This window comes from Vibrio sp. 397, from assembly GCF_033339395.1.
GTDB lineage: Bacteria > Pseudomonadota > Gammaproteobacteria > Enterobacterales > Vibrionaceae > Vibrio > Vibrio alginolyticus.
Map to the genome: position 1 here is coordinate 1 of NZ_JAWOUN010000023.1, position 51,668 is coordinate 51,668.

Below are 51,668 nucleotides of genomic sequence, written 5' to 3' on the forward strand. Positions count from 1 at the left end.
TTTGAATTGACTGTGCTGAATCCGAAGATTCAATGGTCACTTCGTTTCATTGAAACCTAATTTGATACCGAGGTATCTAATTGGATTATCATCAACGAGTGCCCACACAGATTGATAGGTCTATATTGTTAAAGAGCAATTCTTCTTTGTGATTGACATCACTTCGGAAGAGGCGGCCATTCTAGCGAGATAATTTATTGTGTCAAACACTTTCTTCAAATTATTTCGTTTTTCTTTTCAGCCTTATCAACTTCGCTTAACCCCTTGTGAGGCCTTGCCCTGTCGACGAGGAGGCATTATAGAGATCGCGCTCACATTGGCAAGTGTTATTTTTCAAAAATTGCAAAAATAATGGTTAAACGATGAGTTTTCGATCAAACCTTTATTTATTCAACTTTACCCCAAACTCTCACACAACTTATCCACAGAATTGTTCTTTGAGACGTGTTTTTCAAGTACCATAAATAAAGAAAGCTGCTTTATTGCAGCTATCTTTATTAAACTTAACCTAAACTCTATTTAAAGAGCATTATGGCTATATGCCAGACCCATCTTGTTCAGAGCCATCATCTTCGTGTAGGCCACATTCTCGCTTTAAGCCAAAGAATCGAGTTTCTTCCTCTGACATTCCCGGCTCCCATTTACGAGTAGTATGTGTATCACCAACTGAAAGGTAACCTTCATCCCACAATGGGTGGTATTTAAGGCCGTGTTGTTCTAAGTAGTAATGAACGTCTTTATTAGTCCAATCAATTACTGGTAGAAATTTAAACACACCGTTCTGAATTGATAGAATCGGTAAACCTGCACGAGATTTACTTTGCTCTCGACGCAGTCCAGAGAACCACGTTCCAACATTAAGCTCTTTTAACGCTCGACGCATCGGCTCAACTTTATTGAGCTTGTTGTATTTTTCAATTCCCTCTACGCCCTGTTCCCATAATTTTCCATATCGAGCTTCTTGCCAATTCGCACTTTCTTTGGCTCGATAAACTTTTAAATTTAGGTTGAGAGCATCTGTCAGCTCATCGATAAATCGGTACGTCTCAGCAAACAGGTAACCAGTATCGGTTAGAATGACGGGGATGTCCGTTTTGGCGCGAGTAACTAAATGAAGCATAACCGCGGCTTGAATACCAAAACTAGAAGAAACCGCGAACTCGCCTTCTAGATTATCTAAAGCCCACGCTACTCTCTCTTGTGCTGAAAGCTTTTCGAGCTCGACATTAATTTGAGCAAGACGGAGGATTTGCTCCGTCTTTGTTAATGTCAGTAACTCTGTGAGCTCCAGCTTGGATGCTACAGAATCAAGCATGAAAGTCCCTCTTTGATACGAGCACTTCTTGGATAATGCCAGCACGAATAGTGAAATCGCCAAAGGCTTCGCCTTCTTCACGCTCTTTCGACCATCGAGCCACCAGCAGATCAATCTCTTCTAAGATTTGCTTATCCGTGATGTTCTCTTTATACATTTTTGGTACTCGAGTACCGGCACGGTTACCACCTAGGTGCAAGTTGTAACGACCCGGCGCTTTGCCAACTAGACCAATTTCAGCCAACATTGCGCGACCACAACCATTTGGACACCCAGTTACACGCAAAATGATGTTGTCATTTTCTGGTAGGTTGTGCTTCTCCAGAATCCCCTCCACATCAGTAACAAACTGAGGAAGGAAACGTTCAGCTTCTGCCATCGCTAGCGGACAAGTCGGAAAAGCAACACAAGCCATTGAGTTCTTACGCTGTTCACTAACGCCGTCATCCATTAAGCCATGTTCACGAGCGATCTTTTCAATCTTCGCTTTTTCGTTTTTAGGTACACCCGCAACAATTAGGTTTTGGTTTGCTGTCATGCGGAAATCGCCTTTGTGGATTTTGGCAATTTCAGCAACACCCGTCTTAAGTGGTTTGCCTGGAAAGTCTAATAAGCGACCGTTTTCGATGAAAAGCGCTAAATGATATTTACCATCAATTCCTTCTACCCAGCCAATACGGTCACCACGTTCTGTGAATTCATATGGACGGCTTTGCTCAAACTTAACACCAGCACGTTTCTCGACTTCCGCTTTAAAGACATCGCTACCTACACGATCCAATGTGTATTTGGTTTTTGCGTTCTTACGGTTTGAACGGTTACCCCAGTCGCGCTGAGTTGTTACTACAGCTGCGGCAACATCAAGTGTCTTGTCCAGCGGAATAAAGCCAAAGTCGTCAGCGCGGCGCGGATAAGTTGATGTATCGCCATGCGTCATCGCTAAGCCGCCGCCGACCAGGACGTTAAAGCCTACCAGCTTACCGTTATCTGCAATCGCTACGAAGTTGAGATCGTTAGCGTGTACATCTACGTCATTTTGCGGTGGGATAACCACTGTGGTTTTAAACTTACGTGGTAAGTAGTTCTTGCCTAGAATCGGTTCGTCTTCTTCCGTGCTTTCTACTTTTTCACCGTCTAGCCAAATCTCTGCATAAGCGCGTGTTTTCGGAAGCAGGTGTTCACTGATTCTCTTCGCCCATTCGTAAGCTTCTTGGTGTAACTCTGACTCCACTGGATTAGTGGTACACAACACGTTACGGTTTACATCACCCGCGGTTGCAATCGAATCAATGCCAATACTGTTGAGCGTTTGATGCATCAACTTAATATTCGGTTTTAATACCCCATGAAACTGGAACGTTTGGCGAGTCGTCAGACGAATACTTCCATATAAAGAGTGCTCCGTTGCGAACTTGTCGATCGCTAACCATTGCGTTGGCGTGATGATGCCTCCAGGCATACGAGCACGAAGCATCACATTATGTAATGGTTCCAGTTTTTGCTTTGTGCGTTCATTACGGATATCACGATCGTCTTGTTGATACATACCGTGGAAACGAATTAACTGGAAGTTGTCGGCAGTAAAGCCACCTGTAATACGGTCCTGTAAATCTTGCTCAATAGTGCCACGTAATAAGTTGCTTTCTCGCTTCAGGCGCTCGTTATCAGATAGCGGCCCTAACTCTTCACCTAATACAACCTGCTTATTATTGTCCGTAGAAAAAGTCATTAGTACACATCCCTCTGATAACGTTTCGCTTTACGCAGATCATTAATAAATTGTTCTGCATCGTCACGCGGCATCTTGCCTTCTTGTTCAGCAACGATAACCAATGCGTCGTGCACATCTTTTGCCATACGCGTTGCATCACCGCAGACATAGATATAAGCGCCTTCTTGGATCCACTGCCACACTTGAGTTGCGTTTTCTAAGATGCGATGTTGTACGTAAACCTTTTCTACTTGGTCACGACTAAAGGCAACATCCAATCGGCTTAGTACTCCTGACTTGAGATACTTTTGCCATTCCACTTGGTACAAGAAGTCTTGAGTGAACGTGCGATCACCAAAGAACAACCAGTTTTTGCCTTCAGCATCGCGGTTTTCACGTTCCTGAATAAAGCTACGGAATGGTGCGATCCCTGTGCCAGGACCAACCATGATAATTGGAGTGCTATCATCTTCCGGCAGTTTGAAGTTGTTGTTATGCTCAACAAATACTTTAACTTCATCCCCCTCTTCGAGACGCTGTGCTAAGAAACTAGACGCACCACCATATCGTTTTTCGTCGTTTTGTTCGTACTCAACCAAAGCAACCGTTAGGTGTACTTCTTCATCGACCTCTTCTTGGCTTGATGCAATAGAGTAAAGGCGTGGAGTCAGACGACGAAGCAAACCAATCAATTCATCTGCGGTTAACTTGGTTTTCTTTTCTGCCAGTACATCAACGATTTGAGTATTTGCAGAGTACTCGCGAAGCTTATCTTTATCTTCAACTAACTTTTGTAGCTTCTTGCTACCGGATAACTCGGCAAACTTTGTGATGAGCTGTGGGTTAGATGTTGTGATTTCATATTTACTCACAAGAGCACTGTGGATTGACAAGCTTTCACCATCAACGTCAACAGTCTCAACCCCAGACAAACCGACCTTACCAAGAATGGCATTTGCAAGTTCCGAGCTATTTTCAAACCACACACCTAGTGCATCACCAGGCTGATACGTTAAGCCCGAGCCTTCTAAGTCGATTTCTATATGACGAACGTCTTTTCCAGAGTCACGGCCCGTGATTTTTTGACTGGTCAGTAACGTCGCAGTGTACGGATTTTGTTTATTGTAAGGAGAGTGCGCAGTCGCAGCTTGACCCACAGGAAGTTGAACCACATCCGCTTCAGAGCCAGAAGACAGTGTATCTTTTACCTTGTCTAACGCATTCTTACGCCATTCAGTTGCAGGAGCCTCATAATCCACATCGCAATCAAGACGCTCGATAAATGGAGTCGCGCCTAGCTTTGATAGGTAAGTGTCGAAGTCTTTACCGGTCTGACAGAAGAACTCGTAGCTAGAATCTCCCAATGCAATAACACCATATTGCAGGTTTGGCAGCTTAGGAGCCTTCTTCGATTGCAAAAACTCATGTAGCTCAATGGCATTGTCTGGCGCTTCGCCTTCGCCGTTAGTCGATGCCACAATAATGACATGCGTTTCTTTGGCTAAGTTTTTACCTTTGTAATCGCTTGCATCAAAAAGTTCGACTGCAATTCCTTCTGCTTTTGCTTCCTGTTCCAGAGCTTCAGCAACACCTTTAGCATTGCCCGTTTGGGAAGCAAAAATAATACTCAACTTACCTGCTGGCTTCGCTGATACGGCTGCCGTTGCTTGTGCAATTGGCGTTACCGCTGTGTTTGGTTGATTTTGAGCTAATCCCCAAAAATAGCCACTGACCCAAGCAAGTTGCTGTGAAGACAACTCAGAGACAGTTTGTTGGAGTGAGCTAATTTGTTGGTCATTCAGAGGGCTTGCGATTGGAGGATTTCCTCCTTGCCCATTATTATCTTCAGACACATTCTTGTGAGAATACTCATTCTTTTGAAAAGACATTATCACGACATCCCTATTCATTGCGTGACGATAGAGTACCCACTCTCCTTAATAACAAGAAAGAATAGAAGTGAATGTTTTATAACTTTTTGGAAGTAAGAACGGCTTACTTTTTGCTCATCGATCTTCAATGCGGACTTGTTGAAAGCCTACTGCCATTGCCGATTTTGACGCAGTATCCAAATCTTCATAAAGACATTCTTCGCCGTGACTGTCCGTTAGAAAAACAAAACCACCGCGCGCATGTCTGAACTCTACAACCCAACCACCCTCTTGGATTGCAGGCTCAATAATCGCTTCGATAAGCTGATTTTCACGGAATAGATGTCTTAGTTCATTTATTGTCATCGCTATCCCTGCTTTAACTTTCACATTGCTCCTAGGTAAGCATGGTCTAAGTCAGCCAAATAGGGAGAAATTTCGATTAGATATAATGAAGTGATATAAAAAAACGCCGCTTATAAAGCGACGTTTTAAGTAAATCGAATATCTAACATGGCTGAATTTAGAACGCGTATTCCGCACTCACAAAGAAGCCGTTAGCAAAAATAAACTCTTTCCCTAGATCCGACATGAATTTATCGGACTCTAAATCAATCACACGGTAACCTCCACGAAAAGCCAGTCGAGCTTTTTCGAGCGGTACATTGTATTGAACACCTGCCATGAAATCGGTGCTTTTGATACCTTTGTTGTCACCAAAGTTTATCTCACCAATCACATCAAAGTTTGTATCCGGAACTTGAATTTCTGCGTAACCATACCAAGCCCAAATCAGCTCATCAAATTCTTCTACACGCCTGCTTGAGCCAGCATCAATGTATTTAGTGTCACTTAAATTACTGAACGTGAGACCCGCATCAAAGTGCAATAAATCATGCTCTAGAACGTGGTAATACAAGGTTAAATCGAGCTTATCGAACCCCATGTAATCCGCATCAACACTTGAGTAACGAAGGCGCGCATTAGGGACGTATTTAACATCATGTTCAATCGCCGCGTAAAAAGTGCCTGCGGTACTGCTATCTCGTCTCACTTCATTAACTTTAGTGTCGGCAGCCCATACCTCTGCGCCGACTTTTGTCGATACAGAGTACTCTGCAAAAACAGGAAAAGATACTGCCAACGATAATGCCGTTAAAGCGATGTTCGCTTTATTTGTCATGTAGTATTTACTCCGAGATAGCTGATATTCACGTAGAGGACGTGGGAGGAAATATACCATATTCTCACGCCTCTCCATCAACTAAATGATGTTACTCATTATTTATAGCGGGGCTGAGCGACGTAATTCTTGAAGAACCAAATACCCAATGCAATCACGATTAACCATGGTAATAGTTTGAGTACCGCTCCAACCATTCCCAGTAAAAACATCACAACTAACGCAATACCAGTTGCTGCGAATACGGTCATCATTGTGATACCCGTAACCAACAAGGTCGCCGCAAAGACTAAAATAAAGATTAGCTCCAACATAATCACTTCTCCATTTGTTTTCAATAAACAGAGCAGTTTCCATACCAACTTATAGAGAAGAATTTAAGATTATGATTTTTAATAAAAAAACAAAACCAGAGGCATTTCTGCACTCTGGCTTTATCATTCTTTAGTTGGTAATTTTAGCCATTCACTGGCGAATTTTACACATTCAATTCTTTTGGAATCTTAGCTAGCGCGTCTTGCAATACTTCTAGACCAGAACCTGGTTTGTGCGCATTTTCACTGATATGACGACGCCATTGACGAGCACCGGGCATGCTTTGGAACAAACCTAACATGTGACGGGTAATGTGACCAAGGTACGCACCTTTCGCTAATTGCGCTTCAATGTATGGGTACATCTCTTCAACAATTTCGCTGCGTTTCTTCACTGGAGCGTTAGAGCCAAACAACTCTTGGTCTACCGATGCCAGTAGATATGGGCTTTGGTATGCTTCACGACCAATCATCACACCGTCAAGATGCTGAAGATGTGCTTTTGCTTCTTCTAATGACTTCACGCCACCGTTAATCGCAATCGTTAGGTGTGAGAAGTCTTGCTTCAATTGGTAAGCGCGTGGGTAATCCAATGGTGGGATCTCACGGTTTTCTTTTGGGCTTAAACCACTTAACCAAGCTTTACGAGCATGGATAGTGAACTGCTCACAGCCACCCTTTTCTGAAACAATAGAAACGAAATCCGTTAAGAACTCGTAAGAATCTTGATCATCAATACCAATGCGAGTCTTGACTGTTACAGGGATATCGACCACGTCTTTCATTGCTGCGACACAATCCGCAACTAACTGCGGTTCAGCCATTAGGCAAGCACCAAATCGACCGTTTTGTACGCGGTCAGATGGACATCCCACATTTAGGTTAATCTCATCGTAGCCACGCTCTTGCGCTAGCTTGGCACACGTAGCCAAATCTGCTGGGTTTGAACCACCAAGTTGAAGGGCTAACGGATGCTCTTCTTCGTTATAAGCCAGGAAATCTCCTTTTCCATGAATGATCGCACCTGTCGTCACCATTTCAGTGTACAGCAGGGTTTCTTTGGTCATTAAGCGATGGAAGTAGCGACAATGACGATCAGTCCAATCTAACATTGGTGCTACGGAGAGCCTGCAAGAATGAGTCATGATATAAACACCCGTTTTTATGTTGCCAAGGTCGAGCGCAGCAGTACGCTCAAAAAATAAGTCGGGTATTGTATACCCAAGCACCTCTGGGTGCTAGTTTCAGCGAGAATGATTTGGTTGGCTGACTAGCCAAGTGCTTAGGAATACGCAGAAGTAATACGAATCTGTCATTCGTTGATTCATTCTGTGATGATTATTCCGCCTTCACACCACCACCGACTTGCTTTAATTCATGATTTTCGTTCTGATAGTGGGTAAAATGAAGCATTTCTAAACGAACTTCGTATAGAAATGATTTATCATAGAGCACGTCCGATAGTTATGGTGAAAGGTTTGAACCCAACAATCATTGAACAAATTGAAAGTATCTGCGCAGAGCGTGGAGTACGACTGACTCCGCAACGCCGACGCGTATTTGAACTCATTTGTTCTAATCGCCGCGCCTCAAGTGCGTATGAGCTATTGGAGCAACTAAAAGAGAGTGAGCCTCAGGCTAAGCCGCCCACTGTTTATCGAGCATTAGATTTTCTCCTAGAGCAAGGCTTCATCCACCGAGTGGAATCGACAAATAGCTTTATTACTTGTTGTTCTTTCAATACTCAGCAGCACTTTTTCCAATTACTAATTTGCGATAAATGTGGTGATGTCGTTGAACTCGAAGATGAGACGCTGATATCCTTGTTAGCCGAAAACGCCGAGAAGCATGGATTCAAACTGACCAACCAAGTTATTGAAACTCATGGTGAATGCCAGGCCTGTTCCTCCGAGACGAAAGAAAAAGTATAGAAGAACGTTATGCGCGCTGAATTTGTAAACCCGTTTTTAGCTTCTTTAATGAACGTGCTAAAAACTATGGCTTCTCTTGAGCTGAAGCCACAAAAACCGCGAATCAAAAAAGATGAGATCGCACGAGGTGACGTTTCTGGTCTGATTGGTATGGTAGGCCCACAAACTCGTGGTTCAATGTCGATCACCTTTGATGAAGCACTCGCCCTAGAAATCATGCAGAACATGCTTGGTGAACGTCCAAATGGGCTCAATGAAGAAGTGACCGATATGGTGGGTGAGATCACCAACATGGTTACTGGTGGTGCGAAACGCATTCTGGCGGAAAGTGGTTTTGACTTTGATATGGCAACACCGGTTGTGGTTTCGGGCCGAGGTCATACGATTCGCCACAAGTGTGAAGGCTCAATTATTATCATGCCTTTCTCTTCCCAATGGGGAAATGCCTTTATCGAAATTTGCTTCGAATAAAAGAGAAAAAATAGGTTGGCACTGGCCAACCTATTTTGTTTTTGCCTCAGGCAATAAAAAGGTCAGCATGTGCTGACCTTTTCTTTATCTATTCAAACATTAAGCTTTGAACGCTTTAAATGCGTTGATTAGACCGTTTGTTGAGCTGTCATGCGAGCTGATTTGAGACTCGTCTGCAAGCTCAGGTAGGATTTGGTTAGCCAGTTGTTTACCTAGCTCCACGCCCCACTGGTCAAAGCTGAAGATATTCCAGATAACACCTTGTACGAAAATTTTGTGTTCGTACATTGCGATCAAGTTACCTAGCGTACGAGGCGTGATTTGCTTCACTAGAATAGAGTTTGTTGGACGGTTACCTTCAAACACTTTGAATGGCGCAATCGCTGCCACTTCTTCAGCATTCTTACCTACTTTCACCAACTCTTCTTTCACGGTTTCTTCATTTTTACCAAACGCTAGAGCTTCAGTTTGCGCGAAGAAGTTAGACATCAGTTTTTGGTGATGATCGCTAGCTGGGTTGTGGCTAATTGCAGGTGCAATGAAGTCACATGGGATAAGCTTAGTACCTTGGTGAATTAGCTGGTAGAACGCGTGCTGACCGTTGGTACCTGGTTCACCCCAAATGATTGGGCCAGTTTGGTAAGTTACAGCATTGCCGTCACGGTCAACGTATTTACCGTTTGATTCCATGTTACCTTGCTGGAAGTACGCCGCGAAACGGTGCATGTACTGATCGTAAGGCAGAATAGCTTCTGATTCCGCACCGTGGAAGTTGTTGTACCAAATACCGATAAGCGCAAGGATCACAGGGATGTTGCTTTCTAGATCTGTTGATACAAAGTGCTTGTCCATCTCGTGAGCGCCATCAAGCAGCTCAACGAAGTTGTCGAAACCTACTGCTAGTGCAATTGATAGACCGATCGCAGACCATAGTGAGTAACGGCCACCAACCCAGTCCCAGAATTCAAACATGTTCGCTGTATCGATACCAAATTCAGACACGGCTGTCGCGTTTGTTGAAAGCGCAGCAAAGTGCTTAGCCACATGAGCCTGATCACCCGCCGATTCTAGGAACCAATCACGAGCAGTGTGCGCGTTAGTCATGGTTTCTTGTGTTGTAAACGTCTTAGACGCGATCAAGAATAACGTCGTTTCTGGGTTAACTTTCTTCAACGTTTCAACGATGTGTGTACCATCAACGTTAGATACGAAGTGAAGGTTTAGATGATTTTTGTATGGCGCTAGAGCTTCCGTCACCATGTAAGGGCCAAGGTCAGAACCGCCGATACCGATGTTCACAATATCGGTAATTGCTTTGCCTGTGTAACCTTTCCATTCACCGCCGATAACGCGCTCAGTGAATGATTTCATTTTTTCTAGAACCGCGTTCACTGCTGGCATTACGTCTTCGCCATCTACCATAACTGGAGTATTAGCGCGGTTACGTAGTGCAGTGTGAAGAACAGCGCGACCTTCTGTTTGGTTGATCGCTTCACCACTGAACATCGCTTCAATTGCAGATTTCAGCTCGGTCTCTTTCGCAAGAGCAAACAGGTGCTTCAGAGTTTCCTCATTAATGAGGTTCTTTGAGTAATCGACTAGGATGTCTGAGCCGAAACGTGCAGAGTATTTGTCGAAACGCGCTGCGTCTTGAGCAAACAGCTCTTTAAGATCCATATCTTGTGCAGATTCGAAATGCGCCGTTAGCGCTTTCCAAGCTTGTGTTTGCGTTGGATTGATATTTTTCAACATGGTCTTTATCCCGATGTTACAGTAGGTTCCATTCCTTACAGTCTAGCGAAAACTGTGGAATCCCCGATTTAGCAAATAGAATATAAATTAGATGTTTGGGCAAATTGCCACAAAACAAGTCTTTGTAATTTTTTTTCAGGCGCCAATTATGACCGAGAGCTTTTACACTCACATTGAGTTAGGTCACGTTCCCTGCCCTGAAATTGAACATTCATTTACGATGACAAGAATCATATCATTTACTAATGACAGGCTCTAATTGGAATAGGATAGACGCCAATTTATAAATTTCCAAAGGAACACGTATGTGGGCACAAAAAACACTGCAATTAAAAGCGAGAAGCCGCGGTTTTCACCTGATAACTGATGAAATTGAACAACAATTACCACAAATAAACGAACTTTCAGTAGGTTTATTACACTTATTTATTCAGCACACCTCCGCCAGTTTGACCTTAAATGAGAATGCTGATCCAACCGTGCGTATGGACATGGAAGCGCACTTCAATAAGTTTGTGCCAGAGCGTGCTCCTTATTATCAGCACACCTATGAAGGTGACGACGACATGCCGGCACATATTAAAGCATCACTGCTTGGCAGTAGTGTGACGGTACCAATCCAAAATGGTCGATTAGCTTTAGGAACATGGCAAGGTATTTACTTGGGTGAGCATCGAGACTTTGGTGGCGGCCGCCGCGTTATTGCTACGATTAACGGTGAGTAGATAAAACAAAGGCTAACCTTGGGTTAGCCTTTCGTTGTTTATTTGGAGTATTCCATCTCGACGCGAGGCGTTAGCTTAGTCACGAGTTCATACGCAATCGTACCAATGTGACCCGCTACTTCTTCTACTGGGAGCTCTTTCCCCCAAAGAATCGCTTCGTCGCTGACTTTATCCGTTGCGTCTGGTCCCAAATCGACCGTCAGCATATCCATGGAAACTCGACCTGCAATAGGTACTTTACGGCCATTAACCCACACCGGCGTACCGTTTGGAGCACTTCTTGGGTAACCGTCGCCATACCCTACAGCAATGACACCAACTTTTGTATCTCGCTCACTGGTCCAAATACCACCGTAGCCAACACTTTCACCTTTCTTCACTTCACGTACCGCAATAAGGTGGGATTTAAGTGTCATGACAGGCTGATACCCAAGATCTTGCGCCGTTTTGTCATCGAATGGCGACACACCATACATGATAATACCCGGACGAACCCAATCTAAATGGCTTTGAGGCCATGCCAATAACCCCGCAGATGCCGCCAGTGAACGTTCCCCTTGGCAACCAGAAGTCAACGATTTAAACAGCTCAATCTGTTGTGGGGTAATATCGCTATCCAGCTCATCTGCACAGCCAAAGTGGCTCATGTAACGCAACGGTTTCGCTACATTTGGACACTCCTTCAGCCGCGTTACAAACTCGTCATATTGTTCAGGACGAACCCCAAGGCGGTGCATGCCACTGTCAATCTTCAGCCACACGACAACCGGAGTTTCAAGGTCTGCTTGCTCCAAGGCGATAAGCTGCTCTTCACAGTGCACCACAGTTTGGATGTTGTTCGTCACAAGAACAGGTAAGTCACCAGGAGAGTAAAAACCTTCTAGCAATAGAATCGGCTTTACTACTCCACAAGCGCGCAGTTGCAATGCTTCTTCAATACGAGCCACACCAAACGCATCCGCATGGTTAGCATGTTTTGCGACATGACGTAATCCGTGACCATAACCATTGGCCTTGACGACAGCCATCACTTTACTTTGTGGCGCTTGAGCTTTTACGCGCTGTAAGTTGTGCTGCAACGCAGACAAATCAATGCACGCCTTGGCCGCTTTCATATAGCTCATGGGATTACTCATCATCAATATCGAATGCAGGACCCGCGTAGTTGTCGAAACGCGAATGTTGACCTTGGAAAGTGAGGCGAACAGAGCCGATAGGACCATTACGCTGTTTACCAATAATGATTTCGGCCGTACCTTTGTACGGACTATCTGGGTGATAAACCTCATCACGGTAGATGAACATGATCAAGTCGGCATCCTGCTCGATGGAACCGGATTCACGCAAGTCCGAGTTTACTGGTCGTTTATCCGCACGTTGCTCTAGGGAACGGTTTAGCTGCGACAGTGCCACAACAGGCACATTTAGCTCTTTTGCCAGCGCCTTAAGAGAGCGAGAGATCTCAGCAATCTCAAGAGTACGGTTATCGGTTAACGAAGGCACGCGCATCAACTGAAGGTAGTCAACCATGATCATCGACAGACCGCCATGTTCACGAGCGATACGGCGAGCGCGCGAACGCACTTCGGTCGGAGTTAGACCAGAGCTATCATCAATGTACATATTCTTCTTCTGCATCAGGATACCCATAGTAGAAGAAATACGCGCCCAATCTTCGTCATCTAGCTGACCCGTACGGATCTTGGTTTGGTCAACACGAGACAAAGAGGCCAACATACGCATCATCAACTGTTCAGCTGGCATCTCTAACGAGAAAATAAGTACGGGCTTTTCTTGTTGCATGGCCGCATTTTCACACAAGTTCATCGCAAAGGTCGTTTTACCCATCGATGGACGCGCTGCGACAATCACCAAATCAGAGCCTTGCAAACCTGCGGTTTTCTTATTGAGATCGGTGAAACCGGTATCGACCCCCGTAACACCATCTTGTGGCGTTTTATACAACAACTCGATACGTTCTAACGTCTTTTCGAGGATGTTGTCGACGTTTTGTGGTCCTTCGTTTTCACTAGTTCGAGACTCGGCGATAGCAAAAACTTTACTCTCCGCCATGTCTATTAAATCTTCAGAACTGCGACCTTGAGGGTCATAGCCCGCGTCCGCAATTTCATTCGCGACACCAATAAGGCCACGAACAATCGCACGCTCAGCGACAATATCAGCATACGCATTGATGTTAGCTGCACTTGGCGTATTCTTCGCCAAGTCAGCGAGGTAAGCAAAACCGCCTACATCTTCTAACAACTCGTGACGCTCTAGATATTCCGATAAAGTAATAAGATCGAGAGGTTTACCCGCTTCAAGAATGGTTTTTACACCTTCAAAAATCAGGCGGTGTGGACGACTATAGAAATCACTGCTCACAACACGTTCGGCAACGGTGTCCCAACGTTCATTATCCAGTAAAAGACCACCAATTACTGATTGCTCGGCTTCTAGTGAGTGAGGTGGCACTTTGATTGCGTCGACCTGACTGTCTGAAGGTTTGCGATTTCTGTTTTCCGCCATGACTTTGCTCGATAACTACTATTGACCCACGATTATAACCTTAACCTAACTGAGATGCTTCCCCGAAGCGACAATTACTTGTTAAGAAATCATCATGTGAACCACCCAGGTAATAGCCTGGTTCTTCCGCCTAGCTCTAATAAAAATTAACCTACCATTGACCCAACCAAATATCTGTATCAGTATCATGCCCCTCCTTTTTGATTACGTTCGAGGTTGATGTGTCCCGATACTGGTTACTTAGCTTTAGCCTACTGTGCGCTAGTGCATCGTATGCTGACGAATCAGTACAGCCAGAGCAAAATATTGATGTACCCGACCCACTAAAAACCGAGGTGGAGTTCGGCTATCAAGCTCACACAGGTAACACGGACTCTCGTTCCCTGAATGCTCGTTTGAGTGCTGAATATACGTCAGGTCGACACCGTTCTAATGGTGAATGGAAGTACTACAACTTGTACAAAGACGGTGAAGAAGACAAACGCTCATCCACCTACTCCCTACAGAGTGACTACAAGTTAGGCCCTAAGACATATTTGTATGGCAGCTTTAAAGGGGTGGATTCTCGCTACAGTGCTTATTTTAAAGACTATACGTTGTCAGGTGGTTTGGGTTACCAGTTCTCCTACACTGAGAACTTCATTTTAGAGGTAGAGGTAGGCCCTGGTTTTCGCTATCAAGAGCCAAACTTAGACGAAATAGATGATGACGATATTGTCTTTCCCGATATCGTTAGAGAAGGCATTTTTCGAGGAAATATCAACACAACTTGGCATGCGTTGGATAATTTAAGTTTCGCAGCTGATATTACGTTGGTAACAGGTAGAAGTAACACACGTACTGATAGTGAACTCAGTGTAACCAATGATATTACTGAAGATATTGCACTGAAACTGGCGCACTCTCGTCAGTATCACGATAAAGTGCCTGAAGGCTTAAGCAAAGCGGACAGCGTATTTTCCGTTAATTTACTTTTCGCTTTTTAACCCTTTTTCTCTCAGTTTTAGAAATAAAAAAGCACCTCCAAGGAGGTGCTTTTTAGTATTTCGTCTTGATACTGAATTACTCAGCAGCAACAACTTGTAGGTTAACTGTCGCGAAAACTTCAGAGTGAAGTTGAACGCTGATCTCGAACTCACCAGTGTTACGTAGAGCACCTTCAGGAAGGCGAACTTCGCTCTTAGCAACTTCAACGCCTGCAGCTGTGATAGCGTCAGCGATGTCACGAGTACCGATAGAACCGAATAGTTTGCCTTCGTCACCAGCTTTAGAAGCGATAACTACCGCTTCTAGAGCGTTAACTTTCTCTGCGCGAGCTTCTGCAGCAGCTAGTTGCTCAGCAACTTTAGCTTCTAGTTCAGCACGACGAGCTTCAAACATTTCAACGTTAGCTTTAGTTGCCATAACTGCTTTACCTTGTGGGATAAGGAAGTTACGAGCGTAGCCAGATTTAACGTTTGCAGTATCGCCAAGACCACCTAGGTTACCAATTTTATCAAGTAGAATAACTTGCATTGCTTAATCCTCTTTCTTAATAAAATGAACCGATTACTGATGCTTGTCAGTGTACGGTAGTAGAGCTAGGTAGCGTGAACGCTTGATAGCACGTGCTAGTTGACGCTGGTACTTAGCGCTTGTACCAGTGATACGGCTAGGTACGATTTTACCAGCTTCAGTGATGTAGTTTTTAAGAGTTGCTACGTCTTTGTAATCAATCTCTTGTACGCCTTCTGCAGTGAAACGGCAGAATTTACGACGACGGAAGAAACGAGCCATGGGCTATCTCCTGATCTTAAATTTGAGTAATGTTGTCGGCGTGTAACACTAATTTTCCCACGCCATTTCGGCCGGTTTGATAAGTGACAAAACCACTTACCTTAATGTTACTGCCTTGAACTAAATTCTGAGTTAGTGCTTGTGACCCAAGCCCGCTGACGACTACCGGCATACGACAATAAACTTGTCGAGGTAAGTCAGCTTCGATAATAGTAGAGCGATGCTCCAGCCAAAACCGACAGTGTTCAATGCCACCAGGGCTTTTACTACGAATGGGCGGTTTGGCAATGGTGCCGCTCAGCTCCATTCGATTGGCCATAAGAAAACTTACTCAGCAGCTTCTGACTTAGCTTCAGGCTTAGCTTCAGAACGCTCTTCACGACGTGGAGCACGCTCTTCTTTTTGCTTAAGCATGATAGATTGCTCAGTGATCGCTGCTTTAGTACGCATGATCATGTTACGTAGAACTGCATCGTTGAAACGGAAAGCAGTTTCTAGCTCATCAATTACAGCTTGGTCAGCTTCAACGTTCATAAGAACGTAGTGAGCTTTGTGAAGCTTGTTGATTGGGTAAGCCAGTTGACGACGGCCCCAGTCTTCTAGACGGTGGATTTTACCGCCAGCTTCAGTGATTGAACCAGTGTAACGCTCGATCATGCCAGCAACTTGCTCGCTTTGATCTGGGTGCACCATGAATACGATTTCGTAATGACGCATTGGTTGCTCCTTACGGATTATTCAGCTTCCACAAATGGCTCAGTCGTCCAGAGGAAGCAAGGAACTAAAGATAATTGACTGAGTTTAAGGAGCACGAATAGTACAGAAAGGGCGTAAAATAGGCAAGTGATTATTTGCTCAGCGCAGCGGATATTTAATTTCTTCTAATACTAGAAAACACAAAGGCTGCCAACAAGCTGGCAGCCTTTAAAATCAGCGTGTTATTGCGCTGGCTTATCGGTGCTTATTTAACTTCAGCCAGTTCAGCGCGCATTTGATCGATCACTTGTTTGTAATCTGGCTCACCGAAAATCGCCGAGCCTGCAACAAACATGTCTGCGCCCGCTTCTGCAATTTCACGAATGTTGTCAACCTTCACACCGCCATCGATTTCTAAGCGGATATCACGACCAGACTCGTCAATCATCTTACGAACGGCACGCAGTTTATCTAGTGTATGAGGAATGAATGATTGACCACCAAAACCAGGGTTTACCGACATCAGTAGAATCATGTCGACTTTATCCATAATAAATTCAAGACTTGCAAGTGGCGTTGCTGGGTTTAGTACCACACCAGCCTGACAGCCGTGCTCTTTAATTAACTGCAGTGTACGGTCTACATGATCAGAAGCTTCTACATGGAACGTAATCATCGACGCACCCGCTTTTGCGAAATCAGGAATAATACGGTCAACGGGTTTCACCATTAGGTGAACATCGATTGGCGCTGTGATGCCATAATCGCGTAGTGCTTTACACACAGGCGCACCAAAAGTCAGGTTTGGTACATAGTGGTTATCCATAACGTCGAAATGCACCACATCCGCACCCGCTGCGAGTACTTTTTCTACATCTTCACCGAGACGAGCAAAATCTGCCGATAAAATGGATGGAGCAATAAGAAAATCTTTCATACCTGACCTCAGTAGTAATGAGCAAACAATCTGCGCGCAATTCTACCGAAGCCAGTGGGGAGATCCACTATTTAGATATAATAGTGTGAGAATTAAGAGTTTGATTTATCCATGTCTGGGGCATGAAAAAGCGCAAGTAGCTCATCAACTTTATTACGACCGTTACCATTACGGCTAATGGTACGCTTTACTTTTACCACATTAAGATCCGCACCGTGATACAACCGACGTGTCAAGGTAGTGTCGTGGTTAGAAATCAACACAGGAATGCCACGTTCAGTCGCTGTTCTTTCAGCAATGTCGGCTAATGCAGCTTGGTCGTCCAATGTGAAACCATTACCTGCGTATGAGGTGAAATTTGCCGTATTTGAAAGCGGCGCATAAGGTGGATCGCAATACACGACGCTCCCTTTGCGCGCACGACGAAATGTTTCAGGATAACCTTCACAAACGAACGTAGCTTTTTTGGCTTTTTCTGCAAAAAACTCCAGTTCCGCCTCAGGGAAATACGGCTTTTTGTAAGAGCCAAACGGTACATTGAAGCCACCTTTTTTGTTGTAACGGCATAGGCCATTAAAACCAAAGCGGTTCATATACAAAAACGCTAAAGAGCGGTACATCACGTCATCGGTTTTATTAAATTCAGCGCGAATGTGTAGGTAGGCTTCTTTGCGGTTGTTCTCAGCGACAAACCAACGCTTCGCTTCAGAGATATACTCTTCAGGGCGTTCTTTCAGCAGGTTGTACAGATTGATCAAATCTGGATTGATATCTGCAAGTAGATAATGGTCATAATCGGTATTCAGAAACACTGAGCCCGCACCAACAAAAGGTTCAACTAGCTTTCGAGCCGGCGGCAAATGACGTTGGATGTCTTCAACCAGTCCGTATTTTCCTCCTGCCCATTTAAGAAAGGCTCGTTGCTTTTTCATCTACTGCTCTATCTATCGACCAAAAATTAAGGCTGCGGAATGTAACATATTTTTCAGGGAAGCTCAGGTTTATTTCACTCGTTCAATTTCACGGTGAACCTGACGGAGTGATTTTGCCCAAGGACTCACCGACTTAACCGAATCTGGCAAGCTTGCGACGGCATCACGAGCCATTTGAATTGTCGGATAATCTTGATATGTGATGATATACCACTCGGTGTCATTACGAACGGTAGGATAAATTCGCACTTGATTATTCAGTTGATGCTCATTGAGAAAGGATTGTACATCTTCCATTGAGGTCATAGCTGCGAGTTGTAAAGTATAAGCTCTTGGCGATAGCGCTTTTAGTTCTTCACGGGCAAATGAAAACTTCACAACAGGTTGGTTTACGTCACCCTCTTCTGACTGAGCAGGTGCTTGCGCCATATCTTGATTCGGTTTTACGACTTTAATCAAAGGAGAGCTAGTTTCATCGGCGGTTTCTGTCTTCTCTATACCTACGACGTCATCAATCGCTTTTGTGTCTGCTGAATCAGTTTTACCTTCAAGCAATGCATCGACCACATTCGACTCAATCACCACTCTTTGTTGATTGTCATCACTGCCTACGCTCGCTACTTCTTCTGTCACTGCTGGCGGTAATGAATCAGAATCATCAACCGCACCAGACTTATCAGGACTGCTAGAACCATCGGTTACAGGTTGCAGTGAAGACTGCGCTGCACTGATTCCTGACTCTTCAAAAGTTGGAATAGCCGTTTGCTCTAAACTGCCAGCAATTTGCTGCGCCTTATCATCAGGACTTGGTTGACTAAGCATCCACCAATAGCCACCAGCAGCAAGCAACAGTAATACTAATACCACCAACGCAATATTCAGGGGTGAACCGACAATCGAGCGGATAATGATCCTTTTTTCCACTTTCATCTCTCCTAACGCCATGATGTCACCCGGTACTGGGTCGACTTTTTTAAATGCATCTCGAACCCGTTTCTCAGACTCATCATCGACGTAGCGCGCAACAAGTGACTCAAAGAAACGACGAGCTTCCACTTCGGACAACATATCAATATCAAGCTCAACAGGCTTTATCTCTTGTCCATAACTGAGACGTGCTAGCAAACCTTCTAAACGTCCAGACTGTGTAAACAGTAAGACATTGATGGTCCAATTTGGCTTATGGTGCGCCTCTAAGACCAGCATCCAAAGCTCAGAGATAAGTGTCTCACTCAATAAATGCGCATCATCTACAACAATTGCAATGTCACACGGCTCATCACCTAAAAGCCTTTCAAGGCTATCAAGTAAAGGCTCTTGCTGATTAAACAATGCGTCCGAAACTAGTTGACTCAAAATAAGGACGCGATGCTGCACATCGTCTTGATTAGAATGACAAAGTAACAAACATTGATTCTTGTTACTGGCACCCACTTCAAGGTATCGCTGCGCTAACCAAGATTTCCCGTACCCATCATGACCATTAATCGCAATGAGATTGGAACCAAAGTTAGTCAGTAGACCTAATCTATCAAGCAACTCGATTTGAGAATCTAATTCCAGTACGTGAGCAACACTCATCTAATAACCTTAATACACTACAAGAATGACGCCCAAAGGCGCCATTACAAGGTTAAATATCGCGACCGAAGTCTATTGCCTGCTTGAGTACGTCTTGCGTCGTATCAGCAATTACCTCGGCAGTGCCAATGCCTGTAGGCAAAACCAATCGTAATTGACCAGAGAGGACTTTCTTATCTCGCATCATGTGCTTGATGAAGTCATCGAAATTCATACTGTCTGGAGTATGCACAGGCAGTTTTGCACGACGCAAAATCGCAACAATACGCTCAAATTGCTCTTCCGAGATCAGACCGCGTAGATGCGACGTTTTGGCCGCCATAACAGTGCCGGAAGATACCGCTTCACCATGCAGCCAATTGCCATAGCCAAGTTCCGCTTCAATCGCATGACCAAAGGTGTGACCTAAGTTAAGCAAAGCACGGATGCCCGATTCTTTCTCATCCTGAGCCACCACTTCCGCTTTTATTTCACAGCAACGTGCGATCGCATAAGTTAGTGCTTCTTCATCCAACGCATACAAGCGCTCAAGATTGTCTTCTAACCATACAAAAAAATCTGCATCGTAAATAATGCCGTACTTAATGACTTCGGCGATACCCGCAGCGAACTCACGTTCAGGCAACGTCGACAGGCAGTTCGTATCAATGATCACGGCTTTAGGTTGGTAAAACGCACCTATCATGTTCTTACCCAACGGATGGTTAACCGCGGTTTTTCCACCAACCGAAGAGTCCACTTGGGATAGTAATGTGGTCGGTATTTGAATAAAGTCGACCCCACGCTGGTAACAGGCAGACGCAAAACCCACAAGGTCGCCAATAACACCACCACCTAACGCGATGATCACAACATCACGAGCATAACTCCCTTCCAGTAAGAAGTTCATTACTTGATTAAATACATCCAAGTTTTTGTACTGTTCACCATCAGGCAATTCTAACAAGGATGCACTACAACCGAGCTGCTCGAGTTGCTTTAAAATTTTGTCTGCATACAAAGGCGCCACTGTGACATTACTGATCACAACAACTTTTTGTTTTGCATTTTTGTTTGAGAGAACTTGAGAGAGGTACGCCGGGTCCTCAAATAACCCGGCGCCAATAGAGATTGGGTAGCTACGCTCAGCTAGGTTGACCGTAATCCGTTCCATCGGTTTGCTCCAATTAAAAAAAAGATAAAGACTTATCTCTCTTCTAGCATTTTTACGATCTGGTTGGCTACCACTTTTGCACTTTGATCGTCAGTGCGAACAGTGTAATCCGCTACTTCTTCATATAAAGGATTACGTTCTTCAGCTAATTGCTCCAGTACTTCGCGAGGGTTATCCGTTTGAAGTAAAGGACGCTTCTTGTCGCGGTTTGTACGCGCAAGTTGCTTTTCAATCGTCGTTTCTAAGTAAACAACAACACCACGTGCCGAAAGACGATTGCGGTTTTCTTTGCTCTTAACAGAGCCACCGCCAGTCGCAAGCACGATGCCTTGCTCTTGTGTTAGGTCTTCAAGTACCGCTTCTTCACGCTTGCGGAAGCCTTCTTCACCTTCTACATCAAAAACCCAAGAGATGTCTGCACCAGTGCGTTCTTCGATCACTGTATCGGAGTCAACAAACTCCATATGCAGTTGCTGTGCTAGATGTCTACCAATTGTACTTTTGCCGGCGCCCATTGGGCCAACAAGGAAAATATTACGTTTCTCAGCCATGTTTAGCAGTAATTTACAACATTGATTCAATAAGATCGCCACAAGAAAACACAGCTAAACTGCTGTTCTACAAGGCTTGTGGCACCAGTTCCTCACAGATAATTCGTGATAAGACCCGAAATTATCCAAGCATGGTGCCACTATTGCAACTTTATTTTTGATTTAATCAGTTTTTCCCGAGACAGAACTACTGAATCACCACCTTAGGCGTGACGAAAATTAACAGCTCACTTTTGCCAACATTCTCATAACTTCGACGAAAAAGAGCACCTAATAGCGGCAGGTCGCCCAACAAAGGCACTTTGTCCACCGAGTTAGTAATGCTGTGCTGAAAAATACCACCAAGAACGACCGTTTCACCGTTATTCACTAACACTTGCGTCCCGATACGTTGAGTATCAATCGCAACAGCTTCACCAGTGCCTGTCTTCACGACTTGTCCTGGTCTATCTTGCGTGACACTTAAATCCAATACTAAGCGGTTATCCGGTGTGATTTGCGGGGTTACCTTCAAACTTAATACCGCCTTTTTGAACGTCACCGTCGTTGCACCACTTGATGATGACTCTAGGTAAGGAATCTCTGTACCTTGTTCGATATAGGCAGGTTTCTTATTGGTAGTGATCAAACGTGGGCTCGAGATAATCTCAGCTTTAGACTCTTGTTGCAGCGCAGAAAGCTCAAGATCCAACAAGGTGTCTGAACCTAACTTTGCGACCTGAAAAGCAATGCTGGTCGCATTCGGGCTGGTTGCAGCTAAGTTTACATTTAGGAAGTCATCGATCCCTACTCCATCACCGTCACCACCGTCATCACCCTCTTCTCCATTATAGAGACCGATCGTGGCGAGGTTGTTCTCAATAGAACCACCCACTGTATTACTGCCATTAATAGACGTAAAACCCCAACGAATCCCTAACTCGTCCATGTTACCTTCATTGATGGTCACAATACGCGCCTCAATTTGAACCTGTTTAACTGGAATATCCAAAGACTCAATAATTTCTCGAATCACCTCGATGTTTTCAGGTAACTCTCTAATCAATAACGAGTTAGTTCGCTCATCAATGGTCATACTGCCGCGCTCTGACAGCATGCTGATATTTCCTTCACCATTGATCATCTCCGCAATGTCTGATGCTTTAGCAAAATTAACTTTGATGATTTCAGATGAAAGCTCTCCCATTTCTTCCGTCAATTTTTGTTTTTCTAACTGCTGCTTCTCACGCAAGTCCAGCTCATCAGTCGGAGCAACTAAAATCACGTTGCCATCAACACGCTTATCTAACCCCTTAACTTGCAAAATAATATCCAGCACTTGCTGCCAAGGGACACCATCAAGACGAAGCGTGAGGTTGCCTTCTACAGAGTCGGAGACAACCAAATTGAATTGGTTGTAATCAGCAATAAGCTGCAAGACGTTTCGCACAGGAATATCTTGGAAGTTAATCGAAATAAGCTTACCTTCTCTTTCTAAAATGCTTTTATCTGGGGCTTTCTCATTGGGTTTGATCTTCGCTACTTTGATTTCCAAAAAACGCCCCGTTAAACGGTAATCATGCATGTATTCTTCATTGATGTGCGCAACCAAGCGCGTCGTCGAGGTGTCGCGAAACACTTCTACGCTCTCAACCACAGTCGAAAAGTCTTTCACGTCTAGGAGATACAATTGCTCGTCTTTTACTGAAGTGTTAAGCAAATCGATACTTAACCCTTCCTGTACACGCTTGATATCTACAATCGCGGCCGGTGACGCCAATTCGACGACAATCACGGCGTCTTTATCTTTATTAGTTCGAAAGTCGATACTTTTTAGGGCATTGGACGAAACTTCTTCAGCTGCCGCTAAAGGGGCTAAAAATACAAACAACCATAAGGAGAAGAGCCCAGTAAGTATCCTTGGTGTACGTGTTAATCCTTGTCTCATTTTCATTACTCAATATCAAAAATAAATGGGGCTATCTCAAAGCCAACTTAACTTTACGTTTTTGCCAACATCCTAAGCCGTCGGGCAACGTTTCATTAATCAACAAATAGGAGTGGCTGACATGGGTCACTTTGCCATTATTGCGTCCGAGGTATTGACCCGGCTTAACTTTATAGACGGTGCCATTGGGAGCCTGAACGAGGCCAGAAACCGTGTTATCCATGCCCATGACACCTTTCAAACGTAATTGGCTTAATGGGAATTTTTCTAATTTGCCAGTTCGCCTTCTTGAGGGCGGTTGCCAACAATCTTTTCTTGCAACTGGCTGAGTCGCGATGGTGGCTTCTTTGGGTAATTCAAAGGGTGCACGCTGTACTTCCGGTGCGTACGTGACTGCAACATACTTGTCTGCGGGCTTAAGCTTCTCGACCTCTCGACGCGCCTGTGTTTCCACTCCTCGAATAAAATCCGTCAATGATTCATCATTCGCCTGGCAGCCCATCAATAGAGAACCCATCAGTACCAGCAACAAAGACTTACTTGTCATTTTTCGTCTCCTCCGGCTTAAACTGATAGGTATTAGCACGCACCCGAAAGTGCAGGGTTTCGCTCTCTTGGCTGACACGTTGCCAAGTCACATCTTTAAACGTGATGATTCGAGGTAGCGTCGCTATTGCCTGAGAAAAATGGCCGATGTCATGAAAGTCGCCCGTTAACTCTATGTTTAAAGGGAGACGATAAAGGAAGTGCTCTGATTGTTTTTCGCCCCAGTCGATTCGGGTGAAAGTCAGCTTATTGTCGATGCCAAGCTCATTCACTGAAGCGAGCATTGTAGCCAGCTCTTTTTGCGCAGGCAGTTGCTGCAGTAATAACTCGTAACGAGTGGTAAGTTCATCCAATTGAGATTGAAGCTGAGGCAACGCTGCCACTTTGTTCGCTTTGATCTTCAATGCCACCTTGAGTGTCTGCTCCTGCTGAATCAAGTGATTCAACTGTTCGTCTTTCGGTTTAAGGTAAAACCAATAACCTAAGCCTTGAATCGCCATGATCAGAAGTGCGATTACTACAATCTGGGGCAACAATGGCCACTCGGCCATTTCATCTATTTCGAGATCCTGCCAATCAACCACGTTGAGCCTCCAATTTCTTCTCCGTTACTTTGAACATGAAAGACACTTTGAATGTTTGAAACTCTTTCCCAAAACGGGCTTTGCCGTGAACGATGGAATGCATTTCTACGTCGTTCAACTTGGCCGAGCGCTCCATGTTGTCCAGCATCGTGGCAAGTTTTGGAGTGCTATCAGAGATCCCAGAGATCTCAATTTCCAGATCATTCATTTTGATCTTGTCGACATATACACCTTCAGGGATAACGGCAGGCATTAAGTTCATGAACTCGGTCGTTTTGTTTCGTCCGTTTTGTAAACCTTCAACGACCTTTAGACGTTCGAGGATTTTGCTGTGCTCTTGCTCTGCAATTTTCATTGCTTCAATACGCTGGTCGAGTTCGGCAATGTAGTGAGTGAGGTAATCGAGCCGCTCCTGTTGTTGATCTTGTTGGTACTCAAAAAACTTTCCAATACCCCACTGGATGCCAACAGCGACCAACATGCCTAATGCGACCAAACTGATGAAACGACGTCGGTGCTCTTCTCTTTGATTCTCTCGCCAAGAAAGTAAATTAATGCGATAAAGCACGGGCGCCTCCTAGCCAATGAATGCCACGAACGGCCAGTCCGGCGGCTGTTGAGAAATGCTGCCAATCCACAGCACGACGCTTACGCTTAGACACCTTCATCTCAAATAGCCCTAGCGGATTTAGCAATTCACACTCTAACGACAATTGTTGAGACAACTCCTCTGCGAGCATGGGAGTGGAGGCCCCTTCCCCTGATAACCAGATACCCTTGATGTTTTGTGAGCCATTGATTGAGGTATAGAGCTGCATCTGGCGCTTTACTCGCTCTATGATTTGACGGTTAAACAGCTCTGTTTTCTCCTGAGCATCATCGGACAGAAAATCGACTGGAGAAGCGCTGTTTGCTCCGCGTGTGCCGTAAGCAAACTCTTTGTGAAACAGTTCACCTTGTTCGGTAAACATGGTGAAGGAGCTCGATAAGGTGCCAATATCGAGTAAGCAGTATTTGTTTTTGTCAGGAAAGCGATCGGCGGTGAGCTTCCAGATATGACCAAGGCTTTGCGAATGCACGTCCACTAAAACAGGTTTTAGTCCGGACTTTTGTAATGCATCGACTCGGCCTTCTACCACATCTTTTCTTGTCGCAAACACTTGATAGCTATCACTGCCACTCTGCCCGCCCTCAGCGCGAAGACGAACGATGTCTAAACTCAGCTCTTCGACAGGGAATGGCGATTGATGAGAAAAGGCTTGTATCACTGCAAACTCAACTTCACTCTCTTCAAGATTTTGTTCTATTTGCAGTTTCTTGCTAATTACCGAGTTATCAGGAACTGAGATCGCAACTTTTTTAGCGCCAAAAGGCAGTTCTTTTTTTATCTGCTTGAGGGTCTTTACAATTTCTTGATGATTTATGGTGTTATTTTCAGCGACAATACCTTCCTTTAGTAATATTTCTTTGTAACCCAACAGAGCGTAATTGTTGCCTGTGGGTTTAAGTACTACGGCTTTGAGGCTGTTATGGCCTATATCGATGCCGGTAACGATTAGCTTATCCATCTCTTACTCTCGCTCCGAAATTTCTTCGTGCAAAGGTTGTTATTAGCATCCAAATAAGAGTTAATATCTCTTATGTGCTAAATTTTTGACCTAAGAGTACAAGGGTTTGCCGTTACACAGCCTCAACCAATCAGGGATTCTCCGGTGAAGTTCATAAAGCGTTTATTATTTTTAACATTGATTTGCATAATTCTTGGAGTCACCACAATATTTGGCTTCTATCAGTATGTGAAGCCTGAATTGCCAGATGTTGCAACTCTAAAAGACGTTGAATTACAAACACCTATGAAGGTGTTTAGTCAAGACGGGAAGCTGATCGCACAGTTCGGTGAAAAGCGTCGTATTCCTGTTACTTATGACGAAATTCCTCAAGACTTAATTCACGCGCTCATCGCAACCGAAGATAGCCGTTTCTACGAGCATCCTGGTATCGACCCTATCGGCATCACTCGTGCAGCTGTTGTTGTTGCGGTTTCAGGCTCGGCTAAACAGGGTGCAAGTACGATTACGCAACAGCTAGCTCGTAACTTCTTCTTATCTAATGAGAAGAAGATCATGCGTAAGATTAAAGAGATTTTTATTGCTATCCATATTGAGCAGCTTTTAAGTAAGCAAGAAATCATGGAGCTTTATGTCAATAAAATCTTCCTTGGTTACCGCTCATATGGCTTTGGTGCTGCCGCTCAAGTGTATTTTGGTAAGAGCCTTGATGAATTGACGTTAAGTGAGATTGCAACACTCGCTGGTATGCCAAAAGCGCCATCAACCATGAACCCAATTTACTCTCTTGAGCGCGCAACAAAACGCCGTAACGTTGTATTAATGCGAATGCTTGATGAGAAATACATTACACAAGAGCAGTATGACGAAGCACGCAATGAACCTATCGTGGCGCGTTATCATAGCGCTGAGATTGAGCTTTCCGCACCTTACGTAGCAGAGTTGGCTCGTGCATGGGCAGTAAAAGAGTACGGTGAAGAAGAAGCTTACACCTCTGGCTTGAATATCTACATGACTGTGGATTCTAAACTGCAAGATGCTGCAAATACGTCTGCGGTAAATAACCTCTTGTCATACGATGAACGTCATGGCTACCGTGGTGCAGAAAGTGTGCTTTGGAAAGAAGGGGAAGCGGCCTGGGACAATGAGCAAATAGAAAAGCACCTGAAGAAACAGCCAACTTATGGTGACCTTTACCCTGCGGTTGTGACGAAAGTCGATGATAAGACGGCACAAGTATGGGTTAAGAACCATGAAGAGCAAACCATCCCTTGGACTGGAATGCACTGGGCGCGTAAGTACATTACTGATAACCGCCAAGGCTCAACACCAAAGTCAGCGCATGATGTGCTAGCGACAGGTCAACAAGTTTGGGTTCGCGAAGTAAGTGAAACCGATGAAGATGACAACACAACACTGAGCTGGAAACTGAGCCAAGTGCCGACAGCAAACACCGCGTTTGTTGCGATGAACCCAGAAAATGGCGCGATATTGTCGCTGGTTGGTGGTTTCAACTTTGTTCACAGCAAGTTTAACCGTGCAACCATGTCAGTGCGTCAGGTTGGTTCAAGTATCAAGCCTTTCATCTACTCGGCAGCAATTGACAAAGGACTAACTCTAGCCACTTTGATTAACGATGCGCCGATTAACAAGTGGGATGCAGGTTCTGGTTCAGCTTGGCGACCAAAAAACTCACCACCAACTTATGGTGGTCCAACGCGTCTTCGCCTCGGCTTAGCTCAATCAAAAAACGTCATGGCAGTGCGTACACTCCGTGAAGTTGGCCTCGAGGAGACACGTCAGTACCTTACTCGTTTCGGTTTTGATATTAACCAAGTACCACGCTCTGAGACCATCGCACTCGGAGCTGGTAGCTTAACACCAATGAAAGTGGCACAAGGTTACTCTGTGTTTGCGAACGGTGGTTATTACGTTGAACCATTCTATGTAGAACGCGTGGAAGATGCATTCGGTGAAGTACTGTTTAAAGCCAATCCAAAGAGTGTTTGTCATAAGGATTGTCCGCAAATGAGCGAGCAGCCAGAAAATCGCTACGCTGATGAATTTGGCGAACAAGACGTCGCGATTGATGGCCTTGCAACAGACAATGCCCTTGAAAATGATGAACCTCAATATGCACCGCAAGTTATCTCTGAACAGAATGCATTCTTAATGCGTGAGATGATGTACAGCAACATTTGGGGTGGCGGTAACTGGCGTGAAGGCACAGGTTGGAATGGTACAGGCTGGCGCGCGCAAAAACTTGGTCGTCGTGATATCGGGGGTAAAACGGGTACAACGAATGATTCCAAGGATGCTTGGTACAATGGCTATGGACCTGGTGTCGTTGCGATAGCTTGGGTTGGCTTTGATGATCACTCACGTGCACTTGGCCGCACCACTGTTAACAGCAACCTAGGGCAAGGCCAAATTTCTGGTGCCGAGTCGGGTGCGAAAACCGCAGAGCCTGCTTGGATTGACTTCATGCGTGTTGCGCTAGAAGGGACGCCGGAGCAAGGTAAAAATATTCCAGAGGATATTATTCGAGTTCGTATTGATCGCAACAGCGGTATGCTAACGCACAAGGTAGATAGCACATCAATGTTCGAATACTTTGAAAAAGGCACGGAGCCTACCGAATACGCTGGCGACCGTTTAGAAGATAGTATTTATTCTTCAGGCTCTGGCGCAGAAGAACTGTTCTAAATCACAAAAGCACAAGGGAGAGCATCAAGCTCTCCCTTTTTTATGTCTGCTTTTTATGCTGCTGCATTCAATGATGGATAAGAAGCCAACACCTCTTTAATCTTCGCTGCTAAAGCTTCAAACCTAGCTCGTAATGGTGAGCCCGGACGGTATACGAGAACGATATTACGCGAGGGGGTTGGGTTAACAGCTGGTACGTAGCATACGCCATCTTTTTGCTTCTCATTAGGGATAGAAAGCTGAGGCAATAACGTAATCCCCGCACCGGCAGCAACCATATTGCGTAACGTCTCCAAGCTGGTGGCTTTAAAACGCTCATCGTCTTTTGCACCAGCGGCAAAACAAAAACCTAACGCTTGATCTCGCAGACAGTGGCCGTCTCCCAACGCTAAAACGGTTTTACCATTCAGCTCCAACATATCAACATGGTCGAGAGAGGCCCACTCGTGGTCACATGGCACTGCGACACTTAATGGCTCTTGATACACTTCGATCTCTTTAAATGGCGCAGTTTCATCAACCGAAGCTAAAACTAAGCAATCTAGTTTGCCTTCTTCCAATTGACGCACTAATTGATGTGTTTGAGCTTCGTGCAGAAATAGCTCCAGCTCAGGAAATGCTTCTTTTATCTGCGGCAGAATTTTGGGTAGTAGATAAGGCCCAACCGTCGGGATGAAACCAATATGCATCGGTCCAGTCATGGCTCCGCTTTGACCGCTTGCCATATCTCTGAAGGTTTTCACTTCACTTAAGATGCGCTTAGCCTGCTCCACCAGCTGTAACCCTGAATCGGTAAACAAAACACGTCGGCTGCTTCGCTCTAAAAGCGTGGTCCCGAGTTCGTCCTCTAGTTTACGAATTTGCCCACTCAATGTTGGCTGGCTAACAAAACATGCCTCTGCCGCTTTGCGAAAGTGCTTATGTTCCGCAAGTGCAACTAAGTACTCAAAATCTCGAATATTCATACTTCACGCTTCGCTTCTTTAACAATAGCTAATACCTATCAAAACCATAACACCAAACGATTAGAGCTATCAAAGGATTTTTACAATAATGGGCTCAACAAAACGAAACAGAGCGACGAAAAACGCTAAGCTCTATACGCATAATTTAAAATAGTTAAAGGAAATCATTATGTTTGTATCTAAAGAAGGTCAACAAGTCCCTCAAGTTACTTTTCCAGTTCGTCAAGGTGACTCTTGGGTGAATGTAACGACCGATGAACTATTTAAAGGTAAGACCGTTATCGTATTTAGCTTACCGGGTGCATTTACTCCAACCTGTTCATCAAGCCATCTACCTCGTTACAACGAATTGTTCCCTGTATTTAAAGAGCACGGAGTGGATGAGATTATTTGTGTCTCGGTCAATGATACGTTCGTGATGAATGCATGGAAACAAGACCAAGAAGCAGAAAACATTACCTTCATCCCGGATGGTAATGGTGAATTCACCGATGGCATGGGTATGTTAGTGGATAAAAATGACATCGGCTTTGGCAAACGTTCATGGCGTTACAGCATGCTAGTAAAAGATGGCGTAGTGGAAAAAATGTTCATTGAGCCAAACGAACCAGGCGACCCATTCAAGGTGTCAGACGCAGATACGATGCTGAACTACATAGCGCCTGACTACAAAACGCAAGAATCCATCACGGTGTTCACTAAACCAGGCTGCCCTTTCTGTATGAAAGCGAAACAAAATCTAATTGACCACGGTCTTCAATATGAAGAAGTAATTCTGGGTAAAGACGCAACAACAGTTAGTCTACGAGCTATATCTGGTCGCACGACTGTTCCACAAGTCTTTATCGGTGGCAAGCACATCGGCGGTAGCGAAGAGCTAGAAGCGTATCTAGGCTAAGCTGTCCATAGCCTACACCCTCGGTCTCCGGTGCCTTTTGGCTCGGAGGCCAACCCTAAACCACTTCTTCTACTAGTCTAGATAAGTAGTTATCTGCCAATAAGGTGACTACTTATCCAGATTCAACTATCCAATTCACTCTCCAAGCTCAATGTTGCTAGCTTGGCTTAAAACAAAAGCGAGAGTTCACGATGAAACAAGTTAATGTCGACGTAGCAGTTATTGGTGGCGGGACGGCTGGTCTTGGTGCTTATCGAGCAGCAAAAGCTCATACCAACAGCGTGGTAATGATTGAGGGCGGTCCCTACGGAACAACCTGTGCTCGTGTCGGATGCATGCCGTCTAAGCTGTTAATTGCGGCAGCAGAAAGTGTTCATCAAATCGAAAAAGCACCTGGATTTGGGATACACCCGCAAGGTGAAGTACGAATTAACGGACGAGAAGTTATGGATCGTGTAAAGCGCGAACGCGATCGTTTTGTTGGCTTTGTGCTTGAAAGTGTCGATGATATTCCCGCTGAAGACAAACTATCGGGCTACGCGAAGTTTGCCGATGACCACACTCTCATCATAGATGATCATACTCAGGTCACCGCACAGCGCATTGTTATTGCGACAGGATCTCGTCCGACATATCCGGCAGCTTGGAATGAACTGGGTGATCGCCTAGTGATTAACGATGATGTATTTGACTGGGATGACTTACCAGAGTCCGTGGCAGTATTTGGCCCAGGAGTCATCGGCCTTGAATTGGGTCAGGCTTTACACCGCCTAGGAGTGAACGTGAAGCTCTTTGGCCTTGGAGGACAAGTGGGCCCACTGACAGACCCAGAGGTGATGGCGTATGCAGATAAAGCCTTTAAGGAAGAGTTCTACCTTGATGCAGATGTAAAAGTCGAAAGCATGAAACGCATTGCTTCGTCAGACAATGACGGCGAAGACAAGGTCGAAATCCAATTCATCAACCATGATGGCGAATTAGAAACTTTCGTTGTCGATTACGTATTGGCCGCAACGGGTCGTCGTCCAAACGTCGATAAGCTGGCGATCGAGAACACCAATGTGGCTCTCGATGAACGTGGCGTACCAACGGCGGATCACTACACATTGCAAACTTCGGTAGAGAGCATCTTCATCGCAGGTGATGCAAGTAACCAAATTCCACTGCTGCACGAAGCCGCTGACCAAGGCCGTATTGCTGGAGACAACGCAGGCCGTTTCCCAGATATTCGTGCGGGTCTGCGTCGCTCACCAATTTCAGCCGTGTTCTCCGACCCTCAAATTGCTATGGTTGGAGAAACATATAAACAACTAGAAACACGTCTAGGCACATGTGGATGTTTCGCAACCGGTGAAGTCTCGTTTGAAAATCAAGGACGTTCGCGCGTCATGCTTCGTAATAAAGGCATTCTGCATGTCTACGGAGAGCAAGGCACTGGACGTTTTTTAGGTGCAGAAATGATGGGCCCGAATGCAGAGCATCTTGCGCACCTTTTAGCATGGGCGCACCAAAATAGGATGACGATTTCTGAGATGTTAGATATGCCCTTCTATCACCCAGTGATTGAAGAAGGCGTCCGCACCGCTCTACGTGATTTGAATGCAAAACTACACTTAGGGCCAGAAATGGTGAAACATTGTCTTGACTGCGGCCCTGGCTGCTAACGCTTTCAGGCTTCTATCTAAATATAAGCAAAGCCTCGTCATCAACGAGGCTTTGCTTTACTACTTTGGCGCAATGAAATCTCTCTTACGCTGCCATCATTGCATAGCGGCTGACCATACAAATCGCGACAACACCGATCATAAAGAACCCACCAGCGATACTTAGCGCAAGTTTCAACTCTGTCGACATCATTATATTTCCTGTTAAAGACTGACAGAGCACCATACATCAATTACGTGCCACAAAGCTTTTACAAAGCTAACTTTCCATTTTTGGTTGTGTCATAGCGCTCTAAGTCCGGTACAAGAAACGCTTTCCACCATATAGTTAGATATATAATCTGAAGCAACACTAATGGTTTGGAAAACACTATGACTTGTCGCCGCTGCGAAGAACATTGGTTTTGGAAAAAACTTGGACGTTGCCAACGATGCTTGGATCAATTGACGGTACTTTCTGTACTGTATTGGATTGTGTGGTGGTTTACGCTCAAAGATGATCCACAAAGCATCGAGTCGATCGCTTTGATCTTTGCCGGCTTCGCTTTCAACGTTTTGTTGTTTTTACACTTATGGATGCGTTTTGTCATCTTGCCTTGGCAGCGTCGACGGGGACAAAAAAAGGCGAATAAAAAAGAGAAAAGTGACAGATAGAAAAAAGCCCCAAAACCAATGTCAGTTCTGGGGCTCTCTTAGATTCTTCTAAGAAAAAGCAGTGGTACTTTAATAGACCGGGCTTCCTCTCAAAGGTTCCAAATTTTTTCGATTTTTTTAGCGAATACTGATGTAAGTAAGCAGGAAAATGACTATGTCATTGAATGCTAATAAAATCACTCCACAACTTCAGTTCATGCCACATGCGTTTTTTGGATCACTTGCTCCATTAAATTGATCTCAAGCGCTACCTCATCACATGCATGTTGACGTGGGCACTGATCGCAATCTTTCAGAACTTTCTCCGGCAGTAATGACTTCGATGTCGGTAAAAAGCTTTGCTTCATAAAGAACTCAGGCGTTCGCGTTAGAACAAAGACTTTCTTGATCGCCATCTGGCGCGCTTTCTCAACCAAATAGTTCACAATCGCACTACCCTGCCCTTGGCCTTGCCAGCCCGCTTCGATACCAAGAGAGCGTATTTCAGCCAATCCTGAGTCATACACATATAGAGAAGCGCAACCCGTCACTTCACCATGATGCTCAGCCACCGCGAAAGAGCCAATATCTCTCACGAGCTCATTACGAGAGCGCGGAAGATTCTCACCAAGGTTCGCCCAGTAAGCAACCATACCTTCCAATGTTTCAATGTCCGTCAAACGTGCAGGACGCACTTTCACCGCCGAGCTGTCACGCTGGCTCAGGCGCTTATCCGCTTGTTCTACCGCGTAAGCGACCTGGTGAGGCGAAACACCACCCAAAGCACAACGCTTTTCCAGACACGAATCGATAGTCAGGATGTCATACACATCCGCTTCAATGACCTCTGAGAAGGCTTTTAACTCTTCGATAGACAGTTCTTCTAGCGCACAACCTTTAGCAATAGCACCAACGACCGCGACACCGACGATGTGGTGAGCTTCACGGAATGGGATGCCTTTCGCCACTAAGTAATCAGCTAACTCCGTCGAGTTTGCGTAACCTTGTTTCGCCGCTTCTAGTGTGCGCTCGCCATTCACTTTAATACCGTCAAAACACAGAGCTGCCATTTCCATGCAGTCGTTCCATGTATCTAAAGCGTCAAACAACCCTTCTTTATCTTCCTGCATGTCTTTGTTGTACGCCAATGGCAAGGCTTTAACTGTCATCATCATGCTCGATAAGGCGCCATAGACACGCCCTGTCTTACCACGGATCAACTCAAGTGCATCTGGGTTTTTCTTCTGTGGCATTAGTGACGAACCAGATGTCACCGTATCCGCTAACTCAATGAAGTTTGACTCGCCTGAATTGTAGAAGATCATATCTTCTGCAAGACGAGAAAGGTGAAGCATAGAAATCGACGCCACCGACATCAGTTCCATCACATGATCACGATCTGAAACCGAATCGAGTGAATTACGCGTAGCACGGTGGAAACCGAGATTATGTGCTAATTGTTCGCGATCAATCGGATAAGCCGTTCCCGCTAACGCACCCGAGCCAAGTGGACAAGTGTCGAGACGCTGTAAGGCATCATTCAGACGAGAGTAGTCTCGCTCGAACATTTCAACATAAGCCAAGCACCAGTGAGCAAAGGTTACAGGTTGAGCACGCTGAAGATGAGTATAGCCTGGCAATACGGTGCCTTGGTGCTGTTTAGCAACATGGACCATTTGTGCTTGTAGGCGATCTAAAGCAATCAATAATTGCTGACCTTGCTGACGACACCAAAGTTTCAAGTCTGTGGCGACTTGGTCATTCCGAGAACGCCCAGTGTGGAGTTTTTTACCTAAATCTCCCACTTTACTGATTAGCTGCTGTTCAACCCAAGAGTGGATATCTTCTGCATCAGAGCGAAGAATTTGGTGAGGGTCTTCCATCACTTCTAACTTCAGCTCATTTAAAGCAAGTTCCAGTTTTTGCTGTTCTTCTGCCGATAGCACATCAACAGAAAGCAGAGCTTTAGACCATGCGATTGAACCTACGATGTCTTGCTCAGCTAATCGGTAGTCAAAACGCAACGAATCATTGAACTCTTTAAATCTGGTGTCTGCCGCTTGGGTAAATCTTCCGCCCCATAATGCCATTGCGTCTCTCCTGATGACTATTGCTTACTTTAACGTTCTCGAATGAGTAGTAACCAATTTGATGGTCATTTGCTCACTTTTTCTTATGGGTCAACGTTACGGCAATTTCGACAAAAAATAAAGTATAAATTCAATATTTTTACATATATATTCAAACCAACTTTAGATACCCGCTTTTAGAAACCAAAAGACCCGCCTATAAATGGCGGGTCTTTATTCAATCCAAGATGGATGTTAAGGGATTATTTCTTCTGGCTGTTCAATGCACGAATACGGCTTGATAGCGAGTAAAGACGGATGAACCCACCTGCATGGCTTTGGTCGTAAACTTCATCTTCACCAAAAGTCGCGAACTCTTCTGAATACAAGCTGTTGTCAGAACGTTTTTGCGTGACTGTCGCTTGACCTTTGTAAAGCTTAACAACCACTTCACCGTTAACGTCTTGCGCTAGCTCTTCTGAAGCAGCAAGGATCGATTTACATAGTGGCGTAAACCAACGGCCATCGTATACAAGGTGAGACGCTTTTAGACCTAGCTCCTCACGGAATTCGAATGATGATTTGTCTAGCACAAGCTGCTCTACAGCACGCAGCGCTTCCATCATGATGGTGCCTCCCGGTGTTTCATAACAACCACGAGACTTCATCCCAACAAGACGGTTTTCCACGATATCGATACGACCAACACCGTGCTTAGCGCCCTTCTCGTTTAGGTAAACCAGTGCGTTGTATGGTGTCATCGCTTCACCATCAACTTCGACCACTTCACCTTTTTCTACTTTCAGCGTGACGTATTCCGCTTCATTTGGCGCTTGCTCTGGGTCGACAGTCCACACCCAGCAGTCTTCGTTTGGTGCGTTCCACGTATCTTCTAAAACGCCGCCTTCCGTCGAAATGTGCCATGCGTTTGCATCACGTGAATAGATCTTAGTAAGAGACGCAGAGCAAGGAATATTACGCTCAGCGAGGTAATCCAAACACTCTTCACGACTCACTAGGTCCCACTCACGCCAAGGTGCAATCACTTGTAAGTCCGGTGCTAGTGCTGCGAATGCGCCTTCGAAACGTACTTGGTCGTTACCTTTACCTGTACAGCCATGACACAGAGCGTCCGCGCCCACTTTACGTGCCACTTCAACCTGCGCTTTGGCAATGATTGGACGCGCCATTGATGTACCTAGCAGGTACTTACCTTCGTAGTACGCGCCAGTTTTTAGCGTTGGGTAAATGTAGTCTGCGACCATTTCTTCTTTCAAGTCAGCGATGTAGCACTCAGAAGCACCAGAGGCTTTTGCTTTCGCTTCAATGCCTTCTAGCTCTTCGGCACCTTGACCAACATCGGCGACGAAAGCAACGACTTCACAGTCGTAGTTCTCTTTTAGCCACGGGATAATTACTGAAGTATCTAGACCGCCTGAGTATGCGACTACCACTTTATTTACGTTCACTTTGCTCATGTTTTTTCTCCAAACTTAACTGGCGCTGCGCTCGGCGGTCAGTGCCAACTACGACTTCCTAATATTGAATTCTTTTGCTGATGCTTATTGAGGCAAGAATTGAGTACCAATACTTTCACCAGCGAATAACTGTGCTAATTTTTCTGGGTAACGCCAGGTCGCGACTTCAATTGGACGGCCAAGATCATTGGCGGCCTCCAAAGCGGCTTTAACTTTGACGATCATGCCATCGGTGATCACATATCCATCGATCAACGAGTTAGCTTGCTGCTCTGACAGGGTTTTGATCAAATGGCCTTTTCCATCTAATACACCACTCACGTCTGATAACAGGACCAACTCTGCATCTAATGCGCCCGCAACCGCGACTGCTGCTTGATCAGCATTCACATTCATCATCTGGCCATCTTTGGTTAAACCAATTGAACTGATGATCGGCAGTGCACCTGTGTTTAGCACCGCTTGTAATAGTGCTGAGTCACCCGGTGATGCTTTGCCTACCGCGCCGAGTTCTGGGTCAAGTTCTTCAACAAGACACAAACCACCATCCGCAAGGCTAAGGCCCACAGCGTTAAGACCGTCCGCAATCGCTTGACCTTGAAGTAACTTATTCGCAGTGCCTGCGAGCGCGCCTGCAATCACAGGAATTTGATCGTAAGGCGTTACGCGTAAACCGTTTTTCTTTACGGTTTCAAGCTGAAGCTTTGCCATCAACTCATCAACTAGGTAGCCACCGCCATGAACGATGGCGATTTGTCGCTGTGCCGATTTTTGGTAAGCCGCAATGGCACCAAAAAGTTGGCTTAAGGTTTGAGTGCATGATAGAGCTGCACCACCTAGCTTAATGACTAAAGGAGCTTGATTGGTTTGCGTCATCGCATTTCCCTCTTTCAACGACTACAGCAACGCTGTCAGTTCTGGGTAACCGTAATGAATATTGAGACATTGCATCGCTTGACTCGATGCACCTTTAAGTAGGTTGTCGATAGCTGAAATCACAATGATGTGTTCGCCTTGTACCTTCCAGCCGATATCGCAGAAAGGGGTATTTTCGACATCCTGAATACGTGGAATACCGTCGCCTTTAAGACGCACCGCAGGCTTGCCTTGATAAGCTTGTTCAAACGCCTGTGCCACTTGTGCTTCTGTCACACCTTGCGCAAGCTTCATGGTGATAGTGGCAAGAATGCCGCGTTTAAAGTTGCCGAGGTGCGGAGTAAAAATCACATCGCAACCCAAGTGCTGAGCAATCTCTGGCTGGTGACGATGGTTAAAGACACCATAGGGTTGCAAGCTCACTTCACAGAAGCTGTTAACCATGGAGGCTTTACGCCCTGCACCAGATACACCACTGGTTGCGTTGATCACTGGCCATTGGTTGGTATCGAGCAACGCATGTTCTAATAAAGGTTTGATTGCAAGCTGTGAAGCAGTTGGGTAGCAACCTGCTACTGCAATCAAAGGAGTGGTTTTTATTGATTCTTGGTTCCACTCTGCTAAGCCGTATGCTGCTTTATCTAGCCAGTTGTTATGTTGATGTGCGAAGCCATAAAAAGTGTCGTAAAAGCCTTCACTTTTCACACGGAATGCACCCGATAAATCGAATACCTGACAGCCTGCCTCCAAGAAAGTTGGGGCTAAATCATGGCTGACTTCGTGAGCCGTTGCCAAAAACACCACGTCCGATTCTTGAGCGATTTGCAGTGGATCCGTTAGTGGTAAAACTGGCATATCAATGATGCCCGCTAGCTTACCGTGTAGCTGCGCGATGCTCTTTCCCGCATCAACACTGTTGGCGGAAACGTATAAACCTGATAGCGTGAGTTGTGGGTGTTTATTAACCATTAACGCTAACTCTGCGCCGGTGTAACCGCTGGCTCCAATAATCGTGGTTTTTAGCATTGTGTGACATCCATATACTTAAAGGCTCAAATGACTATTCATATTTAATTTTTGCTTTATTTTGATTTTTTATTCATTAAATATGATTTAATATGTGTTTTACATTTTTGTGGTCTGTCTGTCAACAGGAGATTTGAAGAATCCATGCAATTACCAACTTTTCTAGAGGTCTATGAAGGACTCATCAGCACCTCTTCTATCAGCTCCACGGATCCGAGCTGGGATCAGGGCAATGCAAAAGTCATCGAAAAACTCGCATCTTGGTTTAAAGATCTGGGTTTTAGCGTTGAAGTGATCGAAGTCGAGCCAGGCAAGCACAATATGATCGCACGTATGGGAGAGGGAGAAGGTGGCCTTTTACTTGCTGGCCATAGTGATACCGTGCCATTCGATCAAGGGCGATGGAATTTTGAACCGCATAAACTGACGGAAAAAGACAACCGCTTCTACGGTTTAGGCACAGCAGACATGAAAGGCTTTTTCGCCTTTATTTATGAAGCAGTGAAGAAAGTCGATTGGAGCAAGCAGAGCAAACCACTTTACGTATTAGCCACTTGTGACGAAGAGACCACCATGTTGGGCGCGCGACATTTCACAGCAAACGCCCCATTTAAGCCGGATTACTGCATCATTGGTGAACCCACCAGCCTTGTACCAATTCGAGGTCATAAAGGGCATGTGGCAAATGCCATTCGCGTAACAGGCAAGTCCGGTCACTCATCGGACCCAGCGCTTGGCGTTAACGCTATTGAGATCATGCATGAAGTCATGTTCGCCATGATGCAACTGCGTGACAAATTGATTAAAGAATATCACCATCCGGGTTTTGCCATTCCAAGCCCAACCCTAAATCTTGGACACATTCATGGTGGTGACAGCGCTAACCGTATTTGTGGTTGCTGCGAACTGCATTACGACGTGCGTCCTCTTCCCGGCATTAGCCTTGATGGTTTAGAGAACATGTTGCGCGGAGCATTAAAAGAAGTCGAAGCGAAATGGCCTGGGAGACTGGAGATTATTCCATTGCATGAGCCTATTCCGGGTTACGAATGCCAACATGACCACCCATTTATTGGTGGTGTTGAAGAGATCTGCCAAACCAGTTCAGAAACCGTGAACTACTGTACTGAAGCACCATTTCTACAACAGTTGTGTCCAACCTTGGTGCTCGGCCCTGGGTCAATCGACCAAGCCCATCAACCGGATGAGTTTCTATCCTTCGACTTTATCGACCCCACAATTGATGTGCTTTCAAAGGCAATGGTCAAGTACTGCTGTTAATACGCGTTTAAGCTCGAAAGTCTGTGCAGCTCGATTGAGCTGCATCTTTTTATCTTCACAATTCAGCGCTAGTCTTAACACTTATTTAACTTGTTATTTTGTAATTAATTTTCACTTCTTACTCTATGGCTGCCGTAAATTTGCTCTAAATCAGGAGACAGCGGAATAATTGCAAACTTAGTCTGCTTTATTTGACTATAACTGGTGCTTTTCGCTAGATTGGAGTCTTAACAAGGACAATGGATGTAGTTTTTTTACGAGGCAGGACGACAATGAACGAGAAATACGCCGCACTCAAAAGTAATGTGCGCATGTTAGGCCACTTATTGGGTAACACCATTCGCGATGCCCATGGCGAAGAAATCTTCGAGAAAGTGGAAACCATTCGTAAATTATCCAAATCAGCTCAAGCAGGGAATCAAGCAGACAGGGACAGCTTGATCGAAGAAATCAAACATCTACCTGATGAGCAGCTAACGCCCGTTACTCGCGCGTTTAACCAATTTCTAAACCTCACCAATATCGCTGAGCAATACCACACGATTTCACGCCATTGTGAAGAGCACATTTGTGAACCAGACGCGATTAACTCGCTGTTTTCTAAACTGGTACAAAACGATGTGAGCAAACTGGACACTGCCCAAGCGGTTCGTGATCTAAATATTGAATTGGTATTGACGGCTCACCCAACAGAAATTACGCGCCGTACGATGATCAACAAACTGGTCAAGATAAACGAGTGCTTATCAAAGTTGGAGCTAAGCGATCTTTCTTCTAAAGAGCGCAGAAAAACCGAACGCCGCCTAGAGCAACTGATTGCCCAAGGCTGGCATTCAGACGTGATTCGACAACAACGCCCTACTCCGTTGGATGAAGCAAAGTGGGGCTTTGCGGTCGTTGAAAACTCGCTATGGGAAGCAGTACCTGACTTCCTACGTGAGATGAATGACCGTCTAAAATCTTACCTTGGAGAAGGTTTACCCATTGATGCTCGCCCAGTGCACTTCTCCTCTTGGATGGGCGGTGACCGTGACGGTAACCCGTTTGTTACTCACAACGTTACGCGTGAAGTCTTACTATTGTCTCGTTGGAAAGCCGCCGATCTTTATCTCAATGACATCAACGAGTTGATCAGCGAGCTGTCTATGACAGTTTCAAACGATCAAGTCCGTGAGCTTGCTGGCGAAGATCAGCACGAACCATACCGTGCGATCCTGAAGCAATTACGCACTCTGCTCAATGAAACCAAAGATATTCTCGATGCTAAGATCCACGGTCAAAAACTGGCCGTTAAAGCACCACTGCAAAAAGTCGAGCAACTTTGGGAACCGTTGTATGCCTGCTACCAGTCACTAAACGAATGTGGCATGGGTGTAATAGCCAACGGCTCATTACTGGATACACTACGCCGCGTAAAAGCATTTGGTATCCATCTTGTACGTCTTGATATCCGCCAAGAGAGCACGCGTCACTCAGACGTCTTGTCTGAACTAACTCGCTACTTAGGTATTGGTGATTACGAACAATGGAATGAGCAAGATAAGATTGCTTTTCTAACTAACGAGCTGGCATCTAAACGTCCGCTTCTCCCTCGTGATTGGGAACCGTCTGAACCCGTCAAAGAGGTTTTGGATACCTGCAAGATTGTTGCAGCACAACCGCGTGAAGCGTTTGGCGCTTACGTTATTTCAATGGCACGTACCGCCTCTGACGTACTAGCCGTTCATCTACTGCTACAAGAAGCTGGTTGCCCTTACCGCATGGATGTGTGTCCTCTGTTCGAAACGCTAGACGATTTGAACAACGCGGAATCGGTCATCAAGCAGCTTATGGGGATTGACCTTTACCGTGGTTTTATCCAAAACCACCAGATGGTCATGATTGGTTACTCTGACTCAGCGAAAGATGCAGGTGTTATGTCTGCAGGTTGGGCTCAGTATCATGCGATGGAATCGTTAGTTAAAGTGGCTGAAGAAGAAGGCGTTGAGCTAACTCTATTCCATGGTCGTGGGGGCACAGTCGGTCGCGGTGGCGCACCTGCGCATGCTGCGCTTTTGTCGCAACCACCAAAAAGCTTGAAAGGCGGTTTACGTGTAACAGAGCAAGGCGAGATGATCCGCTTTAAACTGGGTCTCCCAGATGTCGCAGTAAACAGCTTTAACCTATACGCAAGTGCGATTCTGGAAGCCAACTTGTTACCGCCACCGGAGCCAAAACAAGAATGGCGCGACTTGATGGAAGTGCTATCAGAAGTAAGCTGTGAGTCTTACCGAAATGTGGTTCGTGGCGAGCCAGATTTCGTGCCTTACTTCCGCCAAGCAACGCCAGAACTCGAACTCGGCAAGTTGCCACTTGGTTCTCGTCCTGCAAAACGCAACCCTAAGGGCGGAGTAGAAAGCTTACGTGCAATCCCGTGGATCTTCTCATGGAGTCAAAACCGTTTGGTACTTCCTGCATGGCTAGGCGCAGGTGAAGCGATTCAATACTCGATCGATAAAGGCCACCAAGCATTGCTCGAAGAGATGTGCCGCGAATGGCCGTTTTTCTCTACTCGTCTCGGCATGCTAGAGATGGTGTACTCGAAGTGTAATATTGATATCTCTCGCTACTACGATGAGCGATTGGTGGATGAGTCGCTCCGTCCACTCGGTGAAAAACTTCGTGCTCAGCTTCAAGAAGACATCAAAGCGGTACTGAATGTAGAGAACAATGAAAACTTGATGCAGCATGACCCTTGGGGACTCGAGTCTATTCGCTTACGCAATATCTACGTTGAGCCATTGAATATGCTACAAGCAGAGCTGCTATACCGCACGCGTCAAACCGAAGAAGCTTCTGCAAACTTGGAAGAAGCGTTGATGGTGACGATTGCTGGTATTGCTGCTGGTATGCGCAACACAGGCTAATCGTTTCATTTTTAATAAAAAGCTGGGCAAATGCTCAGCTTTTTTTTATCACAGGATAATCGCACCAAGACAAAAGCAGTCAAATAAACCATAATAGACCCAAAAAATACCAAAATAAAAGAACAAAAAACCACAAGTTAACACTATTGATTATTATGTTAGTTTTTTAGGGTAATTTTGTCCTACTATTCCACTTCATGCTTATTATTTATATACTACTTGCCTGCTGAGAGCTCATAAATCCAATCATACCTGCTCCAGCCTTGATGGGACTCCCCATCTCTCTAGGTGATAAACGGCTTTAAGGTGACAGGACCAACATTGTTGGTGCTACTTATACATTAAAAAACTCAAGTGCCAGTAAGAGCGCAGCTGAAAGTATAAGTAGCTTGTTTACAAGTTTATTGACCATTTGGATTGAAGACATGTCATTACCACACGTAATCTTAACTGTTCTTAGCACTCGCGACGCAACCGGTTACGATATCACTAAAGAATTCTCTGCTAGCATCGGTTACTTCTGGAAAGCAAGCCACCAACAAGTGTACCGTGAACTCAACAAAATGGCTGAGAAAGAACTGGTTACTTGCGTATTAGAACCCCAAGAAGGCAAACCAGACCGCAAGGTTTACTCCATTACAGACGCTGGTCGCAGCGCTTTAGGAGAGTGGTTTGATCAACCAACTGCACACCCAACAGTTCGTGATGAGTTTTCAGCGAAATTGATGGCATGTGCCGTTCAACCTGCGGCTCCATTCCGTGACCAACTCGCCGAGCTAGTTGAAGAGTCTCGCAAACTGGTTTCTCACTACAAAGAAATTGAAGCGGCTTACTACGCAACGCCGTCAACTTTAGATAAACAAGCTCGCCTAGAACGTCTAACGCTTCGCCGTAACCTTCTGTTACGTGAAACTTGGATCACTTGGGCAGAAGAAGTTCTAACTGAACTTGAAGTGATTGGTTAAACTCCTTTTGCTTTGATAAAACGAAAAAGGCTTGCCACTTGGCAAGCCTTTTATCTTTTTGAAACCAGATTTACGCACCGACTACTGCGCGAGGACGAACACCCAACGTATGGCATAACGCGTAAGTCATCTCTGCACGGTTTAGTGTATAGAAGTGAAAATCCTTAACCCCTTCACGACTCAGCACACGCACCATATCAATAGCTTGGCTAGCTCCTACAAGCTGGCGAGTCACCGGATCATCATCCAAGCCATCGAATTGTTTGCTCATCCACCCTGGTACTTTCACGTTGTTCTGTGCCGCAAAGCGAGACGCTTGCTTAAAGTTCGATACAGGCAAAATTCCTGGCACAATTTCTACGTCAATTCCTGCTGCGACACAACGGTCACGGAATCGCAGGTAAGACTCAACGTCAAAAAAGAACTGAGTAATAGCACGGTTTGCACCTGCATCTACCTTACGTTTTAGGTTCAATAAGTCAGACTGTGCGCTTTTAGCTTCAGGGTGAACCTCAGGGAATGCAGCAACGGAGATATCGAAATCGTGGCGTGATTTCAGCAGCTCAACCAAATCCGAGGCATACATATCAGGCGCACCGCCACCTGGAGGAATATCACCACGCAGAGCGACGATATTTTCAATACCATTGTTCCAATAATCATCGGCAATATTAATCAACTCTTCACGAGTCGCATCAATACAAGTGAGATGGGGAGCGGCAACCAATCCGGTTGTTGCTTTAATTTCTTTAATGATGGAGTGTGTTCTGTCACGCTCGCCGGAGTTCGCACCGTAAGTCACAGAAACAAATTTAGGTTGAAGCGTTTTAAGACGGTGCACTGAATTCCAAAGTGTTTCTTCCATCTTAGCGCTGCTTGGCGGAAAAAACTCAAACGATACATTGATGTTATCTGATAACTCAGCAATATTCTGGTTCAAGGCGTCGATATGGCCTGCGTGCGTATATCCCATCTTACTCTCCCTGCGGCACTCCGCCACGAAAACAAATCCTTAAAATCGACGTTTAGACGTCTATATGTCTACAGAATGTATTGAATACGATTTAATGTCAACCTTGTAATTATGAATTTTTCTCAAGTTAATAATGAAGATAGTTCAAGTTTCTACTTGAGCATCATCTCGCCATTTTGCACGGGTTATGACTTCAGTATGGCACTGATAGGGGAATAAAAAACCCTGGATTAATTCCAGGGTTTTTAGGTCAATCGCAACTTTAAAATAAACCAGCCAATCGGTTGAGGTCGGATTGAATAGCGCCGGCTGTCACTTCTCTGCCTGCGCCTGGTCCTCGAATGACCAGAGGGTTATCTTTGTACCACTTGCTCTCTATGGCAAAAATGTTATCGCATGGCAATAAGTTGGCGAGCGCGTGCTCACGAGACAACGCTTCGACTCCCACCGTTGCTTTACCATTTTTTTCTAAACGCGCCACATAGCGAAGCACTTGATCGTTTCTCTGTGCTTTTGTCAGACGCTCTTGAAGTATTTCACTCAACAACGCTCCATTATCGAAGAAATCATCTAAGCTCAGTTCTCTTAATTCTTCTGGCACTAAAGACTCAACTTTAACGCTGTCTGGTTCTATATCTAGGCCCGATTCTCGAGCCAAGATGACTAACTTACGCATTACATCGGAGCCATCTAAATCAGAACGAGGGTCAGGTTCGGTTAACCCTTGCTGCCAAGCAAGATCGACTAAATCATTAAATGGTACAGAACCATCAAACTGTTGGAACAGCCATGATAACGTCCCCGAGAAAATCCCCGATAGAGCGACGATTTCATCCCCACTTTCACGAAGATCTCGCACGGTATGGTTTATCGGTAACCCAGCACCAACCGTTGCGTTGTATAGCCAATGACGACCAATTTTAGCGAATGCATCTTGAACCTGATGGTAGTACTGACTATCTGCGGAACCGGCCACTTTGTTAGCGGAAATCAAATGAATGCCTTGCTGTGCGATTTCTACGTAGCGCTGAGCTAACTCTTTACTCGCGGTAACATCAAGCACGACGGCTTCATCATAGCTTTTAAGTGCTCCCAAACGTGCCAGCCAATCCCCATTGTTTGCTATGCTTTCATCATCAAATCGTTCAGCAACACTCGCCGCCTCAATACCTTGCTCATCGAACCAATAGGTTTGGCTATCCACAACCGCGACAAGATCAAAGCTCATACCATGACGTTTTTCGAGCTCACTTTTTTGCGTCGCAAATAAATTTAACCAACTAGAACCAATATTACCCTTGCCACATAAAGCCACTGCCACGCGTTTTTGCGCTTGGAACAACTGGCTATGAATCGTTTGAACCAACGCCTCAGTATCAGTACGGCGCAAAACAGCGACTAGGCTCAGCCCTGAGTCTGTTTCAGAGATAAATTCTACCGGAGAGTGCTTTAGCTTCTGATAAAAGCCAAAGCAATGATTGGCGTTTTTCGTAACGCCTGCACCTACCGCAGCTAAGAGCGAGTAACCTTCTTTTAGCTTAATTTCAGCCTCTACCGCAAGCTCTTGCAAGTGTTTCAATGCACCACCGGCGATTTCTGCGGTGTAAGCCAAGCGTAGCGTGTGCTGATCGGATTGAGCTTCAAATGCCAGTGGCTCTAATTGCGCGCGCTGCAACGCTTGTAATACATCACTCTGTGTTTTTTCGAAGTCGTGCCCATGCATGAAAGACAACTGCACCAATAAAACATCATCCAGTGAAGTAATAATTTTAGCGCCACGACCAGATGCCAATACACGCTCAATACGAGTAGAACCCGACTCTGGCAGATAGCTACACTTGAGATTAAGGTCCATGGTACTTTGCGCCACAGGCTGAAGCGTACGACTGTGTAGCACTGGGGCAGCTAAGCGAGCAAGTTCACTGGCTTCATCCAATCGAAGTAACGGTAATAAACAAGCGTCAGACACCAAACGTGGATCGGCACTATAAACACCAGCAACATCACTCCAAATCGTGACAGTACTGACTTCAGCAAGCGCGCCTATGACCGTTGCAGAATAGTCAGAGCCGTTACGACCAAGTAGAATGGTTTCTCCTGCCTCGTTCTGAGCCATAAAGCCAGTAATTACCACACGTTTATGGTTATGCTGCGCGAGGATCTCTTTAATTAAAGGGTATGAACGAGCGCGATCAACCTCTGGTTGAGTTCCCGCTTCTGCACGTAAAAACGCTCGTGCATCTTGTGCAACCGCAGGGATAGAACGTTGAGATAATAACGCGGCCAATAGGCGAGCAGACCATACTTCTCCGTGTCCCAGTACCGCAGCTTTTTGCGCATTAGTGAGTGGTGCAGTCAGCTCCGAGAGAGTACTGAACTCATCATGTAATAAAGCTAACAGCTCTTCTTTTGCTTCACTCTCCAACAAGCTTTCTATTAGCTCAGTTTGGAACTGTCTCAAGCTTTGAAGCGCTTCATGCGCAATTCGGCCATCTTTATTTAACCCTTCCAAAAACTCAATCAAGCGGTTAGTGGTTTTTCCTGCAGCAGATACGACCACAAGATCATTTTCTGTCGAATACTCCTTGAGAATACCCACAACGCGTAAGTAGCATTCTGGGTTTGCTAAGCTACTGCCACCAAACTTATGCAGCTGACGTTGTACAGTCATTGTTATCGTCTCCTATTACTGGGTAGCTTTAGCGAACGCTTGTTCTAAATCTGTGATGAGGTCTTGTGCATCTTCCAAACCGACAGACAAACGCAATAGTTGATGAGAGACCCCAGCCTCCGCCAGCGCCTCCTCACCCATTGCACGGTGCGTCATGGATGCCGGGTGGCAAATCAAACTTTCTACACCACCTAATGATTCAGCTAATGAAAACAGTTGGAGCTCTTTCACAAACACCTTTAACTGCTCAAACGAACCAGCAAACTCAAAACTCAACATAGAGCCAAAGCCCGTTTGCTGCTTTTTAGCGATGTCATGACCTGGATGTTCCGGCAGGCTTGGATGATAGATAGTTTTAACTAACGCTTGTTTCTGTAGGTAAGCCAGTACCTGCTGTGAGCTCTCTTCATGTACTTTCATACGAGCACCAAGCGTACGAATACCTCGCAGTGTCATGTAACTATCGAAAGGTGTGCCCGTTGCACCAATACAATTGCCCCACCATGCAAGCTCTTCTGCATGCGCTTCTGTGTTGGTGATGATTACCCCACCAATTACGTCCGAATGACCGTTGATGTACTTTGTTGTGGAGTGGATAACAAAATCCGCACCTAGCTCTAAAGGTTTTTGGTACACGGGTGTCAAAAAGGTATTGTCCACCGCAACTAACGCGCCGACTTGTTTCGCTTTTTCACAGGTAGCTGCAATATCCACTACGCGAACCAGAGGGTTTGACGGAGTTTCTAGCAAAATGAGTTTTGGTTTTTGTGCCAATGCAGCATCTAAAGCCTGTTCGTCTGATTGATCGACAAACTGAACCTTAAAATCGCCTTTGCTAGCTCGGGTATTAAAAAGACGATAGGTGCCGCCATAACAATCGTGAGGAGCAATAATGAGATCATCTGGGCCGAGAAAAGCGGAAACCCATAAATTTAATGCCGACGTACCGCAGTTAGTAACAACCGCTCCTTTTCCAGACTCAAGTTCAGATAGCGCACTTTCCAACAGTCCGCGGTTTGGATTACCAGATCGTGTGTAATCATACTTGGGCACTTCACCAAAAGCAGGAAAACCATAGTTAGTGGAAAGATAAATAGGTGGAACGACAGCATGATATTGGCTGTCTGATTCAATACCAGTGCGTACTGCAATGGTCGCAGGTTTGCGAGTGCTCATGGGTGTATCCTTTCACGGGTAATGACTTCTAAATAGGAATGCGCTATATCTAATGAGTAACATAAAGTGATCAACACGCTTCCTTTGCTGTTATGTTCACTTTACTCGTCAAAAAATGAGACGTCAACACTTCTAGACGTCTATATGTCTTTGCTTATGGCGGTAAATGCAGCTAAAATCAGCACCTAAATTATTTTTAACCGATTACATAAATGAAGGTGTGCAATGGCTGACTGGAATGGCGAATACATTAGCCCATATGCAGAGCACGGCAAAAAAAGCGAACAAGTAAAAAAAATTACCGTCTCTATCCCGCTAAAAGTTTTAAAGGTGCTAACTGATGAGCGTACTCGCCGTCAGATCAATAACTTACGCCATGCAACCAATAGCGAATTGCTATGCGAGGCATTTTTGCACGCGTACACAGGTCAGCCACTTCCGACAGATGAAGACCTTCGTAAAGACCGTCCTGATGATATTCCAACAGAAGTAAAAGCGCTGATGACGGAAATGGGCATCGAATTTGAGTCATTCGACGAAGAATAAAAAAGCCTGATAAGAGGTTTCAGGTAATAACTCTTGCCTCGAGCCAAATGAATGACATAAAAAATGGGACGCAATAGCGTCCCATTTTTGTGTATCACATCTGAAAGATATATTACTCTGCCATGTAGTTTTCAGGCATCTCGATACGAGCTACACCTGAATTAACCGCCGCCTGAGCAACCGCTTTTGCAACACGTGGTAGCAAACGTGAATCCATTGGTTTTGGAATAATATAGTCCGCACCAAACTCTAGCTTATCAACACCTGCAGCCTTCAATACGGCTTCAGGTACAGGCTCTTTTGCTAGCTCACGAATCGCCTCAACGGCTGCAAGTTTCATTTCATCATTGATTTCACTTGCACGCACATCAAGAGCACCGCGGAAAATGAATGGGAAACACAATACGTTGTTAACTTGGTTAGGATAATCACTACGGCCAGTACCCATGATCAAGTCATCACGAACTGCGTGAGCAAGTTCCGGCTTGATTTCAGGATCCGGGTTAGAACATGCGAATACGATTGGCTTATCTGCCATCAACTTCAACGCTTCCGCTGGCAATAGGTTTGGACCAGATACACCTAGGAACAGATCTGCACCTTCAATCACGTCTTCTAGTGTGCGCTTATCTGTATTGTTCGCAAATAGCTGCTTATATTCATTAAGATCATCACGACGAGTGTGAATCACACCTTTGCGATCTAGCATGTAGATTTTTTCGCGCATTGCGCCGCATTTGATCAGAAGCTCCATACACGCTACAGCGGCAGCGCCAGCGCCAAGACAAACAATTGTTGAATCTTCAAGTTTCTTACCTTGAAGTTCGATTGCATTCAGCATACCCGCTGCCGTTACAATAGCAGTACCATGTTGATCATCGTGGAATACTGGTACATCACAACGTTCAATCAGACGCTTTTCAATCTCAAAACAGTCTGGTGCTTTAATATCTTCAAGGTTGATACCGCCAAAAGTGTCTGCAATGCTCGCAACAGTATCAACAAATTCATCGATCGTGCGGTGCTTAACTTCAATATCAATAGAGTCAAGACCTGCAAAACGCTTAAACAGTAACGCTTTACCTTCCATCACTGGCTTAGATGCAAGTGGACCTAGGTTACCTAGACCTAGAATAGCGGTACCGTTAGAAATAACAGCAACCATGTTCCCTTTTGCAGTGTACTTGTACACGTTATCCGGGTTTTGTGCGATTTCACGCACTGGCTCTGCAACACCAGGGCTATATGCAAGGGCAAGATCACCCGCCGTTTCCGCAGGCTTTGTCAGTTCGACAGCAATCTTTCCTGGAGTTGGATAAGCATGGTAATCCAATGCTTTTTGGCGATGTTCTTCTTCTGGAGTGGCTGCTTGGTGGTTGTCTTCAGACATGGACGTTTCTCTTTTTTATTTTTAGGTAAGGGGGCATAAATTCTATCGGATAGAAATCAAACTTCATAGGCAAGATTGCGAGCAATATCCTTAAAAAGCCGATAATAAAAGAGATTAGACCAGATAACGGGGTTAAGCACCCGATTTTCGAGTCAGGTGCTCTTTCTTCTTACTATTATTGGAGTATGCAAACTTAGAAAGTATCGTTACTCTTCGTCCACGTATTGCGCTTGGAGATAATTCTCAATACCAGACATTTCAATCAAGCCAAGTTGCGTCTCTAGCCAATCAACATGTTCTTCTTCATCTTCAAGAATATCTTGGAAGAGATCTCGAGACACATAATCTCGAATGTCTTCAGCGTAGGCAATCGCATCTTTTAAATCTGGAATAGCCGCCATTTCAAGCTTTAAGTCACACTCGAGCATTTCCTTGGTATCTTCACCAATCATCAACTTACCTAAATCTTGTAGGTTCGGTAGGCCTTCAAGGAACAAAATACGCTCAATTAGATGATCGGCATGCTTCATCTCATCGATAGATTCGTGATATTCCTTGTCTGCTAGGTGCTTTAAGCCCCAGTCTTTATACATTCTGGCGTGAAGAAAATACTGATTAATAGCGACGAGCTCGTTACCGAGCACTTTATTGAGATGTTGAATGATGATTGGATCGCCTTTCATGACAAAACCCTCCTCTTTGGCTTCATTTAAATGTAGAAGCAAATGAGAAGGTGTCAAAATGTAAGGCAAATAATTACTGCATACTTACAGCAATTAGCTGGCTTGTTTAAATTCCGTGTAACTAGTTTCCGCTAAAATTTCCTTGGCCTGTCTGATGCACTTACCACATTGGCTGCCCAATGCCGTGCACTTTTTGATTCCTTTAATATCTGTTACGCCTTCATCTATCGCCAACTTCCTAATTTTTTTGTCGGAGACACCATGGCAAAGACAAACGTACATACTCAAAAAACCTATAAAACTAATCTGTGACAAACAATATAAACAAGAATAGTTCTTGTTACCAGTCGCATTATGGTGTCCGCTCAGAATATTTGGTTATAACGATTTTACCGCTGCAGGAAAAGATCAAAGGGTTAAGAGGGGTGAGTAAAAGCGTTAAGAAACAAAGCCGGTAAAACTCTGTTTTTAAATCGAAAAAGTGACGTCTTTTATTTCAACACTTATAACTAAATGTAATCTAGAAATGAAAAAGGGAAGCCTAAGCTTCCCTTTTCGATGCGCTTTCTTCAAAAAGAAGAACAGTGCAAGATTTCGTTTAATTCGTTATGAATTAGTCGAAGATCTTAGCTACAACACCAGCACCTACTGTACGGCCACCTTCACGGATCGCGAAACGTAGACCTTCGTCCATTGCGATTGGTGCGAT

At 45.1% G+C, this 51,668-nt stretch carries 47 protein-coding genes and 1 pseudogene; 12 read left to right on the forward strand and 36 right to left on the reverse strand.

All coding sequences use genetic code 11. The features are described from left to right. Positions 1 to 535: 535 nt before the first annotated feature. From R7P36_RS22385 to dusA, 7 genes are all read right to left on the reverse strand, one after another. On the reverse strand, positions 536 to 1,315 hold the full coding sequence (locus R7P36_RS22385) for a phosphoadenylyl-sulfate reductase (RefSeq protein ID WP_054729680.1): 780 nt from the start codon (positions 1,313 to 1,315) through the stop codon (positions 536 to 538). Next, on the reverse strand, positions 1,308 to 3,044 hold the full coding sequence (gene cysI / locus R7P36_RS22390; RefSeq protein WP_017821724.1) for an assimilatory sulfite reductase (NADPH) hemoprotein subunit: 1,737 nt from the start codon (positions 3,042 to 3,044) through the stop codon (positions 1,308 to 1,310). Before cysI ends, R7P36_RS22385 begins: the two co-directional genes overlap by 8 nt. Further along, complete coding sequence (locus tag R7P36_RS22395) at positions 3,044 to 4,915, reverse strand: assimilatory sulfite reductase (NADPH) flavoprotein subunit (protein ID WP_213900089.1); 1,872 nt, start codon at positions 4,913 to 4,915, stop codon at positions 3,044 to 3,046. Before R7P36_RS22395 ends, cysI begins: the two co-directional genes overlap by 1 nt. A 117-nt stretch (positions 4,916 to 5,032) precedes the next feature. Further along, on the reverse strand, positions 5,033 to 5,263 hold the full coding sequence (locus R7P36_RS22400; RefSeq protein ID WP_005381264.1) for a hypothetical protein: 231 nt from the start codon (positions 5,261 to 5,263) through the stop codon (positions 5,033 to 5,035). A gap of 157 nt (positions 5,264 to 5,420) precedes the next feature. Then, positions 5,421 to 6,080: a TIGR04219 family outer membrane beta-barrel protein gene (locus tag R7P36_RS22405; RefSeq protein ID WP_005381265.1), complete on the reverse strand. Its 660-nt coding sequence runs from the start codon at positions 6,078 to 6,080 to the stop codon at positions 5,421 to 5,423. Positions 6,081 to 6,178: 98 nt separating this feature from the next. Further along, the gene (gene pspG, locus R7P36_RS22410) at positions 6,179 to 6,394 is read right to left on the reverse strand and encodes an envelope stress response protein PspG (protein ID WP_005381266.1); all 216 of its coding nucleotides are present in this window, start codon (positions 6,392 to 6,394) and stop codon (positions 6,179 to 6,181) included. A gap of 164 nt (positions 6,395 to 6,558) precedes the next feature. Next, the gene (dusA, locus tag R7P36_RS22415; RefSeq protein WP_017821727.1) at positions 6,559 to 7,539 is read right to left on the reverse strand and encodes a tRNA dihydrouridine(20/20a) synthase DusA; all 981 of its coding nucleotides are present in this window, start codon (positions 7,537 to 7,539) and stop codon (positions 6,559 to 6,561) included. 321 nt (positions 7,540 to 7,860) lie between these two features. On the opposite strand from dusA, the gene zur reads away from it, so the two are divergent. Both zur and R7P36_RS22425 read left to right on the forward strand, forming a co-directional pair. Then, positions 7,861 to 8,325 carry a zinc uptake transcriptional repressor Zur gene (zur, locus tag R7P36_RS22420; protein WP_005381268.1) on the forward strand — a complete coding sequence of 155 codons (465 nt, stop codon included), beginning with the start codon at positions 7,861 to 7,863 and terminating at the stop codon, positions 8,323 to 8,325. A gap of 9 nt (positions 8,326 to 8,334) precedes the next feature. Continuing rightward, on the forward strand, positions 8,335 to 8,796 hold the full coding sequence (locus R7P36_RS22425; protein WP_005381269.1) for a chemotaxis protein CheX: 462 nt from the start codon (positions 8,335 to 8,337) through the stop codon (positions 8,794 to 8,796). A 99-nt stretch (positions 8,797 to 8,895) separates the two neighbouring features. Here R7P36_RS22425 and pgi read toward each other — a convergent pair whose 3' ends face one another. Beyond that, positions 8,896 to 10,548 carry a glucose-6-phosphate isomerase gene (pgi, locus tag R7P36_RS22430; protein ID WP_005381270.1) on the reverse strand — a complete coding sequence of 551 codons (1,653 nt, stop codon included), beginning with the start codon at positions 10,546 to 10,548 and terminating at the stop codon, positions 8,896 to 8,898. Positions 10,549 to 10,853: 305 nt separating this feature from the next. Here pgi and R7P36_RS22435 point away from each other — a divergent pair, with 305 nt between their 5' ends. After that, a complete protein-coding gene (locus R7P36_RS22435; protein WP_005381271.1) occupies positions 10,854 to 11,273 on the forward strand; it encodes a secondary thiamine-phosphate synthase enzyme YjbQ in 420 nt (139 codons plus the stop codon). A 38-nt stretch (positions 11,274 to 11,311) separates the two neighbouring features. Here R7P36_RS22435 and alr read toward each other — a convergent pair whose 3' ends face one another. Both alr and R7P36_RS22445 read right to left on the reverse strand, forming a co-directional pair. Then, positions 11,312 to 12,388, reverse strand: a complete 1,077-nt coding sequence (alr, locus tag R7P36_RS22440) for an alanine racemase (RefSeq protein WP_031777284.1) — start codon at positions 12,386 to 12,388, stop codon at positions 11,312 to 11,314. A 13-nt stretch (positions 12,389 to 12,401) separates the two neighbouring features. Further along, positions 12,402 to 13,802: a replicative DNA helicase gene (locus R7P36_RS22445; protein ID WP_005382759.1), complete on the reverse strand. Its 1,401-nt coding sequence runs from the start codon at positions 13,800 to 13,802 to the stop codon at positions 12,402 to 12,404. Positions 13,803 to 14,023: 221 nt separating this feature from the next. Between R7P36_RS22445 and R7P36_RS22450 the strand changes: the two genes are divergently transcribed. Continuing rightward, entirely contained in the window at positions 14,024 to 14,788 is a 765-nt protein-coding gene (locus tag R7P36_RS22450; RefSeq protein ID WP_005381276.1) for a DUF481 domain-containing protein, read from the forward strand. A gap of 76 nt (positions 14,789 to 14,864) precedes the next feature. Here the strand turns inward: R7P36_RS22450 and rplI are convergent, their stop codons facing one another. From rplI to pilM, 14 genes are all read right to left on the reverse strand, one after another. Further along, complete coding sequence (rplI, locus tag R7P36_RS22455) at positions 14,865 to 15,317, reverse strand: 50S ribosomal protein L9 (protein ID WP_005382760.1); 453 nt, start codon at positions 15,315 to 15,317, stop codon at positions 14,865 to 14,867. A gap of 33 nt (positions 15,318 to 15,350) precedes the next feature. Next, entirely contained in the window at positions 15,351 to 15,578 is a 228-nt protein-coding gene (gene rpsR / locus R7P36_RS22460) for a 30S ribosomal protein S18 (RefSeq protein ID WP_000090472.1), read from the reverse strand. Positions 15,579 to 15,594: 16 nt separating this feature from the next. After that, positions 15,595 to 15,897, reverse strand: coding sequence for a primosomal replication protein N (gene priB / locus R7P36_RS22465; RefSeq protein WP_005381298.1), 303 nt, complete (start codon positions 15,895 to 15,897; stop codon positions 15,595 to 15,597). Between the two features lie 8 nt (positions 15,898 to 15,905). Continuing rightward, positions 15,906 to 16,295 (reverse strand): 30S ribosomal protein S6, encoded by a 390-nt coding sequence (gene rpsF / locus R7P36_RS22470; protein WP_005381299.1) that lies wholly within the window; start codon positions 16,293 to 16,295, stop codon positions 15,906 to 15,908. Between the two features lie 244 nt (positions 16,296 to 16,539). Further along, positions 16,540 to 17,211 (reverse strand): ribulose-phosphate 3-epimerase, encoded by a 672-nt coding sequence (rpe, locus tag R7P36_RS22475; protein ID WP_005381300.1) that lies wholly within the window; start codon positions 17,209 to 17,211, stop codon positions 16,540 to 16,542. A 92-nt stretch (positions 17,212 to 17,303) separates the two neighbouring features. Further along, positions 17,304 to 18,143 carry a Dam family site-specific DNA-(adenine-N6)-methyltransferase gene (locus R7P36_RS22480; protein ID WP_005381301.1) on the reverse strand — a complete coding sequence of 280 codons (840 nt, stop codon included), beginning with the start codon at positions 18,141 to 18,143 and terminating at the stop codon, positions 17,304 to 17,306. A gap of 69 nt (positions 18,144 to 18,212) precedes the next feature. Then, positions 18,213 to 19,724, reverse strand: a complete 1,512-nt coding sequence (locus R7P36_RS22485) for an SPOR domain-containing protein (protein WP_064354356.1) — start codon at positions 19,722 to 19,724, stop codon at positions 18,213 to 18,215. A 52-nt stretch (positions 19,725 to 19,776) separates the two neighbouring features. After that, positions 19,777 to 20,877 carry a 3-dehydroquinate synthase gene (gene aroB / locus R7P36_RS22490; protein WP_005381318.1) on the reverse strand — a complete coding sequence of 367 codons (1,101 nt, stop codon included), beginning with the start codon at positions 20,875 to 20,877 and terminating at the stop codon, positions 19,777 to 19,779. A 32-nt stretch (positions 20,878 to 20,909) separates the two neighbouring features. Then, entirely contained in the window at positions 20,910 to 21,428 is a 519-nt protein-coding gene (aroK, locus tag R7P36_RS22495; RefSeq protein WP_005381319.1) for a shikimate kinase AroK, read from the reverse strand. A 187-nt stretch (positions 21,429 to 21,615) separates the two neighbouring features. Continuing rightward, positions 21,616 to 23,361, reverse strand: coding sequence for a type IV pilus secretin PilQ (locus R7P36_RS22500; RefSeq protein ID WP_213900088.1), 1,746 nt, complete (start codon positions 23,359 to 23,361; stop codon positions 21,616 to 21,618). A gap of 25 nt (positions 23,362 to 23,386) precedes the next feature. Further along, positions 23,387 to 23,902: a pilus assembly protein PilP gene (locus R7P36_RS22505; protein WP_005382766.1), complete on the reverse strand. Its 516-nt coding sequence runs from the start codon at positions 23,900 to 23,902 to the stop codon at positions 23,387 to 23,389. Next, the gene (locus tag R7P36_RS22510; protein ID WP_017633532.1) at positions 23,892 to 24,485 is read right to left on the reverse strand and encodes a type 4a pilus biogenesis protein PilO; all 594 of its coding nucleotides are present in this window, start codon (positions 24,483 to 24,485) and stop codon (positions 23,892 to 23,894) included. The genes R7P36_RS22505 and R7P36_RS22510 overlap by 11 nt, the downstream gene beginning before the upstream one ends. Further along, entirely contained in the window at positions 24,478 to 25,053 is a 576-nt protein-coding gene (locus R7P36_RS22515; RefSeq protein ID WP_047104144.1) for a PilN domain-containing protein, read from the reverse strand. The genes R7P36_RS22510 and R7P36_RS22515 overlap by 8 nt, the downstream gene beginning before the upstream one ends. Then, positions 25,037 to 26,053, reverse strand: coding sequence for a type IV pilus biogenesis protein PilM (gene pilM, locus R7P36_RS22520; protein WP_213900087.1), 1,017 nt, complete (start codon positions 26,051 to 26,053; stop codon positions 25,037 to 25,039). Before pilM ends, R7P36_RS22515 begins: the two co-directional genes overlap by 17 nt. Positions 26,054 to 26,197: 144 nt before the next feature. On the opposite strand from pilM, the gene R7P36_RS22525 reads away from it, so the two are divergent. Then, positions 26,198 to 28,759 (forward strand): penicillin-binding protein 1A, encoded by a 2,562-nt coding sequence (locus R7P36_RS22525; protein ID WP_005381325.1) that lies wholly within the window; start codon positions 26,198 to 26,200, stop codon positions 28,757 to 28,759. 53 nt (positions 28,760 to 28,812) lie between these two features. Here R7P36_RS22525 and oxyR read toward each other — a convergent pair whose 3' ends face one another. Beyond that, complete coding sequence (oxyR, locus tag R7P36_RS22530; protein ID WP_005381326.1) at positions 28,813 to 29,724, reverse strand: DNA-binding transcriptional regulator OxyR; 912 nt, start codon at positions 29,722 to 29,724, stop codon at positions 28,813 to 28,815. Between the two features lie 169 nt (positions 29,725 to 29,893). Here oxyR and R7P36_RS22535 point away from each other — a divergent pair, with 169 nt between their 5' ends. The 3 genes from R7P36_RS22535 (at position 29,894) to R7P36_RS22545 (ending at position 32,940) form a co-directional block, all read left to right on the forward strand. Further along, positions 29,894 to 30,622, forward strand: a complete 729-nt coding sequence (locus tag R7P36_RS22535) for a redoxin family protein (RefSeq protein WP_005382781.1) — start codon at positions 29,894 to 29,896, stop codon at positions 30,620 to 30,622. Between the two features lie 191 nt (positions 30,623 to 30,813). Continuing rightward, positions 30,814 to 32,286 (forward strand): dihydrolipoyl dehydrogenase, encoded by a 1,473-nt coding sequence (locus R7P36_RS22540; RefSeq protein WP_213900086.1) that lies wholly within the window; start codon positions 30,814 to 30,816, stop codon positions 32,284 to 32,286. A 372-nt stretch (positions 32,287 to 32,658) separates the two neighbouring features. Further along, positions 32,659 to 32,940: a DUF3624 domain-containing protein gene (locus R7P36_RS22545; protein WP_213900085.1), complete on the forward strand. Its 282-nt coding sequence runs from the start codon at positions 32,659 to 32,661 to the stop codon at positions 32,938 to 32,940. A gap of 194 nt (positions 32,941 to 33,134) precedes the next feature. Here R7P36_RS22545 and argH read toward each other — a convergent pair whose 3' ends face one another. The 4 genes from argH to argC form a co-directional block, all read right to left on the reverse strand. Beyond that, on the reverse strand, positions 33,135 to 35,009 hold the full coding sequence (gene argH / locus R7P36_RS22550; protein WP_005381331.1) for an argininosuccinate lyase: 1,875 nt from the start codon (positions 35,007 to 35,009) through the stop codon (positions 33,135 to 33,137). 242 nt (positions 35,010 to 35,251) lie between these two features. Further along, positions 35,252 to 36,466: an argininosuccinate synthase gene (locus R7P36_RS22555; protein WP_017821738.1), complete on the reverse strand. Its 1,215-nt coding sequence runs from the start codon at positions 36,464 to 36,466 to the stop codon at positions 35,252 to 35,254. A gap of 84 nt (positions 36,467 to 36,550) precedes the next feature. After that, a complete protein-coding gene (gene argB / locus R7P36_RS22560) occupies positions 36,551 to 37,342 on the reverse strand; it encodes an acetylglutamate kinase (RefSeq protein ID WP_213900084.1) in 792 nt (263 codons plus the stop codon). Positions 37,343 to 37,363: 21 nt separating this feature from the next. Continuing rightward, the gene (gene argC / locus R7P36_RS22565) at positions 37,364 to 38,368 is read right to left on the reverse strand and encodes an N-acetyl-gamma-glutamyl-phosphate reductase (RefSeq protein ID WP_017633525.1); all 1,005 of its coding nucleotides are present in this window, start codon (positions 38,366 to 38,368) and stop codon (positions 37,364 to 37,366) included. 144 nt (positions 38,369 to 38,512) lie between these two features. On the opposite strand from argC, the gene argE reads away from it, so the two are divergent. From argE to R7P36_RS22580, 3 genes are all read left to right on the forward strand, one after another. Then, entirely contained in the window at positions 38,513 to 39,649 is a 1,137-nt protein-coding gene (gene argE / locus R7P36_RS22570) for an acetylornithine deacetylase (protein ID WP_213900083.1), read from the forward strand. Positions 39,650 to 39,921: 272 nt separating this feature from the next. After that, positions 39,922 to 42,555 (forward strand): phosphoenolpyruvate carboxylase, encoded by a 2,634-nt coding sequence (ppc, locus tag R7P36_RS22575; protein ID WP_086047071.1) that lies wholly within the window; start codon positions 39,922 to 39,924, stop codon positions 42,553 to 42,555. 425 nt (positions 42,556 to 42,980) lie between these two features. Beyond that, positions 42,981 to 43,520 carry a PadR family transcriptional regulator gene (locus R7P36_RS22580; protein ID WP_005382791.1) on the forward strand — a complete coding sequence of 180 codons (540 nt, stop codon included), beginning with the start codon at positions 42,981 to 42,983 and terminating at the stop codon, positions 43,518 to 43,520. Positions 43,521 to 43,590: 70 nt separating this feature from the next. Here R7P36_RS22580 and metF read toward each other — a convergent pair whose 3' ends face one another. From metF to R7P36_RS22595, 3 genes are all read right to left on the reverse strand, one after another. Further along, on the reverse strand, positions 43,591 to 44,493 hold the full coding sequence (gene metF / locus R7P36_RS22585) for a methylenetetrahydrofolate reductase (protein ID WP_005381345.1): 903 nt from the start codon (positions 44,491 to 44,493) through the stop codon (positions 43,591 to 43,593). Between the two features lie 262 nt (positions 44,494 to 44,755). Next, positions 44,756 to 47,164 carry a bifunctional aspartate kinase/homoserine dehydrogenase II gene (locus R7P36_RS22590; protein ID WP_017633523.1) on the reverse strand — a complete coding sequence of 803 codons (2,409 nt, stop codon included), beginning with the start codon at positions 47,162 to 47,164 and terminating at the stop codon, positions 44,756 to 44,758. 15 nt (positions 47,165 to 47,179) lie between these two features. Then, entirely contained in the window at positions 47,180 to 48,340 is a 1,161-nt protein-coding gene (locus R7P36_RS22595; protein ID WP_017821741.1) for an O-succinylhomoserine (thiol)-lyase, read from the reverse strand. A 225-nt stretch (positions 48,341 to 48,565) separates the two neighbouring features. On the opposite strand from R7P36_RS22595, the gene metJ reads away from it, so the two are divergent. Next, positions 48,566 to 48,886 (forward strand): met regulon transcriptional regulator MetJ, encoded by a 321-nt coding sequence (gene metJ, locus R7P36_RS22600; protein ID WP_005381353.1) that lies wholly within the window; start codon positions 48,566 to 48,568, stop codon positions 48,884 to 48,886. Between the two features lie 112 nt (positions 48,887 to 48,998). Here the strand turns inward: metJ and R7P36_RS22605 are convergent, their stop codons facing one another. From R7P36_RS22605 to R7P36_RS22620, 4 genes and pseudogenes are all read right to left on the reverse strand, one after another. After that, entirely contained in the window at positions 48,999 to 50,276 is a 1,278-nt protein-coding gene (locus R7P36_RS22605) for a malic enzyme-like NAD(P)-binding protein (protein ID WP_005381358.1), read from the reverse strand. A gap of 206 nt (positions 50,277 to 50,482) precedes the next feature. Beyond that, positions 50,483 to 50,959: a bacterioferritin gene (gene bfr, locus R7P36_RS22610; protein WP_005381359.1), complete on the reverse strand. Its 477-nt coding sequence runs from the start codon at positions 50,957 to 50,959 to the stop codon at positions 50,483 to 50,485. Between the two features lie 93 nt (positions 50,960 to 51,052). After that, positions 51,053 to 51,241 (reverse strand): (2Fe-2S)-binding protein, encoded by a 189-nt coding sequence (locus R7P36_RS22615; RefSeq protein WP_005381360.1) that lies wholly within the window; start codon positions 51,239 to 51,241, stop codon positions 51,053 to 51,055. 331 nt (positions 51,242 to 51,572) lie between these two features. Next, positions 51,573 to 51,668: pseudogene (locus R7P36_RS22620) on the reverse strand (elongation factor Tu); the annotation flags it as partial.

Coding starts and splice junctions, on each gene's coding strand:
- metJ (WP_005381353.1), top strand. CDS start 48,566: ATGGCTGACTGGAATGGCGAATACATTAGCCCATATGCAGAGCACGGC.
- pgi (WP_005381270.1), bottom strand. CDS start 10,548: ATGTTGAAAAATATCAATCCAACGCAAACACAAGCTTGGAAAGCGCTA.
- R7P36_RS22580 (WP_005382791.1), top strand. CDS start 42,981: ATGTCATTACCACACGTAATCTTAACTGTTCTTAGCACTCGCGACGCA.
- R7P36_RS22615 (WP_005381360.1), bottom strand. CDS start 51,241: ATGTACGTTTGTCTTTGCCATGGTGTCTCCGACAAAAAAATTAGGAAG.
- R7P36_RS22590 (WP_017633523.1), bottom strand. CDS start 47,164: ATGACTGTACAACGTCAGCTGCATAAGTTTGGTGGCAGTAGCTTAGCA.
- R7P36_RS22385 (WP_054729680.1), bottom strand. CDS start 1,315: ATGCTTGATTCTGTAGCATCCAAGCTGGAGCTCACAGAGTTACTGACA.
- R7P36_RS22595 (WP_017821741.1), bottom strand. CDS start 48,340: ATGAGCACTCGCAAACCTGCGACCATTGCAGTACGCACTGGTATTGAA.
- argC (WP_017633525.1), bottom strand. CDS start 38,368: ATGCTAAAAACCACGATTATTGGAGCCAGCGGTTACACCGGCGCAGAG.
- R7P36_RS22555 (WP_017821738.1), bottom strand. CDS start 36,466: ATGAGCAAAGTGAACGTAAATAAAGTGGTAGTCGCATACTCAGGCGGT.
- rpsF (WP_005381299.1), bottom strand. CDS start 16,295: ATGCGTCATTACGAAATCGTATTCATGGTGCACCCAGATCAAAGCGAG.
- bfr (WP_005381359.1), bottom strand. CDS start 50,959: ATGAAAGGCGATCCAATCATCATTCAACATCTCAATAAAGTGCTCGGT.
- argH (WP_005381331.1), bottom strand. CDS start 35,009: ATGGCATTATGGGGCGGAAGATTTACCCAAGCGGCAGACACCAGATTT.
- argE (WP_213900083.1), top strand. CDS start 38,513: ATGCAATTACCAACTTTTCTAGAGGTCTATGAAGGACTCATCAGCACC.
- alr (WP_031777284.1), bottom strand. CDS start 12,388: ATGAAAGCGGCCAAGGCGTGCATTGATTTGTCTGCGTTGCAGCACAAC.
- rplI (WP_005382760.1), bottom strand. CDS start 15,317: ATGCAAGTTATTCTACTTGATAAAATTGGTAACCTAGGTGGTCTTGGC.
- R7P36_RS22505 (WP_005382766.1), bottom strand. CDS start 23,902: ATGACAAGTAAGTCTTTGTTGCTGGTACTGATGGGTTCTCTATTGATG.
- R7P36_RS22535 (WP_005382781.1), top strand. CDS start 29,894: ATGTTTGTATCTAAAGAAGGTCAACAAGTCCCTCAAGTTACTTTTCCA.
- oxyR (WP_005381326.1), bottom strand. CDS start 29,724: ATGAATATTCGAGATTTTGAGTACTTAGTTGCACTTGCGGAACATAAG.
- rpsR (WP_000090472.1), bottom strand. CDS start 15,578: ATGGCTCGTTTCTTCCGTCGTCGTAAATTCTGCCGTTTCACTGCAGAA.
- R7P36_RS22500 (WP_213900088.1), bottom strand. CDS start 23,361: ATGAAAATGAGACAAGGATTAACACGTACACCAAGGATACTTACTGGG.
- R7P36_RS22480 (WP_005381301.1), bottom strand. CDS start 18,143: ATGAAAAAGCAACGAGCCTTTCTTAAATGGGCAGGAGGAAAATACGGA.
- aroB (WP_005381318.1), bottom strand. CDS start 20,877: ATGGAACGGATTACGGTCAACCTAGCTGAGCGTAGCTACCCAATCTCT.
- R7P36_RS22545 (WP_213900085.1), top strand. CDS start 32,659: ATGACTTGTCGCCGCTGCGAAGAACATTGGTTTTGGAAAAAACTTGGA.
- aroK (WP_005381319.1), bottom strand. CDS start 21,428: ATGGCTGAGAAACGTAATATTTTCCTTGTTGGCCCAATGGGCGCCGGC.
- zur (WP_005381268.1), top strand. CDS start 7,861: ATGGTGAAAGGTTTGAACCCAACAATCATTGAACAAATTGAAAGTATC.
- R7P36_RS22425 (WP_005381269.1), top strand. CDS start 8,335: ATGCGCGCTGAATTTGTAAACCCGTTTTTAGCTTCTTTAATGAACGTG.
- argB (WP_213900084.1), bottom strand. CDS start 37,342: ATGACGCAAACCAATCAAGCTCCTTTAGTCATTAAGCTAGGTGGTGCA.
- pspG (WP_005381266.1), bottom strand. CDS start 6,394: ATGTTGGAGCTAATCTTTATTTTAGTCTTTGCGGCGACCTTGTTGGTT.
- dusA (WP_017821727.1), bottom strand. CDS start 7,539: ATGACTCATTCTTGCAGGCTCTCCGTAGCACCAATGTTAGATTGGACT.
- cysI (WP_017821724.1), bottom strand. CDS start 3,044: ATGACTTTTTCTACGGACAATAATAAGCAGGTTGTATTAGGTGAAGAG.
- rpe (WP_005381300.1), bottom strand. CDS start 17,211: ATGAAAGATTTTCTTATTGCTCCATCCATTTTATCGGCAGATTTTGCT.
- R7P36_RS22405 (WP_005381265.1), bottom strand. CDS start 6,080: ATGACAAATAAAGCGAACATCGCTTTAACGGCATTATCGTTGGCAGTA.
- metF (WP_005381345.1), bottom strand. CDS start 44,493: ATGGGATATACGCACGCAGGCCATATCGACGCCTTGAACCAGAATATT.
- R7P36_RS22395 (WP_213900089.1), bottom strand. CDS start 4,915: ATGTCTTTTCAAAAGAATGAGTATTCTCACAAGAATGTGTCTGAAGAT.
- R7P36_RS22605 (WP_005381358.1), bottom strand. CDS start 50,276: ATGTCTGAAGACAACCACCAAGCAGCCACTCCAGAAGAAGAACATCGC.
- pilM (WP_213900087.1), bottom strand. CDS start 26,053: ATGGATAAGCTAATCGTTACCGGCATCGATATAGGCCATAACAGCCTC.
- ppc (WP_086047071.1), top strand. CDS start 39,922: ATGAACGAGAAATACGCCGCACTCAAAAGTAATGTGCGCATGTTAGGC.
- R7P36_RS22540 (WP_213900086.1), top strand. CDS start 30,814: ATGAAACAAGTTAATGTCGACGTAGCAGTTATTGGTGGCGGGACGGCT.
- R7P36_RS22400 (WP_005381264.1), bottom strand. CDS start 5,263: ATGACAATAAATGAACTAAGACATCTATTCCGTGAAAATCAGCTTATC.
- R7P36_RS22485 (WP_064354356.1), bottom strand. CDS start 19,724: ATGAGTGTTGCTCACGTACTGGAATTAGATTCTCAAATCGAGTTGCTT.
- R7P36_RS22445 (WP_005382759.1), bottom strand. CDS start 13,802: ATGGCGGAAAACAGAAATCGCAAACCTTCAGACAGTCAGGTCGACGCA.
- R7P36_RS22435 (WP_005381271.1), top strand. CDS start 10,854: ATGTGGGCACAAAAAACACTGCAATTAAAAGCGAGAAGCCGCGGTTTT.
- priB (WP_005381298.1), bottom strand. CDS start 15,897: ATGGCCAATCGAATGGAGCTGAGCGGCACCATTGCCAAACCGCCCATT.